At 73.4% G+C, this 57,671-nt stretch carries 38 protein-coding genes and 1 tRNA gene (2 of these 39 only partly in view); 24 read left to right on the forward strand and 15 right to left on the reverse strand.

What is annotated here, in order from left to right:
• From IE118_RS22525 to IE118_RS22570, 10 genes are all read left to right on the forward strand, one after another.
• Positions 1–487: the 3' end of a ThuA domain-containing protein gene (locus tag IE118_RS22525; protein ID WP_189559807.1), read on the forward strand. 3,230 nt of this gene lie to the left of the window's left edge; the window shows 487 of its 3,717 coding nt (coding positions 3,231–3,717); the start codon falls outside the window, past its left edge; its stop codon occupies positions 485–487.
• 131 nt (positions 488–618) lie between these two features.
• Positions 619–1,815 carry an inositol-3-phosphate synthase gene (locus IE118_RS22530; protein WP_189559808.1) on the forward strand — a complete coding sequence of 399 codons (1,197 nt, stop codon included), beginning with the start codon at positions 619–621 and terminating at the stop codon, positions 1,813–1,815.
• A gap of 53 nt (positions 1,816–1,868) precedes the next feature.
• Positions 1,869–3,179: an SCO3242 family prenyltransferase gene (locus IE118_RS22535; RefSeq protein WP_373298310.1), complete on the forward strand. Its 1,311-nt coding sequence runs from the start codon at positions 1,869–1,871 to the stop codon at positions 3,177–3,179.
• A complete protein-coding gene (locus IE118_RS22540) occupies positions 3,176–4,114 on the forward strand; it encodes a sugar phosphate isomerase/epimerase family protein (protein WP_189559809.1) in 939 nt (312 codons plus the stop codon). Before IE118_RS22535 ends, IE118_RS22540 begins: the two co-directional genes overlap by 4 nt.
• Positions 4,111–4,848, forward strand: a complete 738-nt coding sequence (locus IE118_RS22545; protein WP_189559810.1) for an EboA domain-containing protein — start codon at positions 4,111–4,113, stop codon at positions 4,846–4,848. The genes IE118_RS22540 and IE118_RS22545 overlap by 4 nt, the downstream gene beginning before the upstream one ends.
• Positions 4,848–5,738 carry a TatD family hydrolase gene (locus IE118_RS22550; RefSeq protein ID WP_189559811.1) on the forward strand — a complete coding sequence of 297 codons (891 nt, stop codon included), beginning with the start codon at positions 4,848–4,850 and terminating at the stop codon, positions 5,736–5,738. Before IE118_RS22545 ends, IE118_RS22550 begins: the two co-directional genes overlap by 1 nt.
• Before the next feature lie 3 nt (positions 5,739–5,741).
• On the forward strand, positions 5,742–6,911 hold the full coding sequence (gene eboE, locus IE118_RS22555; protein WP_189559812.1) for a metabolite traffic protein EboE: 1,170 nt from the start codon (positions 5,742–5,744) through the stop codon (positions 6,909–6,911).
• Positions 6,908–8,287, forward strand: coding sequence for an alkaline phosphatase family protein (locus IE118_RS22560; protein WP_189559813.1), 1,380 nt, complete (start codon positions 6,908–6,910; stop codon positions 8,285–8,287). The genes eboE and IE118_RS22560 overlap by 4 nt, the downstream gene beginning before the upstream one ends.
• Positions 8,288–8,402: 115 nt before the next feature.
• Positions 8,403–9,596 carry a sugar phosphate isomerase/epimerase family protein gene (locus tag IE118_RS22565; RefSeq protein WP_189559814.1) on the forward strand — a complete coding sequence of 398 codons (1,194 nt, stop codon included), beginning with the start codon at positions 8,403–8,405 and terminating at the stop codon, positions 9,594–9,596.
• A gap of 203 nt (positions 9,597–9,799) precedes the next feature.
• Positions 9,800–9,884 (forward strand) — tRNA-Leu (locus IE118_RS22570).
• 210 nt (positions 9,885–10,094) lie between these two features.
• Here the strand turns inward: IE118_RS22570 and IE118_RS22575 are convergent.
• Complete coding sequence (locus IE118_RS22575; protein WP_189559815.1) at positions 10,095–11,510, reverse strand: MFS transporter; 1,416 nt, start codon at positions 11,508–11,510, stop codon at positions 10,095–10,097.
• A 413-nt stretch (positions 11,511–11,923) separates the two neighbouring features.
• Here IE118_RS22575 and fusA point away from each other — a divergent pair, with 413 nt between their 5' ends.
• Complete coding sequence (fusA, locus tag IE118_RS22580) at positions 11,924–13,972, forward strand: elongation factor G (protein WP_189559816.1); 2,049 nt, start codon at positions 11,924–11,926, stop codon at positions 13,970–13,972.
• Positions 13,973–14,082: 110 nt separating this feature from the next.
• Here fusA and IE118_RS22585 read toward each other — a convergent pair whose 3' ends face one another.
• The 8 genes from IE118_RS22585 to IE118_RS22620 all read right to left on the reverse strand — a co-directional run bounded on the left by IE118_RS22585 (position 14,083) and on the right by IE118_RS22620 (position 25,925).
• Positions 14,083–15,885 carry a pectate lyase-like domain-containing protein gene (locus IE118_RS22585; RefSeq protein WP_189559817.1) on the reverse strand — a complete coding sequence of 601 codons (1,803 nt, stop codon included), beginning with the start codon at positions 15,883–15,885 and terminating at the stop codon, positions 14,083–14,085.
• 459 nt (positions 15,886–16,344) lie between these two features.
• Positions 16,345–16,623, reverse strand: a complete 279-nt coding sequence (locus tag IE118_RS22590) for a GlsB/YeaQ/YmgE family stress response membrane protein (protein WP_189559818.1) — start codon at positions 16,621–16,623, stop codon at positions 16,345–16,347.
• A gap of 241 nt (positions 16,624–16,864) precedes the next feature.
• Complete coding sequence (locus IE118_RS22595) at positions 16,865–19,783, reverse strand: DUF5682 family protein (RefSeq protein ID WP_189559819.1); 2,919 nt, start codon at positions 19,781–19,783, stop codon at positions 16,865–16,867.
• Positions 19,780–20,904 (reverse strand): ATP-binding protein, encoded by a 1,125-nt coding sequence (locus IE118_RS22600; RefSeq protein WP_189559820.1) that lies wholly within the window; start codon positions 20,902–20,904, stop codon positions 19,780–19,782. Before IE118_RS22600 ends, IE118_RS22595 begins: the two co-directional genes overlap by 4 nt.
• A gap of 59 nt (positions 20,905–20,963) precedes the next feature.
• Positions 20,964–22,394, reverse strand: a complete 1,431-nt coding sequence (locus IE118_RS22605) for a vWA domain-containing protein (RefSeq protein WP_189559821.1) — start codon at positions 22,392–22,394, stop codon at positions 20,964–20,966.
• The gene (locus IE118_RS22610; RefSeq protein ID WP_229846896.1) at positions 22,391–23,815 is read right to left on the reverse strand and encodes a hypothetical protein; all 1,425 of its coding nucleotides are present in this window, start codon (positions 23,813–23,815) and stop codon (positions 22,391–22,393) included. Before IE118_RS22610 ends, IE118_RS22605 begins: the two co-directional genes overlap by 4 nt.
• On the reverse strand, positions 23,785–24,288 hold the full coding sequence (locus IE118_RS22615) for a hypothetical protein (protein ID WP_229846897.1): 504 nt from the start codon (positions 24,286–24,288) through the stop codon (positions 23,785–23,787). The genes IE118_RS22610 and IE118_RS22615 overlap by 31 nt, the downstream gene beginning before the upstream one ends.
• Positions 24,289–24,467: 179 nt before the next feature.
• Complete coding sequence (locus tag IE118_RS22620; protein ID WP_189559823.1) at positions 24,468–25,925, reverse strand: DNA polymerase Y subunit UmuC family protein; 1,458 nt, start codon at positions 25,923–25,925, stop codon at positions 24,468–24,470.
• 526 nt (positions 25,926–26,451) lie between these two features.
• Between IE118_RS22620 and IE118_RS22625 the strand changes: the two genes are divergently transcribed.
• Both IE118_RS22625 and IE118_RS22630 read left to right on the forward strand, forming a co-directional pair.
• On the forward strand, positions 26,452–27,480 hold the full coding sequence (locus IE118_RS22625) for an alpha/beta hydrolase (protein WP_189559824.1): 1,029 nt from the start codon (positions 26,452–26,454) through the stop codon (positions 27,478–27,480).
• Positions 27,481–27,529: 49 nt separating this feature from the next.
• Positions 27,530–28,009 carry a hypothetical protein gene (locus tag IE118_RS22630; RefSeq protein ID WP_189559825.1) on the forward strand — a complete coding sequence of 160 codons (480 nt, stop codon included), beginning with the start codon at positions 27,530–27,532 and terminating at the stop codon, positions 28,007–28,009.
• A 90-nt stretch (positions 28,010–28,099) separates the two neighbouring features.
• Here IE118_RS22630 and IE118_RS34485 read toward each other — a convergent pair whose 3' ends face one another.
• Positions 28,100–28,834: a TioE family transcriptional regulator gene (locus IE118_RS34485; RefSeq protein ID WP_189559826.1), complete on the reverse strand. Its 735-nt coding sequence runs from the start codon at positions 28,832–28,834 to the stop codon at positions 28,100–28,102.
• Between the two features lie 59 nt (positions 28,835–28,893).
• On the opposite strand from IE118_RS34485, the gene IE118_RS22640 reads away from it, so the two are divergent.
• Entirely contained in the window at positions 28,894–30,132 is a 1,239-nt protein-coding gene (locus IE118_RS22640) for an erythromycin esterase family protein (protein WP_189559827.1), read from the forward strand.
• A 40-nt stretch (positions 30,133–30,172) separates the two neighbouring features.
• Here IE118_RS22640 and IE118_RS22645 read toward each other — a convergent pair whose 3' ends face one another.
• On the reverse strand, positions 30,173–32,950 hold the full coding sequence (locus tag IE118_RS22645) for a glycosyl hydrolase (RefSeq protein WP_189559828.1): 2,778 nt from the start codon (positions 32,948–32,950) through the stop codon (positions 30,173–30,175).
• A 383-nt stretch (positions 32,951–33,333) separates the two neighbouring features.
• Between IE118_RS22645 and IE118_RS22650 the strand changes: the two genes are divergently transcribed.
• From IE118_RS22650 to IE118_RS22670, 5 genes are all read left to right on the forward strand, one after another.
• Entirely contained in the window at positions 33,334–34,620 is a 1,287-nt protein-coding gene (locus tag IE118_RS22650) for a PQQ-binding-like beta-propeller repeat protein (RefSeq protein ID WP_189559829.1), read from the forward strand.
• A 420-nt stretch (positions 34,621–35,040) separates the two neighbouring features.
• Positions 35,041–35,961: a hypothetical protein gene (locus IE118_RS22655; protein WP_229846898.1), complete on the forward strand. Its 921-nt coding sequence runs from the start codon at positions 35,041–35,043 to the stop codon at positions 35,959–35,961.
• Positions 35,962–36,078: 117 nt separating this feature from the next.
• Positions 36,079–36,528 (forward strand): hypothetical protein, encoded by a 450-nt coding sequence (locus IE118_RS22660; RefSeq protein WP_189559830.1) that lies wholly within the window; start codon positions 36,079–36,081, stop codon positions 36,526–36,528.
• Between the two features lie 215 nt (positions 36,529–36,743).
• A complete protein-coding gene (locus IE118_RS22665) occupies positions 36,744–40,670 on the forward strand; it encodes an nSTAND1 domain-containing NTPase (RefSeq protein ID WP_189559831.1) in 3,927 nt (1,308 codons plus the stop codon).
• A gap of 207 nt (positions 40,671–40,877) precedes the next feature.
• The gene (locus IE118_RS22670) at positions 40,878–41,765 is read left to right on the forward strand and encodes a C40 family peptidase (RefSeq protein ID WP_189559832.1); all 888 of its coding nucleotides are present in this window, start codon (positions 40,878–40,880) and stop codon (positions 41,763–41,765) included.
• A gap of 144 nt (positions 41,766–41,909) precedes the next feature.
• Here IE118_RS22670 and IE118_RS22675 read toward each other — a convergent pair whose 3' ends face one another.
• The gene (locus IE118_RS22675) at positions 41,910–42,848 is read right to left on the reverse strand and encodes a hypothetical protein (protein ID WP_189559833.1); all 939 of its coding nucleotides are present in this window, start codon (positions 42,846–42,848) and stop codon (positions 41,910–41,912) included.
• The gene (locus IE118_RS22680) at positions 42,845–43,294 is read right to left on the reverse strand and encodes a hypothetical protein (RefSeq protein WP_189559834.1); all 450 of its coding nucleotides are present in this window, start codon (positions 43,292–43,294) and stop codon (positions 42,845–42,847) included. The genes IE118_RS22675 and IE118_RS22680 overlap by 4 nt, the downstream gene beginning before the upstream one ends.
• Positions 43,295–43,506: 212 nt before the next feature.
• On the opposite strand from IE118_RS22680, the gene IE118_RS22685 reads away from it, so the two are divergent.
• Positions 43,507–47,052, forward strand: coding sequence for a CHAT domain-containing protein (locus tag IE118_RS22685; protein ID WP_229846899.1), 3,546 nt, complete (start codon positions 43,507–43,509; stop codon positions 47,050–47,052).
• A gap of 31 nt (positions 47,053–47,083) precedes the next feature.
• The gene (locus IE118_RS22690; protein WP_189559835.1) at positions 47,084–48,391 is read left to right on the forward strand and encodes a tetratricopeptide repeat protein; all 1,308 of its coding nucleotides are present in this window, start codon (positions 47,084–47,086) and stop codon (positions 48,389–48,391) included.
• Positions 48,392–48,470: 79 nt separating this feature from the next.
• Here the strand turns inward: IE118_RS22690 and IE118_RS22695 are convergent, their stop codons facing one another.
• Positions 48,471–51,335, reverse strand: coding sequence for a type 1 periplasmic-binding domain-containing protein (locus IE118_RS22695; RefSeq protein ID WP_189559836.1), 2,865 nt, complete (start codon positions 51,333–51,335; stop codon positions 48,471–48,473).
• A 636-nt stretch (positions 51,336–51,971) separates the two neighbouring features.
• Between IE118_RS22695 and IE118_RS22700 the strand changes: the two genes are divergently transcribed.
• From IE118_RS22700 to betT, 3 genes are all read left to right on the forward strand, one after another.
• Positions 51,972–53,438, forward strand: coding sequence for an aldehyde dehydrogenase family protein (locus IE118_RS22700; protein WP_189559837.1), 1,467 nt, complete (start codon positions 51,972–51,974; stop codon positions 53,436–53,438).
• 121 nt (positions 53,439–53,559) lie between these two features.
• Positions 53,560–55,119 (forward strand): GMC family oxidoreductase, encoded by a 1,560-nt coding sequence (locus IE118_RS22705; protein WP_189559838.1) that lies wholly within the window; start codon positions 53,560–53,562, stop codon positions 55,117–55,119.
• A 118-nt stretch (positions 55,120–55,237) separates the two neighbouring features.
• Complete coding sequence (gene betT / locus IE118_RS22710) at positions 55,238–57,364, forward strand: choline BCCT transporter BetT (RefSeq protein WP_189559839.1); 2,127 nt, start codon at positions 55,238–55,240, stop codon at positions 57,362–57,364.
• A gap of 50 nt (positions 57,365–57,414) precedes the next feature.
• Here betT and IE118_RS22715 read toward each other — a convergent pair whose 3' ends face one another.
• Positions 57,415–57,671: the end of an HD domain-containing protein gene (locus IE118_RS22715; protein ID WP_189559840.1), read on the reverse strand. 337 nt of this gene lie beyond the right edge of the window; only the last 257 of its 594 coding nucleotides appear in the window; the start codon falls outside the window, past its right edge; the stop codon is at positions 57,415–57,417.

The raw sequence follows: 57,671 nt of genomic DNA on the forward strand, positions 1-57,671 counted from the left end.
GAAGTTCACCGTCAAGGACGGCACCCTGGAGTCCGAGGGCGGCATGGGCCTGCTCTGGTACCAGGCCAAGGAACTGACGTCGTACTCCCTGAAGCTCGACTGGAAGATGCGGGGCGACGACAACTCCGGGATCTTCGTGGGCTTCCCCGCCTCCGACGACCCCTGGTCCGCGGTGAACAAGGGCTACGAGATCCAGATCGACGCCACGGACGCGCCCGACCGCACCACGGGCTCCGTCTACTCCTTCAAGTCGGCGAACATCAAGGCCCGTGACCAGGTCCTGCGCCCGCCCGGCCAGTGGAACTCCTACGAGATCAAGGTCCAGGGCGAACGCCTCCAGGTGTTCCTCAACGGAGTCAAGATCAACGACTTCACCAACAAGGACCCCGAGCGGAGCCTGACCGACGGCTACATCGGCCTGCAGAACCACGGTTCCGCCGACCATGTCGCCTTCCGCAACATCCAGTTGAAGGAACTGCCCTCCTAGGGCGACCGGAACGGCGGCGGGCGGAGGACGCCGGACCTCCGCCCGCCGTCCCGCCGGGCCCGCGCGCCCGGCACCCCGCGCGTCCCCCTCCGGCGCTCGCACCCGGTTCGCGTAAGACAAGGAGGCTGCCCATGTCCGCCGAACCGTCATCCCTCCCCCTCCCCACCCCCACCTCCTCCTCTTCCCCGGCCCCGCGCTTCGGCGTCTGGTTCGTCGGGGCACGCGGATCCGTGGCCACCACCGCGATCGCGGGCTGCGCCGCCGTCGCCGCCGGGCTCCACCCGCCGACCGGCATGGTCACCGAGACCCCCGACTTCGCCGCGTGCGGCCTGCCCTCGTTGTCGTCCCTCGTCTTCGGCGGCCACGACACCGTCGACTGCCCGCTGCCCAAACGCGCCGAACACCTCGCCGCCGGCGGTGTCCTGCCGCACGGCCTGCCGTCCGCCGTACACACCGAACTCGCCGCCGCGGACGCCGAGATCAGGCCGGGCGGGCCCCTGCCCCGCGACCCGGACGGCGGCCCGGCCCGCACCGACGACGACTGGATCGACGTGTTCACGGCCGACATCCGCGACTTCGTCGGCCGGCAGAACCTCGCGGGCGCCGTCGTGGTGAACGTGGCCTCCACCGAACCCGCCCCCGCCGACGGCTCCCTCCCGCCCAGCTCCCTCTACGCGGCCGCCGCCCTGCGCGCCGGCTGCCCCTACGTCAACTTCACCCCCTCCACGGGCCTGCACCACCCCCGGCTGGCCCCACTCGCCGACTCCTCGGGCCTGCCGTACGCGGGCCGCGACGGCAAGACCGGACAGACCCTCCTGCGCTCCGTGCTCGGCCCGATGTTCCTCCAGCGCGCCCTCACCGTGCGCGCCTGGTCCGGCACCAACCTGCTGGGCGGCGGCGACGGCGCGGCCCTCGCCGACCCCGCGGCCGCCGCGGCCAAGAACGCCGGCAAGGAACGCGTCCTCGCCGACACCCTCGGGGCCGCGCCGGAGGGCGAGGTGCACATCGACGACGTACCGGCGCTCGGTGACTGGAAGACCGCCTGGGACCACATCGCCTTCGACGGCTTCCTCGGCTCCCGCATGATCCTCCAGACCATCTGGCAGGGCTGCGACTCCGCCCTCGCCGCCCCCCTCGTCCTCGACCTGGCCCGCCTCACCCTCCGCGCCCGGGAGAAGGGCCTGAGCGGCCCGCTGGCCGACCTGGGCTTCTACTTCAAGGACCCGGTCGGCGACGGCCCGTCCTCCCTCGCCGAGCAGTACACCCGGCTGCGCCACTTCGCCGCCCGCCTGCGCACGGCATCCGACGCCTCCGGGGCACACCGGTGACCCGCGGGGAGGCCGCGGCGTCGCGGGGGGCCGGGGGAGAGGGCGGTCCGGAGGTGCGCGTGCCCTCCGGTCCGGAGGTGCGCGTGCCGGCCGGCACGGCGCCGGACGGGGCCGTGCCGGAGGCCCCCGCGGCCGACCCGTCCGTCTCGGCCGGGGCCGCGGCGACGCACGGACGTGGCGCCGCACCGCCGGCAGGCGGGAGCGCACGCGGGCCCGGAGCCCGCACGCCGTCCCACCGCCCGGACGCGGGGGCGGAACGTTCCCGCACCGTCAACGGGGCCGCGGCCGGCGGGGCGGACCGGGCATCCCGCTCCGGGCGCGGCGCCGCCTGGGCCGAACTGCTGCGTCTGCCCGCCCTCTTCACCGTCCCCGGTGACGCCCTGGCCGGCGCGGCCGCGGCCGGGGTGCGCCCCGGGCCCCGGACCCTGCTGGCCATCGGCTCCTCCCTGAGCCTGTACGCAGCCGGCATGGCCCTCAACGACTGGGCGGACCGGGCCGAGGACGCCGCGGAGCGGCCGCACCGGCCGATCCCCTCCGGCCGGGTCCGCCCGGCCGCCGCACTCACCGCCGCCGGTGCCCTCACCGGCGCCGGACTGGCGCTCGCCGCCGGCGCGGGACGCCCCGCCCTCGCGGTGGCGACGCCGCTCGCGGCGACCGTCTGGGCCTACGACCTGAGACTCAAGCACTCGCCGGCCGGCCCGGTGGCCATGGCCACCGCCCGCGGCCTGGACCTGCTGCTCGGCGCGGCCGCCGGCGGCGGCACCCGGGGCGGCACCGGGGGAGGCACCGGGGGAGGCGCCTGGGCCGCCACCCGGGGCGGCATCAAGGGCGCTACCCGGATCGGAACCAAGCGCGGCGCCTGGGGCGGCATCCGGGCCGCGCTGCCCTCCGCCGCGCTGCTCGGCAGCCACACCCTCGCGGTCACGGCCGTCTCCCGCCGCGAGACCACCGGCGGTTCCGTCGCGGCCCCCCTGGCGGCGCTCGCCACCACGGGGGCCCTCGCCCGGCTGGCCGCCCACCGCCGCACCCGACTCCCGGCAGGCCGAGGGGCAGCAGCCGCCCCCGGCCTGCCGGGTCCCGGCCCGGACGGCAGCCCTCCCCGGGCCGGCGGCCTCCTCGCCGCCGCCCTCGCCGCCGCCTATGCCGCCACCGCCGCCCGCCCCTGCTTCCACGCCGCGCTCAACCCCTCACCCCAGCTCACCCAGCGCGCGGTCGGCGGCGGCATCCGCGCCACCATCCCGCTCCAGGCAGCCCTGGCCGCCCGCTCCGGCGCGACCACCACCTCCCTCCTGGTCGCGGCCCTCGCCCCGGCCGGCCGGATGTTCGCGAGGCGGGCCGGCCTGAGGAAGGTGAGCATCACATGAGCCCGGACCCCAGCCAGAACCCGCAGGCTTCCTCCTCGCTCCGCTTCGGCTACGGCACCAACGGCCTCGCCGACCTCCGCCTCGACGACGCCCTCGCCCTCCTCGCCGACCTCGGCTACGACGGCGTCGGACTGACCCTCGACCACATGCACCTCGACCCCCTCGCCCCCGACCTCGCCGCCCGCACCCGCCGGGTCGCGCGCCGACTGGACGAACTGGGTCTCGGCGTCACCGTGGAGACGGGCGCCCGCTACGTGCTCGACCCCCGGCGCAAACACGGTCCCTCCCTCCTCGACCCCGGCCCGGACGACCGCGCCCGCCGCGTCGACCTCCTGCTGCGCGCCGTCCGCGTCGCCGCCGACCTCGGCGCGCACGCCGTGCACTGCTTCAGCGGCACCGTCCCCGACGGCACCGACGAGGACACCGCCTGGAAACGCCTGGCCGAGACCCTCGCCCCCGTCCTCGACGCCGCCGCCGGCGCCGGCGTCCCCCTCGCCGTCGAACCCGAACCCGGCCACCTCCTCGCCACCCTCGCCGACTTCCACCACCTGCGCCGCACGCTCGGCGACCCCGAGCCCCTCGGCCTCACCCTGGACCTCGGCCACTGCCAGTGCCTCGAACCCCTCCCGCCCGCCGACTGCGTACGCGAGGCCGCCCCCTGGCTGCGCCACGTCCAGATCGAGGACATGCGCCGGGGCGTCCACGAACACCTCCCCTTCGGCGACGGCGAGATCGACTTCCCGCCCCTCCTCGCGGCCCTCGCCGCCACCGGCTACCAGGGCCTGACCGTCGTCGAACTGCCCCGCCACTCCCACGCGGGCCCCCACTTCGCCGCCCGCTCCCTGCCCTTCCTCCGCCGTGCCGCCCAGCGGACGGCGGCCCTCCCACCGCACGGCGATCCCTCCGCCACCCCCGAAGGGAGCACCACCCCGTGAACCGCCCCCACGCCACCCCGGCCACCCCGGAGGCAGACACCCCCGCGAGCGGGGCGGCACCCGGTGACGGCACCACCCCCGCCCTCACCCCGCCTGCCGCACTCCACCGCCACCTCACCGAACGGCTCGACGGCGCCGCCCGCGCCTGGCTCGACCAGGCCCTGGACGAGGCCACCGCACACCCCGGCGCCCACGGCCCCATCTCCGTGTGGGAGCTGCGCCTGGCCGAGGCCGGCCGCCGCTGCGGCCCCGCCCACGCCGACGCCGCCCGCGTCCTCATCCTGCACGCGGCCCACGCCGACGCCGACGCGCTGACCCGGGTCTACTTCCAGGGCACCGCCGACGAACGCCGCGCCGTCCTGCACGCACTGCCCCACCTCCTGACCGGCGCCGACGCCCTCCCGCTCGTCGAGGACGCCCTGCGCACCAACGACACCCGGCTCGTCGCCGCCGCCCTCGGCCCCTACGCAGCCCGCCACCTGGACGCCCACGCCTGGCGGCACGCCGTGCTGAAGTGCCTGTTCACCGGAGTCGCCCTCGAGCACGTCGCGGACCTGGACCGCCGTGCCCGCGGCGACGGCGAACTCGCCCGCATGCTCGGCGACTACGCCGAGGAGCGCACCGCGGCCGGCCGCCCCGTCCCCGCGGACCTGCACCGCGTCCTGGCCCTGACCGAGTCCGCCACCGCCCCCGGGACGCACGGCACGGACGACCCCCACGGCAAGGAGTCCTGATGCGCATCTTCGACCCCCACATCCACATGACGTCGCGCACCACCGACGACTACGAGGCCATGTACGCCGCGGGCGTCCGCGCCGTCGTCGAACCCGCCTTCTGGCTCGGGCAGCCCCGCACCTCCCCGGCCTCCTTCCTCGACTACTTCGACGCGCTCCTCGGCTGGGAACCCTTCCGCGCCGCCCAGTACGGCATCGCCCACCACTGCACCCTCGCCCTCAACCCGAAGGAGGCCAACGACCCGCGCTGCACCCCGGTCCTCGACGCGCTGCCCCGCTACCTCGTCAAGGACAACGTGGTCGCCGTCGGCGAGATCGGCTACGACTCCATGACCCCCGCCGAGGACACCGCCCTCGCCGCCCAGCTCCAGCTCGCCGCCGACCACGGCCTGCCCGCGCTGGTGCACACCCCGCACCGCGACAAGCTCGCCGGGCTGCGCCGCACCCTCGACGTCGTCCGCGAGTCCGCGCTGCCCGTGGACCGCGTCCTGGTCGACCACCTCAACGAGACCACCGTCAAGGAGGCCAAGGACAGCGGCTGCTGGCTCGGCTTCTCCGTCTATCCGGACACCAAGATGGACGAGGAGCGCATGGTCGCTATCCTGCGCGCCCACGGCCCCGAACGCGTCCTGGTCAACTCCGCCGCCGACTGGGGGAAGAGCGACCCGCTCAAGACCCGCAAGGTCGCCGACCTGATGCTCGCCGAGGGCTTCACCGAGGACGACGTCGACCGGGTGCTGTGGCGCAACCCCGTCGCCTTCTACGGACTCAGCGGCCGCCTCCGCCTCGACGTCGAGGCCCCGGAGCCCACCCACGAGGGCAACTCCATCCTCCGCGGCACACCGAGAGACGCGCCACGGCCCGCCGGCGCCTCCGCCACGGAGGCGTGAGCCATGCGCTTCCGCCACCCCGACGGCTCCACCGTCCACCTCGCCTACTGCACCAACGTGCACCCGGCCGAGACCCTCGACGGAGTCCTCACCCAGCTCCGCGACCACTGCGAACCCGTCCGCCGGCGCCTCGGCCGGGACAGGCTCGGCATCGGCCTGTGGCTCGCCAAGGACGCCGCGCACACCCTCGCCACCGACCCCGCCGCCCTGCGCGCACTGCGCTGCGCCCTCGAACGGCGCGGCCTCGAGGTCGTCACCCTCAACGGCTTCCCCTACCAGGGTTTCGGCGCGCAGGAGGTCAAGTACCGCGTCTACAAGCCGGACTGGGCCGACCCCGAACGCCTGGAACACACCGCGGCCCTCGCCCGGGTCCTCGCCGGACTCCTCCCCGACGACGTCACCGACGGCAGCATCTCCACCCTGCCCCTCGCCTGGCGCACCGCCCACGACGAACAACGCGCCCGGACGGCACGCACCGCCCTGCGCACCCTCGCCCGACGGCTCGACGCGCTCCACGAACTGACCGGACGCTCCCTCCGTGTCGCCCTGGAACCGGAACCCGGCTGCGTCGTCGAGACCACCCGGGACGCCATCGCCCCGCTCACCGCGATCGGCCACGACCGCATCGGCATCTGCGTCGACACCTGCCACCTCGCCACCTCCTTCGAAGACCCGCACACCGCCCTGGACGACCTCGCCCGGGCCGGCGTCCCTGTGGTCAAGTCCCAGCTCTCCGCCGCCCTGCACGCCGAACACCCCCACCTCCCCGAGGTCCGGGAAGCCCTCGCCGCCTTCGCCGAACCCCGCTTCCTGCACCAGACCCGCACCTCCACCTCCGCCGGCCTGCGCGGCACCGACGACCTCGACCAGGCCCTCGCCGGCGACACCCTGCCCGACGGGGGCCCCTGGCGCTCCCACTTCCACGTCCCCCTGCACGCGGCCCCCGCCCCGCCCCTCACCTCCACCCTGCCGGTCCTGAAGACCGTCCTGACCCGGCTCGTCGGCGGCCCGCAGCCGCTCACCCACCACCTCGAGGTGGAGACCTACACCTGGCAGGCCCTCCCGGCCGACCTGCGCCCCCGCGGCCGCGCCCAGCTCGCCGACGGCATCGCCGCGGAACTCACCCTGGCCCGCGACCTCCTGACGGACCTCGGCCTGAAGGAACTCCCATGAGCGACCCCACCCCCCTCCTCGTCCTCGACGTCGTGGGCCTCACCCCCCGCCTCCTCGACCACATGCCCCACCTGAAGTCGCTCGGCCGGTCCGGCTCCCGCGCCCCGCTCGGCACCGTCCTGCCCGCCGTCACCTGCGCCGCCCAGTCCACCTTCCTCACCGGCACCACCCCCTCCGAGCACGGCATCGTCGGCAACGGCTGGTACTTCCGCGAACTCGGCGACGTCCTCCTGTGGCGGCAGCACAACGGCCTCGTCGCCGGCGACAAGCTCTGGGACGCCGCCCGCCGCGCCCACCCCGGCTACACCGTCGCCAACATCTGCTGGTGGTACGCCATGGGTGCCGACACCGACATCACCGTCACCCCCCGCCCCGTCTACTACGCCGACGGCCGCAAGGAACCCGACTGCTACACCCGGCCGCCCGCGCTGCACGACGAACTCACCGAGAAGTTCGGCACGTTCCCCCTGTTCCACTTCTGGGGCCCCGGCGCCGACATCGTCTCCAGCCAGTGGATCATCGACGCCACCCGCCACATCATGAACACCCGCCACCCGGACCTCACCCTCTGCTACCTCCCGCACCTCGACTACGACCTGCAGCGCTTCGGCCCCGACGACCCGCGCTCGCTGCGGGCCGCCGCCGACCTCGACGCCGCCCTGGCCCCGCTGCTGGACGATGCCCGCGCCGAGGGCCGCACCGTCGTCGCCCTGTCCGAGTACGGCATCACCCGCGTCGACCGGCCCGTGGACATCAACCGCGCCCTGCGCCGGGCCGGCCTCCTGGAGGTGCACACCCAGGACGGCATGGAATACCTCGATCCGATGGCCTCCCGCGCCTTCGCGGTCGCCGACCACCAGCTCGCCCACGTCTACGTGCGCCGCCCCGAGGACCTCGACGCCGCCCGCGCCGCCCTCGACGGACTGCCCGGCATCGAGCGGCTCCTCGACGACGAGGGCAAGAAGGCCCACCACCTCGACCACCCGAGGGCCGGCGAACTCGTCGCCGTCGCCGAACCGGACGCCTGGTTCACGTACTACTACTGGCTCGACGACGCCCGCGCGCCCGACTTCGCGCAGCTCGTCGAGATCCACCGCAAACCCGGCTACGACCCGGTCGAACTGTTCATGGACCCCCTCGACCCCTACGTCAAGGTCAAGGCCGCCACCGCCCTGGCACGCAAGAAGCTCGGCCTGCGCTATCGCATGGCGGTCGTCCCCCTGGACCCCTCACCTATTCGCGGCAGCCACGGCCGCCTCCCCGCGAGCGACGACGACGGTCCGCTCCTCATCTGCTCCACCCCCCGCGCCCTCGGCGACCGCGTCGCGGCCACCGATGTGAAACAACTCCTGCTCCGGCTCGCCGGACTCGGCTGACACCGCACCACGCACGACCGCCGACATCCGACTACCGAGAGTGAAACACACAGCACTGACAACGGCCGGTCCCGGCCGCCCCGTGACCGCCCCGACCGCAGAAGGCAGGCCACTCGTGACCCAGCACTCCGACCCGTCCCGCACCGCCGACGCCCCGACCCCGGACGAGGGACTGCGCCGCAGCCTCGGCGTCGGCCGCCGCCGCTTCCTCACCACCTGCACCGCCGTGGCGGCCGGAGCCGTCGCCGCACCCGTCTTCGGCGCGGCCCCCGCCCTCGCCCACAACGGGGACCGAGGTCACGGACACGGGCACGACCACGGCCGGGGGCAGGTGCTCGTCCCGCCGCACAAGCGCGGCATCATCCTCTACACCGTGCGTGACGCCACCGCCCGCGACCCCCTCGCGAGCGACCTGCCCTCCGGCTTCCGCGAGGTGTTCAAGCAGCTCGCCCGCCACGGCTACCGCCAGGTGGAGTTCGCCGGCTACCGCCAGCACGCCAACGCCCCCGGCGGGGACAACCTGGAAACCGTCCAGGGCGCCAGGCTGCTGCGCCGCTGGCTCGACGACTACGGCCTGCGCGCCCAGGGCAACCACGGCTTCATCCCCTCCTCCTGGCCGCTGACCACGGCGGACAAGGACACCTTCAAGAAGCACCTGGAGATCGCCAACATCCTCGGCATGGACCACATGGGCACCGGCGGCGACCCCACCGGCAGCTCCTACCGCGCCGACTGGGACGTGGCCGCCGACAAGTGGAACGCCCTCGGCGCGATCGCCCGCCGCGAGGGCATCAAGCTCTACACCCACAACCACGACAGCGCCTACGGCTTCCTGCTCGACAGCGGCCCGCTGGACGACCAGGGCCGTCCCACCCGCAGCTCCGGCGTCCGGAGGCTGGAGTACTTCCTGAAGGTCACCGACCCGCGGCTCGTCTGGCTGGAGATGGACGTCTTCTGGGCCCACGTCGCCCAGTACAAGTTCCACACCTACACCGCCCCCGACGGCTCCACCCGCAGGAGCGTCTTCGACCCGGCCGGCCTGGTCGCCCGCCACAACAAGCGCTACCCGCTGTTCCACGCCAAGGACGGCGTCGTCGACACGACCAACGGCATGGGCTACGACATGGTGCCCTTCGGCACCGGCGACATCGACTACACGACGTTCTTCTCCCGGGTCGGGCAGAGCCACTACCGCAACCCGATGGTCGAGGACGACAACGCACCGAGCGCCACCGACCCCGCCCAGTCGCTGCGCGAAGCCAAGATCAGCTACGACAACATGGCGGCCCTGCGCAGGCGCCGCCGCTAGCGGCCCCCGCACGGAATCACCACGCCGGCCCGCCCCGGGGCACCCGCGGGAGGGCCGGCGCACCGGCATGCCGCCCGCATGATCACCCCGCGCTCCCGGCCGCCGCCCGGGGCACGGAAACGCAGGTGAAGGGCGCTGTGAAACCTTGGTATGGTTGTCCATGTCGCCGCGGGGACCACCCCCGCACGAGCGGCAGACACCTTGTCCGGGTGGCGGAATGGCAGACGCGCTAGCTTGAGGTGCTAGTGCCCTTTATCGGGCGTGGGGGTTCAAGTCCCCCCTCGGACACTCGCTGTGACGAAGGCGGGGCTGCGACTCTCGGGTCGCGGCCCCTTCTTTCGTTCGCCACCTCCTTCTGTCCGCCCGCCTTCCTTCGTCCGCGCGGCCCCCGCCGCCGCGCACCCCCGGAACATCTGTGCGGCCCCCGCCGCTGCACCCCCGGAACAGCCGTGCGGCCCCCGCCCGGATGGGGCAGGGGCCGCACGGTCGTCCGCCGGGTCAGGAAGCCGAAGCGGCCGCCGGCGCCTCCTCCCGGTCGGCTTCGCCGAGGGCCTCGCCCTCGTCCAGGCCGACGTCCTTGGTCTCCTTGCCGAGCAGCAGCGACACCAGCGTCAGCAGCGCCATCGCGGAGAGGTAGACGCCGACCAGCCACGGCGAGCCGTCACCGGCCTCCCACAGGGCCACCGCTATGAACGGGGCCACGGCGGCGCCGAGGATCGAGCTGACGTTGTAGGAGATCCCGGAGCCCGTGTAGCGCACGCTCGTCGGGAAGAGCTCCGGCAGCAGCGCGCCCATCGGGCCGAACGTCATGCCCATCAGCGTGAACCCGAGTACCAGCCACAGCACCACACCCAGCGTGCCCAGGCCGATCAGGGGCACCCAGACCAGGCCGAAGACCAGAATCCCGGCGGTCACCCAGATCAGGGTGGTGCGGCGGCCGTACCTGTCGGCGAGCGGGCCGGAGACCAGGGTGAACACCGCGAAGAACAGCACCCCGAAGATCATCATCAGGACGAAGGTGGTGTAGCTGTAGCCCAGGCCCGGCACGGCGGCGTCCTCGGCCGTACGGCCGTAGCTCAGCGAGAACGTGGTCATCAGGTAGAAGAGCACGTACGTCGCCAGCATGAAGAACGTGCCGAGGACCAGCTGCTTCCAGTGGCTGCGGAAGACGGTGGCCAGCGGCAGCTTCCGCACCAGCCCGGCCTCCTGGGTCCGTGCGAAGACCGGGGCCTCCACCAGACGCATCCGCACCCACAGCCCGATCACGACCATCACGGCCGAGAACAGGAACGGGATGCGCCAGCCCCAGCTCAGGAAAGCGTCCGAGGGCTGGGACGGGTCGGCGCCCGCCGTGGACGGCAGCAGCGCCCCGATGATCAGGAACAGCCCGTTGCCGATGATGAAGCCGAGCGGGGCGCCCAGCTGCGGGAACGTGCCGTACAGGGCGCGCTTGCCCTTCGGGGCGTTCTCCGTGGCCACCAGGGCCGCGCCGCTCCACTCGCCGCCGAGCGCGAAGCCCTGCGCGAGGCGCATCAGCACCAACAGCGCGGTGGCGATCCAGCCGGCCTGCGCGTAGGTGGGGAGCACGCCGATGAGGAACGTCGCGATGCCCATGGTGAGGAGCGAGGCGACCAGCGTCCCCTTGCGGCCGAGCCGGTCGCCGAGGTGTCCGAAGACCACCGCGCCGATCGGGCGGGCGACCATCGCGGCGCCGAACACGGCGAAGGAGGACAGCAGCGCCGTGGTCGGGTCGCTGCTCGGGAAGAAGAGCGCGGGGAAGACCAGTACGGCGGCGGTCGCGTAGATGTAGAAGTCGTAGAACTCGATCGTCGTGCCGATGAGACTCGCGATGAGGACACGGGACCGGGAGTTGACGGGGGCCGCCGGGGCCGGACTGGTGTGTGGTGCTGGCATGTCACGGTCTTTCCAGGTGAACGGTTGCCCAAGGCTCTCAGACATCTCACGCAGCAGGAGAGCCGTACCGGAATGTGAGACTCCGGGCTCCGGAAATTGCGTGGCCCCGCCCTCCCCGCCGTCCCTACACTCACCGGGCAGGCGCCGCCCCGCTCCCGGGGCCGCGCATCCGAGACCAGTGAGGGGAGCCCGGCCGTGCGTGACCACGCCACCGTCGCCGCTCCCCGTTCCCGGTCCCGCCGGTCTGTGGTGATCCTGGTGTCTCCGGCCGTCCGGTGCCCGCTGCGCGCCCGGCACCGGATGACCTCGCCGCACAGCTGACCTTCGCCGCCCCGCACACCAGGGGCGTCCGACGCCGTGCGCCGGGGACCATCGCGCCGCCCTTCTCCGGATCATCCGAAAGGCCACCGGCCATGCGTACCCACCCACTCGACGCCGTCCGCAACCTCGGCATCCTCGCCCATGTCGACGCCGGCAAGACCACCGTCACCGAGCGCATCCTGTTCGCCACCGGCACCACGCACAAGCGCGGCGAGGTGCACGACGGCACCACCGTCACCGACTTCGACCCGCAGGAACGCGACCGGGGCATCACCATCTTCGCCGCGGCCGTCACCTGCGCCTGGGACGGCCACCGGATCAACCTCATCGACACCCCGGGCCACGTCGACTTCGCCGACGAGGTGGAACGCGCGCTGCGCGTCCTCGACGGCGCGGTCGCCGTGTTCGACGCGGTCGCCGGTGTGGAGCCGCAGAGCGAGTCGGTGTGGCGGCAGGCGGACCGGCACGGCGTGCCGCGCATCGCGTTCGTCAACAAGATGGACCGGGCCGGCGCCGACCTCGACGCGGCCGTCGCCTCCGTCCGGGAACGGCTGCACCCCGTACCCCTGGCGGTCCAGCTGCCCATCGGCGCGCAGGACACCTTCACCGGTGTCGTCGACCTGCTGCGCATGCGGGCCCTGACCTGGACCGACGACGGGGAGGGGTGCGAGCCCGCTCCGGTGCCGGACGAGCTGCGCGAGGAGGCGCACCGACGGCGCCGGATGCTGGAGGAGGCCGTCGCCGAGCTGCATCCGGGCGCCCTGGAGGAGTACTGCGGCACCGGCTCGCTCGGCGCCGGCACGCTCGCGGCCGCCCTCCGGGACCTGACCCGTGACGGCGCCGCCGTCGTGGTCCTGTGTGGTTCCGCGTACCGCAACCGCGGCATCGAACCGCTGCTCGACGCCGTACTCGCCTACCTGCCGTCGCCGCTGGACGTGCCGCCGGTCAGCGGCACCGGCGACGACGGCACCGAACAGCGGCGGGCCGCCGACCCGGCGGCGCCGCTGGCCGCCCTCGCCTTCAAGGTGAACGCGACCGCCACCGGGCGGCTGACCTACCTGCGTCTCTACGCGGGCACGATCGAGAAGGGAGACACGGTGTGGGACGCCACCGCGCGCCGCTCCGAGCGCGTCGGACGCATCCTGCGCGTCCGGGCCGACCGGCACGAGCAGGCGGACCGGGCCGTCGCCGGGGACATCGTCGCCGTGGTCGGACTGAAGTCCGCGCGCGCCGGCTCCACCCTGTGCGCGCCGGACGCCCCACTGGTGCTGGAACCTCCGGGCGTCGCCGAACCCGTCGTCTCCGTCGCGGTCGAGGCCCTGCGGGGCACGGACACCGGGCGGCTGGCGTCGGCGCTGGCGAGACTGGCCGAGGAGGACCCCTCGCTGGTGGCGCGCACCGATCCGGAGACCGGTCAGACGGTGCTGTCCGGCATGGGCGAGCTGCACCTGGAGGTCGCGGTGGAGAAGATCAGGCGTGAGCACGGGCTGGGCGTCGCCGTGGGCCGGCCCCGGGTCGGTCACCGGGAGACGGTGGGCCGGGGCGTGTCCGCCTTCGTGTTCCGGCACGTCAAACAGGACGGCGGGGCGGGCCAGTTCGCCCATGTGGTGCTCGACGTCGAACCACTGGACACCCCGGAGTCCGGCTTCGAGTTCCGCTCGGCGGTCGTCGGCGGGCGGGTGCCGCAGGAGTACGTCCGTGCCGTCGAGGCGGGCTGCCGGGACGCGCTCGCCGAAGGACCCCTGGGCGGACACCCGGTGACCGGGCTGCGGGTCACCCTGACCGACGGCTCGACCCATGTGAAGGACTCCTCGGACACCGCCTTCCGCACCGCGGGACGGCTCGGACTGCGGGACGCCCTGCGGGCCTGCGCGATGGTCCTGCTGGAACCGGTCGTCGAGGTCACGGTCACCGTGCCCGAGGACGCGGTCGGCGGGGTGCTCGGTGATCTGGCCGCGCGCCGCGGCCGGGTGACGGGCTCCGTCACCCGGGCGGGTGGCACGGTCGTCACCGCCACCGTGCCGCTGGCCGAACTCTTCGGCTACGCGACCCGGTTGCGCAGCCGCACCCAGGGCCGCGGCACCTTCACCACCCGGCCCGCCGGATTCGCGCCGGCGCCCGCGCCCGCGGCCGCGCGGTAACGCGTGAACGGCGGCCCCTCCCGCGACGCGCCGGGAGGGGCCGCCACCGCCGCCGTACGAGCACACCCCGACCGTCGGCGTCGGTCGGGGGCGTGCTCCCGGCGCCGGGGTCAGGGGTAGGACACCACCTTGGACGGCACGGTGTCGGTGCCCGAGGTGGGAGCCCCGGTGTCGTTGATGACGCACTCGTACTGCCCGTGCCCGCTCAGCGACACGACGAGCAGGTGGTGGAAGCGCACGCCCGGGCGCCGCGGGGCGGCGAACCCGTGGTGCTGGACGATGGCCGGGTTCACGTTGTAGTAGCAGTAGCTGCCCATGCCCCAGCCCTCGTGCTCGGTGACCCGGTCGCCGACCTTGTAGGCCGCGTAGCCCTTGATCGCGCCGTTCTGGATCGACGCCTGGTCGGGTGCGTCGTAGGCCTTCTCGTTCTGGAAGAAGATCGTGCGGCCCCGCTCGCCGTTCCACTGCACGTCGTACTTGTTGAAGTGCTCGACGAACAGGCCGGTGGCCAGGACGTCGTGGCCGTTGACGACGACGCCGTAGTCGCAGCGGTTGGTCTCCCAGCCGACGCCGTCGCCGTGGTCGGCGCGCCAGACCCAGGTGTGGTCGATGACGGTGTGCCGGGCGTTGACCACCATGCTGGTGGTCGCCTTGCCGGGCCCGGCCCCGCCGATCCGGATGAAGACGTCCTGCACGGTGATGGGGTCGGCCGAGTGGTTCCGTGACGAGCCGCTCGGGCCGATCTCCAGCAGCGTACGGGAGTTGACCGGTCCGGCGTCGATCAGGAAGCCGGCCAGCCGTACGCCGTCGACGTCGGCGACCCGCATCGCCGTGGCGCCGTTGCCGGGGATGAGGGTGGCGTAGCCGAGACCCAGGACGACCGTGCCGGGGCGGTCGACGCGGACCGGCTGGTCGACGCGGTAGATGCCCGGTGTGAGCAGCAGGTGGAGGCCCTGGGCGAGCGCCTGGTTGAGGGTGGCCGCCGAGTCGCCCGGCCGGGCGACGTAGAAGCGGTCCAGCGGCAGGGAGGTGCCGCGCGGGGTGCCGTTGCCCCAGGTGACACCGCGCGCGTTGCGGCGCAGGGCGGGGAGGAAGACGCGGTACCGGTCGCCGTCGAGGTACAGGAAGGGCTTCTCGCGGGAGATCGGGGTCGTGTCGAGGGTGGTGTAGGGCGGCTCGGGGAAGCTCTGGGCGGGCGCCCCCTCGACGCCGGAGAACACCATGTTCCACACGGCGTTGGTCCAGCCGCCGACCGCGCTGTCCCGGGTGTACCACTGCTGCTGCGAGTACGGTCCGACCGTGCCGTCGACGCGGCTGTCGGCGATGTAGCCGCCGCTCGCCCAGCCGTACCCGGACGGGGCGAGGTTGAGGCCGCCGCGGATGTGCATCCTGCGGAACGGCGCGGCCTGCGCGACCGCCCACCGGTTGGTGCCGCTGACCGGGACCACGGCCAGGTTCTCCGCCGAACGCCAGAAGTTCTGTGTGGCGTTGCCGTCGAACCAGCCGGCGTCGACCGTCACGTCGCCGTTGATGGTGGTGTCGTCGGGGGAGAGGCCGAGCCCGGAGATCGAGGTGTAGAAGCCGATCTGCGCGTTGAGCCCGTGGTACGTGCCGGGCTTGAACAGCAGTTGGTAGCGGCCGGTGCCGAACTGTGCCGACTCCTGGCGGGCGAACACCTCGTCCAGCCGGGCCTGGATCCCCGGCGTGGACGGGTCGAAGACGATGACGTTGGGGCCGAGATCACCGCCGCCCTTCAGCCGGCGCGGTTTTCCGCGTCCCGCCGGGGGTGCGGCGGAGGCGGCCGAGGGCAGTCCGGCGAGTACGGGAGCGGCGGCCACGGCGCCCAGGACGGTGCGGCGGCCGAGCACGGGACGGCCGGAGGGCGGGGGCGCGGAGGGGGAGTCGGACGTCATGGGGCGGCTCTCCTGGTTCAGGAAGTGAACGGCGTGGGGTGGTGGGAGCGCTCTCTCGCCGCTGAATGGTTCATGCCCGGAACGAGTGCGTCAAGAGGTGCCGCACGAGTTGGGCGAGTCCGTCCAAACCCTTGACGCGCCGCTCCGGGACGGTTTAACTCACGTCCTAAATTAAGCCATGAGGCGCCCTCCTCGTGCCAGTCCGTGATCCGCGTCCCCGTGCACCCGCCCGTAGGTACGTCCTCCCGGAGGGGGCAACAGGAGTCATCCGCGGTGCCCGAGCCGCGGCCACCGGCGCCGTGTTGCCGCCTCCGGCACTCGCCGCCTCGGCCTGCGGAGGCGGTTGGAGCACGGATGGCGTCGGTGACGCGCCTGCCGCAGTTCGGGCCGGAAAAACACAGAAGGAACGGCTCCTCGTCTTGTGGGACGAGGAGCCGCTCCGGGCCGTGTGAGTACCGGTCAGGCGTGACGGTGGGAGTGGCGGTTGCCGGTGATCACGCGGTAGAGGGCGAGCAGGATGACGGAGCCGACGATGGCGGCGATCCAGGTCGACAGGTCGAAGAAGCCGTCGATGGAGTCGACGCCGAAGATCACCTTGCCGAGCCAGCCGCCGAGGAGGCCGCCCGCGATGCCGATGAGCATCGTGATGATGACGCCGCCCGGGTCCTTGCCCGGCATCAGCGCCTTGGCGATGAGGCCCGCGAGCAGGCCGATGAAGATCCAAGCGATGATGCCCATGTTAGGTCTCCTACCTCGTCGTATAAAGTTTCTGTTAGCCCTCCGTATGTACCGCCGCGCCACTTCCAAACACATCGCGCCGTCATCTCTCGGACGGTTTTCCGTTTTGTCCCGTCTTGCTCCTCGCCGTCCGGCTGAGGAGCGGCCGGACAGCGGGTCCGCATCACTTCTGTACCCTGCGGACGCGGAGGGGACCGGTTTCAGGGTGGCCGGGTCCCGGACGGGGACCCGGCCACGGCTGTCACGTGCTGGCGAGCAGCGACTCCAGAGCCCCGGCGGCCGCCGGGTGCCGGGTCGTCAGCACGGCGCCCGCCGGGCACGGACCGGACGCCGCCGCCCACCCGCCGTCGCAGCCCAGCAGCGCCGCCACCGCGTCGCACGCCCCCGGATGTGCGGTAAGCAACGCCGCGCCCGGCCGAGCCGGGGCCTCGGGACGTGCCCACCCGTCGTCGCAGCCGAGCAGCTCCGCCATCGCGTCGCAGGCCGCCGGGTGCGCCGTGAGCAGTGCCGCCCCACGGCGGACATCGGCCACGGGCTTCGCGGCGGACGGACTCGTCTGCGGCATCCGCCACGGCGGCACCCACGCGTCCAGTGCCTCCAGCCGGCCCGGGAAGATCCGCCCGGCCTCGCGGATCAGCAGTGGGGCGAGGTCCGCGGCGCCCGACCGCAGGGTGGTGATCAGGAGCGGCAGCCACGGCAGCAGTACCGCGTCCGGCAGCCGCCCGAAGGCGTTCGACACCGCCTCCACGACCACGTCCGCCAGCCCCGGCACGGGCCCCAGCGCGTGCACGAAACCGCTGAGATAGCGCGGATAGGCTGGCACCACCAACGGGTTGTCCAGCAAGGCCGCACAGCGGGCCCGCAGTTCGCCCCGGGACAGGGTGCCGAGCTGCACCTGCGCCGCCCACAGCAGTGCCGTCTTCTCCGGGTCCTCCGGGTGGCACTGCGCGACCGCGAGCTCCAGCTGCGCCCGGTCGCAGCCGAGGGACAGCGCCAGGCTCTCCATGCTGAACAGGAAGCCCAGCATCGCCGCCACCTGCCCCACCGTCGCGTCCTCGTCGCGGAACGCCGTCGGCAGCAGGGTGCAGTAGTGCGCGTAGCCCGTCTTGACGAAGGACTCGATCCAGCCCGGCAGCGCCGGCTCGTGGGTGCGGTAGTACGCCAGCAGCGCACGCGCCCGGCGCAGCACCTCCGGCGCCCCGTCGACACTGCGCTCGGCGGCCAGCACCTTCAGCGCGTGCGTGCCGAGCTCGTCGGCCAGGCGCCGGCCGCGCAGGTACAGGAGCGTGTCCTCGACCGCCGCCAGCACGTCCGCCGTGGTCGCCTGCGGCCCGTAGGCGTCGCGCCGCAACCGCTGCTCCAGCACCTGTTCCAGGCTGACGCCCTCGTAGCCGAGCTCGATGAGGGCCCGCTGGTGGGTGCCGACCGCCAGGTCCCAGGACTCCTGGATCGACCGCTCCCCGAGCCGCCGCTCGCCCATGATCGGCCGTGCCGCGCCGTGCGGCATCAGCCGCCGCAGCATCCACAGCACGTCGGAGCACGCCTCCAGTTCCGGCCGGGACGTCATGTCGAGCAACGCCCGCTGCACGCCCCGCTGCTGCAGCTTCAGCCCCAGCGGTTCGAGCCGGTCGTACACGTCGCGGGCGAGCGGCGGCAGCGCCTCGTAGCCGACCTGTCCGATCCGGTCGCCGCCCATCATGATGTCGACGAGCCGGCGCACGTCCCGCCGCCCGGGAACGCTGTCCTTCTCGATGCAGGTGACCGCCGCGTCCTGGAAGTCGTACGGCGTCGGCTTGGCGCGGTCCCGCATCCCGGCGAGCAGGATCGACGTCTCGAACACGGCGATGGCGTCGGCGGTGGAGGCGAGGTAGCCGTTGCGCCGGGCCGCCCGCACGATGTCCACCGACCAGCCCAGCAGTTCCGCCTCGTCCAGCGCGTCGAGCACGGGCGGCCGGCGCAGGAACCCGGACAGTCTGTCCCCGGCGGCCGCAGGCGGCGCGGGGACGGCCGGGGCGGCGGCCACCGCCTTCTTCGCGGACTTCTTCGTCCCCGCCTGGCCGTCCAGCCGGTAGGGCTTCACCCGGGTCCGCTTCAGGCTCTTCGCCCACTCCGTCGCCGCGATCGACACCGAGCCCGCCGCCAGGCCGAACTGCGCCTCGATCGCCGCGTGGCTGGACGGGATCAGCCCGTACTGCCAGGTGGTGGCGGTGCGCGGCGAGATCGTGAACGTCCCGGAGGCGCCGTGCACCCCGAACTCCTCGACCCGGCTGGCCGCGTGGAACGCCCCGCACACGTACAGGCAGTCCTCCGGGTCCGTGCCGGTCGCCGCCAGGTGTTCGCGCATCCGCGTCCACATGTACCGCTCGCGGTCCTCGTCGACCCGCACCCGCGTGCCGTCCCCGGGGGCGAGCCGCCGGAACAGGCTGCCGATGAGGAACATCACCTGACGGTAGGTGTCGTGGTCGGCGGCGCTGCCGCCGAGCGGCACCTCGACGTACTGGTGCCACCACTCCGACCAGTGCCGCACCTTGCCGTGGCGCAGCAGATGCTCCTCCAGCTCGGCGAAGCGCGGACGCAGGTCGCCGATCTCGACGCCGACGGCCTCACCGTGCAGCGCGGCCTCCGTCCCCTCCGGCTGCTCGGCCCCCGCACGGTCCTCGGGGGCGTGCTCGCCCCTGCTGTCCCACTGGAACACGTGGTCGGAGGACCGGTCGACGAGGACCAGTTCCACCCCGGGCGTGTCCAGCGCGTACGCGATCGCCTGGCACTCGGCCGACGCCTCGGTGATCGGCGCGACGACCGACAGCGGCGCCCACTCCTGGGGGAAGCCGTCGATGTCACCGGCGAAGGCCTGCACCGCCACCGGCAGCCGGCAGTTGCGCAGCTCGGTCAGCAGCGGCGCCATGTCCTCGCACAGCTCCAGGTACACGACCTTCGGCTGCTTCTCGCGCAGCCGGCGGGCCATGGCGAGCGCGGAGGCGGGGGAGTGGTGACAGACGGGGAAGATCTCCAGCGGCTCGCGCACCGCCCGGTCCACGTCGTCGACCATGCCGAGCAGGATGCCCTCCAGGGCGTCCGGCCCGCCCGCGAAGGTGGCGGCGGCCTCCTGGAGCTGTCCGCGCAGCGCGGCGAACGACGTGCTCTCCTGCGGCCCGCTCATGACAGCGTCGCGATCGCGTCGCGGCCGCCCTCCAGGAACTCGGGCCAGGAGCCGCCCTGCTCCTTGCTGCGCGGCTCGACGACCCCGTGCAGGTACTTGTTGAGGATGGCCAGGTCCTCCGGCTCGCGCCGGGTCAGCGAACCGACCAGTGACGAGGCGAGGGTGCGGGCGGTGAGGGCCCGCTCGCCGAAGAAGTTGCTGTGCAGGACGGCGTCCTCCAGCACACCGATCTGTTCGGCCGTGGACAGCGCCGACTCCAGCTTCTCGTCGTCGCTGCCGGCCGCCGCGGCCGAGGCGCGCAGGTCGGCGAAGCTCTGCAGCAGCACGTCGAGCAGGGTCGGCGGCACGTCCAGGTCGATCGCGTGCCGGCGCAGCAGTTCCTCGGTGCGGAAGCGGACGATCTCCGCCTCGCTCTTCTTGTTCGTCACGACCGGGATGCGGACGAAGTTGAAGCGCCGCTTGAGCGCGGACGACAGGTCGTTGACGCCCCGGTCACGGCTGTTGGCCGTGGCGATGATCGAGAAGCCCGGCTTGGCGAACACGATGTTGTCGTCGCCGCCCCCGCTCTCCAGCTCGGGAACCGAGATGTACTTCTCGGAGAGGATGGAGATCAGCGCGTCCTGCACGTCGCTCGTGGACCGGGTCAGCTCCTCGAAGCGGCCGATGGCCCCGGCCTCCATCGCGGTCATGATCGGCGAGGGGATCATCGACTCCCGCGACTGCCCCTTGGCGATCACCATCGACACGTTCCACGAGTACTTGATGTGGTCCTCGGTGGTGCCGGCCGTGCCCTGCACGACCAGCGTGGAGTTGCGGCAGATCGCGGCGGACAGCAGCTCCGCGAGCCAGCTCTTGCCCGTGCCCGGGTCACCGATGAGCAGCAGGCCCCGGTCGGAGGCGAGGGTGACGATGGACCGCTCGACGAAGCTCCGGTCACCGAACCACTTCTGCGACACCTCCCGGTCCAGTCCGTCGGCCCGCTCGGAACCGAGGATGAACAGACGGACCATCTTCGGCGACAGGCGCCACGAGAACGGCTTGGGGCCGTCGTCGATCGACTCCAGCCAGTCGAGCTCCTCGGCGTACTTGATCTCGGCGGGCGCGCGCAGCAGGTCGGACATGAGGGAAGGCCTTTCGTACGGGGATCGAAGAGAGTCAGGGGTGACGCCGCACGGTCGACTCACGTGAGGAACGTCTTGAGCTCGTGCACGAGCTTCTTGATGTGGCCGGAGATCACCGGCGTACCGAGGTCCTTGAACTTCTCCCGGAACCACGGGTTGACGCTGCCGCGGCCGCCGCTGGTCACCGAACCCACCGGGATGAACTTCGCCCCCGAGCGGTGCACGGCGGCCATGCTCTCGAACAGCTCGTGCGTGCGCCATTCGTAGAAGTCGGAGATCCACACCACGACCGTGTTGCGCGGCTCGGCGATCTTGGGCCGGGCGAGCGCCATGGCGACGGTGCCGTCGGTGCCCCCGCCGAGCTTGGTGCGCAGCAGCGTCTCGAACGGGTCGTGCGACCACGGGGTGAGGTCCAGCGCCTGCGTGTCGTACGCGATGAGGTGCACGTCGACCTTCGGCAGCCCGGCGAAGATGGACGCCAGGATGGTGCAGTTGACCATCGAGTCGACCATGGAACCCGACTGGTCCACCACCACGATCAGCCGCTGCGGTGTCGTCTTGCGGCTGGTGTGCCGGTAGTAGAGCCGGTCGACGTAGAGCCGCTCCTCCTCCGGGCTCCAGTTGGTGAGGTTCTTCCATATGGTGCGGTCGAGGTCGAGGTTGCGGAAGACCCGCTTGGGCGGCACGGACCGGTCGATCTCCCCGACGGTCGCCTTCTCCACCTGGCTGCGCAGCACCTGGGCGACCTCGTCGACGTAGCGCCGGATCAGCGCCTTGGCGTTGGCCAGGGCCACCCCGGAGAGGTTGTCCTTGTCCCGCAGCAACTGCTCGATCAGGGACATGCTCGGCGTCAGCTGCGACGCCAGCGCCGGGTCGGCCAGCACCTCACGCAACCGCATCCGCTTGACCAGACCTGCCTCGATGGCCCCCAGCTCCGGCCCGATCCCCGGTATCAGCCGGCTGAGGTCGGGCGTGGGCCCGCCGACACCGGTACCGGTCGGAGAGACGCCCCCGCCGGCCCCCGCCCGGTTCGTGCCGCCGCGGCCTCCGCGCAGGTCGCCGGGCCGGCAGCCCAGCGCCCGCTCCAGCCAGCCCGCGTCGGACTGCCAGCGGGCCAACTGCTCGGCGGTGACGGCACCGGAACCGGAGGCGAAGACGTTGAGCAGCACCTTGGAGGCGAGCGCGGCGCGCCGTACCTCCGCCGCCCGGTCACGCGTGCCCTCCTCGTCCGGCGCCGGCGTCATCAGCCCGTCGAACTCGGCCGCCAGCTCCGGATGCCGCTGCACCACGGAGTCGACCGACGCCCCAGGGTCGAGCAGCGCCGCCGGGAGTCCGACGTCCTCGACCACGGCGAGGCTCGCCGACTCCAGGGATGCCTGCTCCTCCGGGTCGAACAGCCGGGCCAGCAGCCGCCAGTACAGCACCTGCCGCCGGTTCTCATCGGGTTCGGGCGCGGGCGCCGGAACCCCTGCGATGCTCACCTCGCTCATTTCCGCAGCAGCCTTCCCGCCCGCTCCCGCAGCACGGCGACGGCATCGGTGGCCGCCTTCTCGGCCCGCACACCGGCCTTGTCGGTCGTCCCCCCGGCCCAGGCCCCGGCGTGCACGGCGACGCCCTTCTTCCGCACGGTCCGCTCGACGGCGAGCGGCTGGAGCAGGAACCGCCCGGCGTCCCAGCGCAGCAGCCCGACGCACGCGCCGGACGAGGCGACGGCCTCCGGCGTGAGCGGACCGGCGGCCGGGACCCGGTCGACGTCCACGGCCAGACGTACCCCGGCGACCTCCAGGACCGTCCCTTCCTCGCCTTCCTCCACGCCGTACCCCTCCAGCAGCACGGGCACGGCGATCCGCACCGGGTGCCGGTCCAGGGGCGCGACGGGAGCGGCGACCGCGGAGGGCAGGGCCACCCGCGCGGTGGCGAACACGTCCGCGGGTTCGCCCGTCCGTGCCCGCTCGTCGTCCCACACCAGATCGCCCTCGCCGGTGACGGGCATCGCGTCCAGCTCCACGGCCCGCCCCTCGCTCACGGCCGCGAGCAGGGACATGCGCGGCCGGAGCAACTGCCACAGCCCCGCCCCGACGACACTGTCGGGCTTCGGTGCGGAGACACTGGCCCGCACCAGCCGCGGCGCGCCACCGTCCGCCGGCTCGAACACCCCGTGCACCTGCGCCTGTACGGCGGTCGCGTGCTCCTGGACGTCCACACCGAGCGGCAGCAGACGGCCGGTCGCCCCGGTCACGGCGGGGGCGGACGCAGCCCCGGGCAGCGTCAGCAGCACGGCCCGCGCCCACAGGTCGGCCCACCGCCGCACCGGGACACGCTCCAGCGTCGCCCCGGGACAGGAGGCGGCGAGCTCGGCGGCGAAACCGTCGAGCAGCGCGGCCGTCCGGCGCAGCCCGGGCTCGGGCAGCATCGCGGACACGACCGGCGCGGCCCCGGCGACCAGCTCGTGGTCGATCCCCCGCCATCCGGCCCGTGCCAGGTCGCACAGCCAACCGCGGGCGGCGATCAGCAGGTTGACCGCACGGTCGTCGTCGCCGGCCGGCGCGGGGCCGCTCTCCTCCGCGCCCGGCCGCCCGACGGCCTCGTCGATCCGGGCGAGGAGCGCGTCGTGCACGGAGCCGAGGAGCGCGGTGCGCGCCGCGGCGAGCGCCACGAAGTGGTCCTCTCCGGCCGCGCCGGCCGCCGTCTTCCCGGCGGCCTCGGCGACCCGCCCGGCCAGCGGCGATCCGGCCACCGCGTCGGCGAGCCCGGCGAGCCCGGCGGCCTGCGCGGGCTGCGGGCGCAGCAGCCCGTCGACCAGCGCCTCGTCGAATCCGTCCACGGCGGCCAAGGCTTCGTCGAGCCCCTCGACGGCGTCGGTCAGCAGGTCGGCGCGCATCAGGCCACCGCCCTCGTCGTCGGGAACCACTGCATCTCCGGCAACGGAAGGGTCGTCGGCGTGAGTTCGAGGTAGGACAGGTGCCGCAGGAACCGGCTGAACACCTGGGCCGCCGCCGAACTGTCGCCCTGGGCGGGCCGCGTCGAGGTCATGGCGCCGGTGATCCGGTGTGCGTCGGCGTCCTGCTCGGGGAGCTCGACCTTCAGGTAGCGGGCGACGCGCTCGACGCCGTACTGCAGCACGGCCTCACCGATCAGCGCGCGTATGTGGTTGCAGAACGACCCGCGTGCCCCGCCGCAGGGCCGGTTGTTGTTGGTGCTGCACGAGAACGCGTACGTCCCCGCCGCGACCGACGACACGTACACCCGCCCGATGTCCGACCCACTCGACACCACACCCTGCAGCCGCCCGTCCGCCAACTCGACGAACGGCACCTTGGCCAGCTTCCGCGGCCGTGCCGACGGCACCACCCGCGCCGTACTCGACCTCTCCCAGACGGACAACACACCACTCCCAAGCATGCGGAAAGGGGGACGTCCTCGCCGGACCGGCGGGACGGAAAGGAATCTACCGACCACCACTGACAACGCCCTCCGGGCCGCCGGCCGGGCCCGGAGGGCAGCGGGGCTGCCGTCGCGGGAGGCCGTGCCGGCGGCGGACGGTGAGCAGGCGGTGGAGCGGACTAGGGGGTGTCCTCGCCGGTGCGGTCACCGGCCGTGACGCGGCTGACCGTTCCCGCGAGGAAGAGCACCGCGGCGAGTACGGACACGACGCAGGCGATCGCGAAGACGTCGGTCTTCGCGTCCTCGAACATGCCGACCGCGGTCAGGGCGAGGAACACTCCCGAGGTCTGCAGGCCGCACCCGCCGGGCATCGGTCCGGCGGTTCTCGTGCGCACGCGGGGTATCCACAGCCGCAGGAGCTCGGCGGTGGCGGTGAGAGCGACGAGCCGGGAGGCGATCATCGTGGCGGGGTGAGCCGTGTTGTCCGCCAGTTCGCCCACACCGACGACGGTGGTGAAGCAGAAGTAGAGGATCGGGACCAGCCAGCCCGGGTGCGCCCGGACTCCCGGAACCGGCCGCGCTCCGGCCCCGTCCGTGACCCTGCCGAGGCCGATCCCGGCTGGCGGCGTCCCCGGCGTCCCCGGCGTGCGGGGGGAGGGGATGCCGGGCAGGGGCGGCGCCTGAGGTGCCGGGCGGAGCGCCCGCTGCTGCGCACGGCGGACGCGGCGGCCCACGTCTCCGTGGGCATCCATGTGGGCGGACAACTGCCCCTGGAGGTCCCTGAGCTGTTCGGCCATCGTGTCGAACTCCGCCCGGCGCACGGCGGCGAGCCGCGCGGCCTCCCGTTCGGCGGTGCCGAGCAGGTCGAGGGCCTCGCCGTGATGTCGTACGGCTTCCGCGCGCGCCGTCTCGGCGGATCGCGGGACCTCTGCCAGTTCCTCGCGCAGCCGGCCCCGCTCGGCTTCGATGATCTCGGTGATCCGGTGTCGTTCGTCCGGGGGCAGCTTGCGCGGGGCGCGTGCCTCCGCACGGGCGAGGGCGGCCCGGCGCCACTCCAGCAGCGGGCGGCCGCGGTGCTCGCCGATGCCGTTGATGTGGACCTTGCCGCCCTTGGTGCGGTGGAGGTAGAGGACCTCACCGCCCTTGCCGTTCGGCGCCTTGCCCCAGCCGACGTCGTGGAAGTCGGCGGCGGTCCTGATCCCCTGCGCCGCCAGGCTGCGGACGAGGCCGGTCCCGATGCCGCTCACCTCGTTGGCGGTGAGGTAGGTGGTGCCGAGTGTCCGCTCGACGGACTGGCGGCGCAGGACCGACAGCGCCTGGCCCTCCCGGCGTTCGCGTTCGCCGTCCAGCGCGTCGAGCCGGTGCGTCAGCGAGGCTTCCCGACGGGCCCGTTCTTCGGCGAGGCGGGCGAGTTTCTTGCCGTGGGCGGCCTCGACGCGCTCACGCTTCCGCACCTCGTGGCCCAGGCGTCGCCGGTCGGCGACCTCGAAGGCGGGGCGTTCGGAGAGGAGGCGGCGCAGGGCACCGATCGCTCCGATGAGCCGGCGGCGTTCCGCGCGCACCTCCGAGGGGGAAGGGGCGGCCGGTGGCGGGACGGGAGCCGATCCGTCCCTGCCGGGGGTGGTGCTGTCGATCAACGTGGGTTTCCTCAGGCAGCGGGGGTGTGTAAGGGCCTTGGCCCGGGGCGGGCGCGGTGGGGGAGTGAGGTAACCCCGTCCGGTGCCCACTCCGACGCCGGCATCCGCCGGCCGGGTCGGGGCCGGCTTCCCGGCGAGGCGTCGTCGCGCCGCAGCCGCAGCCGCAGCCGCAGCCGTCGCCGAAGGCGGGCGGGTGCTCGCGCTCGGGGAGCGTGAGCGGGGAGAACCGCGTCACAGGCCGGCCCGGCTCGGCCGACCCGTGCGGGAATCGCACGTACACACCGGAGGTGACCTGCAACGTCACGGAAAGGTTGTACGCAGCAGCGAGGAATGTAGGCGCGTCGCGGTTCGTACCACGCCGGCCCTCCGGTGCAGCCCCCCTGAGCCCCGCCCTGCGGCCCCGGAAGCCGGGTCCCGGCACTGTCGCGGACCGCCCTCCGTGGTGGATGCTGCCTCGGGGCGCGTCCGCCCCCGAGCCCGGTCGAACCGTTCATGCAGCGACGCACCGCACCCGCAGGGAGCCGCCGTGACCGCCGTCCTGACCCTCTTACGAACCCGCCTCCGCCTCGTCCTCGCCCTCCTTCTCCTCACCCTCGCGCCCACCACCCCGGCACTCGCCGGAGCCGGCGCGCCGGCCGAGGCCACCGACACCTCCCGCACCTCCGTGCCGCGCGGCGCCGAGGTCGTCGCGGTCACCCGGGTCGCGGACCGCCAGGTCGACCTGTCCGTCCGCTCCCCGGCGCTCGGCGGCCGGACGGTCGAGGTCCGCCTCCTCACCCCCGACGGCTGGAACCCGGACGACCGGCGCCGGCACTGGCCCACGCTCTGGCTCCTGCACGGCTGCTGCGGCGACTACACGTCCTGGACCGCGATGACCGACGTGGCGGACACCGACAGCCTGCGCGACGTGCTCGTCGTCATGCCCGAGGCCGGCTGGAACGGCTGGTACAGCGACTGGTGGAACCATGGCGAGGGCGGCGACCCGGCCTGGGAGACCTTCCACACCGTCGAGCTGCGGCACCTCCTCGAACGCGACTGGGGCGCCGGCCGCGACCGCGTCGTGGCGGGCCTCTCGATGGGCGGTCAGGGCGCCCTGCAGTACGCCGCGCGCCACCCCGGGATGTTCAGGGCGGCCGCCGCCTACTCCGGCTCCGCCCACCCACTCCTGAACGACGAGTCGGTCGGCCGTGTCATGGGCTTCTTCGCAGGCCAGGGCAACGATCCGCTCCGCGTCTGGGGCGATCCGGTCGCCCAGCGCCGTATCTGGCGGGCCCACGACCCGTTCCACCTGGCGGCGCGCCTCACGTCGCTCCCCGTCTACCTGTCCTGCGGCGACGGCGGCACCGGCCCCCTGGACGCCCCAGGTGCCACCAGCGCCCTCGAGGCCGACTTCAACCGCCAGAACCACGCCCTGGCAGCCGAGTTGAAGCGCCTCGGCGCCAGGCACGTCACCACCCACTTCTACGGCCCCGGCACGCACACCTGGGCCTATTGGGAGCGCGAACTGCACGCCTCGCTCCCGATGTTGCTGAAGGCTCTCCGCGTCCACCACTGACCGGGCCCGACCGGGGGCGTCGGGCACGCGGAACGTAGGCTTCGGCCCCATGGCCGACGTCCACGAACTCCAGCTCGCCCTGCACCTCCCGGACTCCCTCCCCGCCCCGGAACTCGACCTGCTGCGCTGGCATCTGGGCGAGGCCGGGGGCGACGCGGAGGCCGAGGGCGGGGTCGCGGGCGGGTCGGACCGGCACGACGAGGCGTACGAGTATCCCCTCCTCGCGTCACGAGGACCGGCCTGGAAGATCGACGGTGTCCTCGTCGGGGAACTGCACCTCGGCAGCAGGGGATGGGCGCTGTCCGCACGCCAGGAGGTGCATCCCGACGAGTTCGACGACCTGGGCCGCCTCGTGCGGTGGCTCGGCGCGCGCACCACCACCGTGGGCGTCCTGGGACACCTCCGGTTCTACGAGACCGACGTACCCGATCTGCTGATCGCGCGGGACGGATCGGTGCACCGTGCCGGCCTGCGCCTGGACGGGCTCGCCGAGTCGCCCACCGACGTGTTCGCCCACGGCTGGATCTGAAGCGGCACCCGCCCGGCCGCAGCGGCACCCGCCCGGCCGCAGCGGCACCCGCCCGGCCGCAGCCGCACCCGCCCGGCCGCGGAGGCCCCTTCAGCCGCGTGCGCGCAGGTACGTCTCCAGCTCGGCGGCGCCGTTCAGCATCGCTCGTGAGCGAGCCGACAACCGTCCGTGCCAGTCGCGCAGCGCCCCCTCCAGAGGCTCCAGTCCACCGGCTTCCCGCACCCGCGCCAACAGCGGAGCGATCTGCTCCAACAGGTGACCACCGCGTCGGAGCTGGTGCACCAACCGGGCATCACGCACATCGGCCTCGCCGTAGACCCGGTACCCGGTCACCGGGTCGCGGCCCGGCCGCACCAGCCCGGCGTCCTCCCACTTGCGCAGCGTCGCCGGGCGGATGCCGAGTTCCTCGGCCAACGGGCCGATGAACACGCGGCGGGACCGGGCCGGCGAGGCGTCGCGCTCGGGGCCCGTCCCGGGGGAGAGGTCACGCAGGGCCCTCTCGACGGCCCGGAGCGTGCCCCGGTCGTCCAGCAGTTGGGCGTGACCCAGGTCGATCAGATGCAGCGCCTCGTCGACGGCGCCCCGGTTCACCGCCTGCATGATCGCCGTCGCCGTCGGGTGACCGTGAGCGGGCACCAGGGCGAGGAAGGCCCGCAGGGCATGGGCGTGCAGCGGGGTGTAGAGGCGGTATCCGTGCGCTGAACGCGCGGCGGCGGGAAGGATGCCGGCCTCCTCGTAGTTCCGGACCGCCTGCGCGGACAGACCGTGCCGCCGTGCCAGGTCGACCGGCCTGAGCTTCTCACCGCTTTGAAGGTTGCGCCCCACGGCAGCGCACATTACCGCGCCCAAATCTCCACCGGAAGTTCAACGATACCGTTGAAGGCATGGCATCCGACATCAAGGACATCGCCCATTCCGTCGACGCCGCGGCCGTGACCGAGCTGCTCCCCGTCCGCCCGCGCCTGCTCGCCCTGGGCGAGCCCACCCACGGTGAGGACACCCTCCTCGACCTGCGCAACGATCTCTTCCGGCAACTCGTCGAGCAACAGGGCTACCGGACGATCGCGCTGGAGACCGACTGCCTGAGGGGCCTGCGCGTGGACGCGTACGTCACCACCGGCACCGGAACCCTCGACGAGGTGATGGAGCACGGCCTCAGCCACGGCTGGGGCGCGTCAGCGGCCAACCGCCGGCTCGTGCACTGGATGCGGGAGTTCAACGAGGACCGCCCGGCACCCGACCGGGTCCGCTTCGCCGGTATCGACGGTCCCCTGGAGATCACCGGGGCCGAGAGCCCGCGGCGGGTCCTCACCGCCCTGCACGCCTACCTCGCGGCGCACCTCGACCCGGATCTGCTCCCCTGCACCCCGGACACGCTCGACCGTCTCCTCGGCCCGGACGAACCGTGGTCCGATCCGGAGGTGATGACGGACCCGTCCCGGTCCGTCGGCCGCACCCCCGAAGCCCGGGAGCTGCGCCTGCTCGCCGACGATCTCACCGCACTGCTGGACACACAGGCGCCCCAGCTGGTCACGGCGACCTCGCCCGACGACCGGCACACGGCCCGCCTGTACGCGCGCACCGCCACCGGTCTGCTGCGCTACCACTCCTGGATGGCCGACTCCTCACCGTCCCGCATGACCCACCTGCTGGCCACGCGGGACGCCATGATGGCGGACAACCTCCTCGCCCTCACCGCACGGGGCCCGGCCCTCGTGCACGCCCACAACAGCCACCTCCAGCGGGACAAGAGCTCCCTGCGCATGTGGAACCACCCACTGCTCCGGTGGTGGAGCGCCGGCGCCCTCGTGAGCACCCACCTCGGCGAGGAGTACGCCTTCCTGGCCACCGCCCTCGGCACACTCCGCCACCACGGAGTCGACACCCCGGCCCCGGACACCCTGGAAGGGCTCCTCCACGGCCTCCCCGGGGACCGGTACCTCCTCGACGCCGCCCGCCTGTCCACCGCCCTCGGCGACACACCCCCCGGCGTCCGGGTCTCCCCGTACTACGGCTACGCCCCACTCGATCCGGCCCAACTGCCGTCCGTGGACGGTGTGGTGTACGTCAGGGACGTCACGCGCGATCAGGGCCGGCTCCCGGACATGCCGGTGCGGCGGTGACCGGCCGGACGCCGGTCACCGCCGCACCGCTGTCGCCGGTTCAGCTGTAGGGGATCACCAGGACGGACTTGTCCGTGCCGGTCTGGAGCTTGGAGGTGCCGTTGCCGATGGCGCTCCACACCTCGAGGCGCACGGTGCCGCCGCTGAGGTTGCCGAGGCTGCCCGTGGACGCCTTGAGCCCGCGGGCCTGCGTGTACTCCTCCCAGCCGGTGACCGGGTCGGTCGCGAAGTAGTGGTACGTCTCGGTCCGGTCGAAGCTGCCGTCGCCGGTGAAGTCGTAGCTCACCCGCGCCTGCTGGCCGAGACCCACCGTGGTGCCCGCGTCCACCTGGAGCCGGAAGGCGGTCTGTGCGCCCGGGGTGAGCGTGCCGTTGACGCCGCGGACCTGGTAGACGAGGGGCTGGTACGGGGTGCCGTCGCGGTTGGTGCCACCGGCGGAGGCGATGGTGTCGCTGCCCGCCGTGCCGCCGGTCGCCGTGGTCAGCACGCCGCCGCCGCGCAGCTGGAAGGTGTTGCCGGTGGGCGGCTCCGGGTCCGGGTCGGGGTCCGTGGACCCGGTCCCACTGCCGGTCGCGGTGGAACGTGCCGGCACGGAGAGGGTCTTGCCGTCGGAGAAGGTCACGGTGCGGGCCGTGGACCCGTGGTTGTGGGCCGCATAGGTCCGGGTCGTGCCCTTGGTGAAGACGGCCGAGGTGGGGATGTCACCGGACACGCTGGTGTCCGGGGCGCCGAGCGCGGCGAAGGTGTTGATCCAGTGGTAGGTGTGCGCCTTCGACTCGCCCTCCTCCGGCGTGTAGCCGGCGTGGCCGGCGTCCCACTTGGCCTTGGCCGTGGCCGGGTCGGCGAAGGACTCGAACTCCCAGAGCAGGTCCCGCCATTCGACCGCCGGGCCGCCGTTCTCCCGCTCCATCTCCGCGATGTTGCGCCGGATGGCTGCCTTCTCACCGCCGAGGTGCAGCGAACCGCCGGTCACGGGCAGGACGTTGATGCCGTGGATCTCCTCGGGGTTGGCGGTCCACCAGGTGGCGTACGCCGCGCCGCTGCCCCACACCATGCCGGCCGTGTCGTGACCGAAGGAGGACGGGAAGACCTGCTCGTCGGCGTCGAACCAGTACTGGGCGATCGACTCCGACTCGGTGGTCAGCAGGAAGGTGCCGAGGTCACGCAGCGAGGTGTCGCCGGTGGCGGAGCCCCACAGGATCAGCGCGGTGCTGAGGTTGGTGGACTCGGAGGAGGACTCCTGGTTGTTGCCGGCGGCGAAGCCCTGGTGCCCGGAGGCCCAGCCGTGGCCCGCGTACACGTCGAAGCCGCGCAGGAACGGGTAGGCGGTGTCGGTGCGGCTGGGGTTGGCGGTGTCCCGCACGAGGGTCTTGACCATGCCGCCCCAGGCGGAGTCGGCGGCCCACGCCGGGTCGTACTGGGCGATGATCGCCGCCGCGTAGACGTAGTAGCCGTAGTGGAAGTGGTGGTCGTTCAGTTCGGTGTCGCTGCCGTAGGAGGCGGGGTAACCGGTGAGCGTCTTCCAGTCCTTGTCGTAGCTGAACTCGTTCGCGCCTCCCGCCGTGAACCAGTCCTGCAGCTTGCCCTTCATCAGGCCGAGCATCCGGTCGCGGACGGCGGTCTCACCGATCTGGTCGGCCACCGGAACGAGTTGGGCGAGGCGGCCGAGGGCCTTGCCGGTCCAGTAGGTGTCCGTGGCTCCGGAGAACGGGTCGGAGGCGTTCACGACGTCGTTCAGGTATCCGCGCAGCCGGGCGGCGTCCACGCCGTTCGACTTGGGCAGCGCGGGCAGCACCGGCGACGCCTTCTGGCTGGTGGTGAAGGAGGCCGACTCGCGGACCTTCATCGTGCCGCGCGGTGAGACGTAGGTGTAGGACGTGAGGGCGTCCTTGGTGTTCAGCCACTGGTGGCGGTAGAGGGCCTGGAGCGTACCGCGCTCGGTGCCCTCCTTCGCCTCGGTGGTGAGCGTGTAGGTCGCCCCCACGGTGCCTCCGCCGTAGTTCCAGGTGACCTTGGAACCCGTGACGAAGCTGTAGGCGTACTTCTTGAAGGTCGCCAGCGCGCCGGTGGAGGGCAGCACGGCGACCGAGAAGTAGTCCTTGGAACCGAGCCCCGCGGTGACGGTCGATCCGGCGACGTTCCAGTCGCTGCCCGTCGGCGCGAAGAGGGCGTAGTGGTGCCCGGCGACGGTGATGCCGAGCACGTTGCCCTGGTCGGCGAAGACGGTGGGCGCGCCGGCCGTGGTGATCTGCGCGTTGCCGCCGGATCCCTTGGCGTATACGAACGGGGAGCCGTGACCGATGGTCGTGCGCAGGGTGCGGGCGCCGTCGGACCAGTACGGGGTGACGGTCCAGTCGGACCAGTCGTCGGCCTTCGTGTCGGGGGAGTTGAGGCCGGTCAGCCCGATGGTCAGGTCGCGCTTGTGGGCGTACTCGTACTGGCGGCCTTCGCCGACGATCGTGGGGCTCGTCGGATAGCCGACGTCGAGTCCGCCGGCGGTCGCCTGGTAGGTGAGGGGGTGCCCGTACATGGGGGTCGAGTACGGGTTGTCGCCGTAGCGCTGGAAGGCGAGGGAGGACCACCAGTCGTTGGTGGGCACCGGCCGGTTCTTCGCGGCGGCGGTCACCTTGGGCGTGACCGGGGTCCCCGTGTTGGTGGTGGGGCCCGACGTGCCGGGGGGCCGGGTGTCGGAGTAACTGCCGGAGCCTACGGGAACGGTGGCGGCGGCCGCCGGTGCGGCGGCCGGGCCGAGGCCCACGGCGGCGAGGGCCGAGGCCAGCAGCAGAACGGTTGCCGGTCTGGTGCGTGGGGATGGCATGCGTCACCTCAAGTCGTGACAGGGGGAGGCTCTGAGAGCGCTCTCAGATGGCCGGAACGTAAAGCCCATGTAATGCACGTGTCAATAGGTTGAACGCAGCGGGTACATGCCGGGCCTGCCATCCGTCATGTCTTCGAGCGGCGCGCGGAGTTGACGGGCCGGACGCACGGGGCACGCGGGGCGCGCCGGTACGGCCGGAACCCGATGCCGGTGTCGTTGTCTCGATCGTTTCACGGTGCCGTCCCGGTTGTGCCGCGCGGCAGCACGTACGGCGAAGTCTCGTCTAGCGTTCCCTGGCACAGGGGTGTACGTCCGTACGTTCAGCGACGGCGTGGACCCTTCATGTTGGTGAACCCGCTCGACGCATCACGGGGGTAGGACGAATGGCCAGGAGAAACGGTATGGCGTACGACAGATCGTTCGGGTCGTCGTCCCGGATGTCCCGGACCGCGTCCCGCCGGCGGATGTTGCGCCTGGCCGGCGGCGCTCTCGCGCTGGTGGCCCTGACCGCCGGTACGGTCGGCTGCGACGACGGAGCCGTGGACGCCGAGGACCCCGGAAACGCCGGCGGTGAGCAGCCCGGGGGCGACGCCAGGAAGCCGGGTGACGGTGGTACCACGGGCGGAGACGGCAAGGCTCCCGAGCCGCTGTGGACGAGGACGACCTCGGCCGAGACCTACGGAGACAACGACGAACTCGTGATCGCGGGCGGCGCGGTGATCGCCGGCGGCACCCCGCTGGCCGCCCTCGACACCGCGACCGGCAAGCAGAAGTGGTCCGTGCCGGGCGGCACGGTCCCCGGAGCACCCCTGCTGCTCGGCAAGGACACGCTGTACCTGGCAAGCAGCCGGTACGACGGCACCGTCACCGGATACGACCCGGCCTCGGGCGAGGAGACCTGGCGCAGCCGCCTGGGCAAGGGCTACCGGCAGCCGCAGCCCATCGCGGTGGACGAGAAGCAGGTGTACGTCATCGCCGAGATCCTCGAGGACGACGGGTCGTCGAAGACCAACGTCATCGCGGCCCTCGACAGCACCACCGGCAGGATCGCCTGGAAGGAACAGCGCGACCTCGGCACCGTGCAGAACGGCATCCACGCCGCCGTCCGCGGCCGCCACCTCGTCTACACCGACTTCAAGCAGAACCTCACCGTGCGCGACACGGCCACCGGCGGCCAGGTGTGGACACGGAAGACGACCAGGACGAACTACGGCTTCTTCGCCGTCCACGAGGACCTGGTGATCGTCCCGCAGGAGAAGAGGATCCAGGCGTTCGGCCTCGCCGACGGCCAGGAGAAGTGGTCGCTGGAAGCGACGGAGCTCGCTCTCTTCAAGGAGCCGGCCGTCGTGGAGGAGGTGCTCTACATCGCCGACAGCGCCAGGACGCTGCGGGCCGTCGACCCGCGGACCGGCAAGCCGCTCTGGCAGTCGAAGGCCCTCGCGGACGCGGGACTCCAGGTGCCGCGGCAGTACGTCAAGGCGGGCGGCACCCTCTACGGGGCCACGGACCTGGACAAGGACGGCGGCATCATCGCGATGGACGCGAAGACCGGCGATGTGCGATGGACGTTCAACGACGGGACCGGCGACCACCACGCCTGGCTGGTGGCCACCGACGGCGAGCGCGTCTTCGCCCTGCACGGCGACAAACTGCACGCGCTGCCTGTCTGACGCACCGCCCGGACGGCCCCGCAGGTGGTCGGCGCCCCGTGAGCCGACCACCTGCCACGGCGGGGCATCCGGGACCGTGCGGACACAGGAGACCGCGACGGCCCGGGGTTACCCACCCCGCGGACACCGACCGTGAGCACCGGCGCGCCCGCGCCGCCGCGGCCGGCGCCGGGAACACGGTGACCGATCCCTTCTCGTCGCGGGCGATCTCGATCACCACGTCCGTCGAGCGGTGGCCCCGGTGCGTCGCCCCGCCGTCGCCAACGGGTTGCCTCCCCCTCCGGGCTCCCCCTCGTTCCCCCTGCTCACGCCTTGTTTCCCGGTCGGCCGTCCCGGCGGGCAACAGGAAACCCGTCGACCTCCGCCGGCAGCGGGGCAACTCTGGATCCGTCAGCGAGCGGCGGTGAAGGGGGCGGGGTCATGAGGCGGGTACTCGTGTCCTGGTGCGTGGTCGTGGCGGCCGTCACGACCGGATGTGCCGGGGGAGTTGACGGCGGCGACGACCGGGCGCGGCAGGACCCGCGTCCGAAGCCCCCGGCACTGACCTGGCGACAGGAACTGCGCATCGCCGACGCCCAGCAACGCCTGACCAGGCAGTGCATGAACCGCCAGGGCTTCACCTACCGGGAGGACCGGGGCCTGACGCTCCGGGAGAGCCGCCCGGTGCGCTACGTGCAGGACGACGTGGCCTGGGCCCGTGCCCACGGGTACGGCGGCCGGATCGAGGCGAAGAGCCTGCGTGTCCACGAGAGCAACCCCAACGGGACCTACCGCCGGGGCCTCTCCCCGTCCCGGCGTGCCGCCTTCGACGCCGCGCTCGACGGCGGCGGTGACGCCCGCATGCTCACGGCGGCGCTGCCGGGCGGCGGGGAGACGCGCAAACGGGTGGGCGGCTGCACGGAGGAGGCCGAGCGCGCACTGTTCGGTGACCCGGCCGAGTGGTACCGCACCGGCAAGATCGCCACCGGCCTCAACGCGCTCTACGGCAAGGACCTGATGGGGGACCGCCGGCTGACCGCCGCGGTACGGGCCTGGTCCCGCTGCATGAAGGAGGCGGGCCGGCCCCACGACGATCCCCAGGCGGCCCGCGAGGCCGTCCGGGCCAACACCGCCCGGCTGGGCGCGGCCCGCGCCGACGAGGCGTTCGCCGTCGAACGGAAGACCGCCGTCGCCGATGCCGCCTGTGCCCGCGAGACCTCCCTGCGTGCCGTGGCCACGGCACGGGAGGCGTACTACCTGGACCGCCTGCGGGACCGGTTCGGTGAGGACATCGACACCTACCGGCATCTCGGCCGGCGGGCCTACGACCGGGCGGTGCGCATCGTTCCGGAGCGGAGCTGACCACGTCCGCGCGCTCCGGGGCGGACACCGCCCCCGGTGGGGGCACGCCGGGCCGCCAGAGTCCGGTGCGCCCGCACCGACGCATCACACCATCACACAGAACGAGGGGAAATCAGCATGCGCAAGTTCACCGTCACGGCCGCCCTCCTCGGGCTCACCGCCCTGGGCGTCGTCGTGCCCGCCACCGCCTCGCAGGCGGCCGGGAACACCGTCGCCGGGCCGGGCTGCGACAGCAAGTGGGGGCCGCGCAACGGCTACATGTACGCCTGGGAAAACCTGGACTGCTCGGGCGCCCAGCTCATCGGCACCGCGGGCAACAGCGACTGGTGGGTCGGCTCGCAGGACAGGGCGACGTCCGTCATGAACCGCGGTTTCACCGGCGGCCTCGACCACGTCGCGTTCTACGAGAACTCCGGCTTCGGCGGCGGCCACGCCTGTCTCGCGCCGGGCGAGCTCTACGCCGACAACCTGACCGACAACCGGTTCACCAACGGCGTCAACGCGAACGACACCATCTCCTCGCACCGTTGGGTGTCCCGCAGCGCCTGCGGGGCCTTCCTGACCTGACCCGACCCGCTCAGGCCCGACCCGCCCCGATCCGACCCGCCCGTGCGTGCGTGTGCGGCAGCGAGCGACTGGACGGGACGCGGACGCCCGGAACCACCCCATGGTTCCGGGCGTCCGCGTTTTCGTCATACCGGGTGAAAGGTTTGGGTGCCCTTACCGCCCCGGCAGTAGCCTGGACCTCCACCGTCTCACGGCCGGACCGCATGGGGGACTCCGTGGGAGATCCGCAGCACGGACAGGAAGCCGACCACGGCTACGAGCGGGATCGGGACGCGCTGACCACGCCTTCCTTCCCCGCGGAACTAAGACGACTCAGACAGGCACGCGGCCTGTCCCTGGCCGATCTGGCGCGCAGGACGCACTACAGCAAGGGCTACCTCAGCAAGATCGAGACCGGCGCGAAACGGGCGACCGCCGACATCGCCCGTATCTGCGACCGAGTGCTCGACGCCGACGGGGAGTTGCTCGGACTCGTAGACCTCTCCGAACGCGTGGAGGGGAGACGGCCACCCGCCGACGGCGGGACCGGTGCGGAAGCCGCCGCTCACGGCGGGCAGTCCGGCGGGGCCTGCCCGTACCGCGGTCTGTCGGCGTTCACGCCGCAGGAGGCGGACTGGTTCTTCGGCCGGGAACGCGCGACGGCCGCACTGGTGGAACGGGTCTTCGAGCGGGTGGGGAGCGGCCCGCTGATGCTCGTCGCGCCCTCGGGCGCGGGCAAGTCGTCGCTGCTCAACGCCGGACTGGTGCCCGCCCTGCGGCGCGGCGACCTCCCCATGCCGGGCGCCGACCGGTGGCCGGTGGTGACGTTCACCCCCACCGCGCGGCCCCTGGACGAACTGCTGGAGCGCACCGCGAAGGCGGTGGGCGGGGACCTCGCCGTCACCGTCGAGGACGTGCGCGGCGATCCCGGCGCGCTGCTGGCCGCCGTACGCGCGATGGTGGGCGATCCGCCGGTGGCGTCCGGGGAGCGCCCGCCCCCGCCCTGCCGCCCGGTGCTGATCGTCGACCAGTTCGAGGAGCTCTTCACTCTCTGCGCGGACGCGGACGAGCGGCGCTCCTTCGTCCGGGTGCTCGGTGCGCTGGCCGCCCCCCGGCCGGAGGAGAGCGCCCACGGGCCCGCCGTCGTGGTGCTCGGCGTCCGGGCCGACTTCACCGGACACTGCCTCGACCTTCCCGAGCTCGCCCCGGTCCTCAGCCACGGACTGTTCGTCCTGCCGCCCATGTCCGTGGGGGAGTTGCGCGAGTCCGTCACCCGGCCCGCGGACCTGGCCGGACTGACCCTCCAGCCGGGTCTGATGCCCCTGCTGCTGCGCGACGCGGGGCTGCGCGACGGAAACGGAGGCCCGCCGCCCGGCGGCGGGACGGACACCGGTGGCGGAGCCGACGCGATCCCCTCCGGCGTCCTCCCGCTGGTCTCCCACGCCCTGCTGGCCACCTGGCAGCGCCGCGAGGGGTCCGTGCTGACCGTCGCCGGGTACGAGCGGGCCGGCGGGATCCGGGGCGCGGTCGCGCGGACCGCCGAGAGCGTCTTCGCCGGGCTCTACCCGGCCGAGCAGCAGACGCTCCGCCGCGTCCTGTCCCGTCTGGTGTACGTCACCGACGGCGGCGGGGCGACCCGACGGCGGGCGAGCGGGGCGGCCCTGAGGGAGCAGTTCGCCGACGCGGACGGCGCCTTGGCCGCGCTCGACGCCTTCGTACGGGCCCGGCTGATCACGCTGGACAGTGACACGGTCGAGATCACCCATGAGGCCCTGCTGCACGCCTGGCCGCGGCTGCGGGACTGGATCCGGGCCGACCGTGCCGGACTGCTCCTGCACCAGCAACTCGCGCACGCCGCCGCCGAATGGGAGCGCGAGGGCCGTGACCCGTCCGCGCTGTACCGCGGCACCCGGCTGAGCACCGTGCGCTCCTGGGCCGACGAACTGGACGGCTGGAGCCGCCTCGGCTCCGGCGAGGAGGCGTTCCTCCGGGCGAGCCTGGCCGCGCGGGAGGCCCACGAGCGGCAGGCCAGGCGCCAGATCCGGCTCCGCCAGTCCATGCTCGCCACGCTCGCCGTCCTGCTGGGACTCGCTTTGACCGCCGGCGGCCTCGCCTACCAGCAGCGCGAGAGCGCCCTCGGCCAGGAACGCGTCGCACGTTCCCAGGCGCTCGCCGTGCGGTCGGCCTCGCTCGCCGGGGGCCGGCCGGAGGCGTCGATGCTGCTGGCCGGGGAGGCCTACCGCGCCCACGCCACCGCCGAGGCGCGCGGGGCGCTGCTGAGCACGCAGTCCCAGCCCTTCTCCGCCCGGCTGGCCGGTCACCGCGGTCCGGTCAACACGGTGGTCTTCGCACCGGACGACCGGACCCTGGCGACGGGCAGTTCCGACGGGACGGTGACGCTGCGCAGGGTGTCGGACCACCGTACGACCGCCACGTTCACCGTGTCCGGGCCCGTCCGCGCGATCGCCTTCAGCCCCGACGGACGCACTCTCGCGGCGACGTCGGCGCGCGGGCCGGTGAGCCTCTGGGACGTCGCCGAGCGCCGCCGGAAGGCCGTGCTCGCCGACACCACGCAGGGCGCCCGGGCGCTGTCCTTCGACCCCCGCGGCCACCGGCTCGCCGTCGCGACCGCACGCGGGCCGGTGCAGTTGTGGGACACCACGCGCACACCCCGCCTCACCGCCTCCCTGCGCGGGCACACGGGAGCGGTCAACGCCCTGGACCACGTCCACGACGGCCGGACCCTCGTCTCCGCCGGAGCCGACCGCACGGTGCGGCTGTGGGACACCGGCCGGGCCCGGCCCCTCGCCGTGCTCGAGGGGCACACCGACGAAGTACTGGGCGCGGTGTTCTCCCCGGACGGCCGTGAGGTGGCCTCCGGAGGAGTCGACCGGACGGTACGGCTGTGGGACGTGCGGGGCGGGCGGCTCGACGCGACGCTCTCCGGGAGCAGCGACGACATCAACGCCGTCGCGTACACGCACGGAGGCGCCACGGTCGTCGGCGCGGTCGGCGACGGGACCACCAGGCTGTGGGACGCCCGCGGCGGCCGGCAGACCGCCGTGCTCGCCGGCCACACCGACTACGTGATGGGAGCGGCCGTGACCTCCACCGGCACCCTGCTCGCCACGGCCGGATTCGACCGGTCCGTGGTGCTCTGGGATCTGTCCGGGCCGGCGTTGACGACCCGTCCGTTCACCCAGGTCTGGCAGGTCCGGTACAGCCCCGACGGGCGACTGCTGGCCACCGCCGACGCCGACCACACGGTACGCCTGTGGGAGGTGCGCGGCCGCCGGCTCCTGGCGACGCTGCGGGGGCACACCGAGGCGGTCCTCGCCGTGTCCTTCACGCCCGACGGGCGGACGCTGGCGTCGGCGGGTTCCGACGGCACGATCCGGCTGTGGGACGTGAGAGCGCGAAAACCGCTGGCGGCCCTCAGCGGCCACACCGGGCAGGTCTTCTCCCTCGACTTCGCCCCCGGCGGCCGGATGCTCGCCTCGGCCGGCGCCGACCGCACCGTGCGGCTGTGGGACGTGACGCGGCGCGCGCCGCTGGCGACACTGACCGGCCACCGGGACTTCGTCAACGGCGTCGCCTTCGACCGCGGCGGCCGGACCCTGGCGAGCGCCTCCGACGACCTGACCGTACGGCTCTGGGACGTCTCCTCGCACCGCCCGCTCGGCACGCTGAACGGTCACACCGGCGCGGTCCGCGGTGTGACCTTCACCCCGGACGGACGGACCCTGGCCAGCAGCGGCAACGACGGCACCGTACGGCTCTGGGACGTCCGCGAACGCCGCCCCGAGGCCGTGCTGAACGGTCACATCGGCTCCACCCGGGGCATCGCCTTCGCCCCCGACGGCCGCACCCTCGCCAGCAGCGGCAACGACCGTACGGTGCGGCTGTGGGACGTCGCCGGACGGCGCCCGTGGGCGACGCTGACGGGCCACACCGACCCGGTGTGGAGCGTCACCTTCGCCCCCGGCGGGCGCACCGTGGCCAGCGCCGGCACGGACGGCACCGTACGGCTGTGGGACCTCGACCCCGAGGCCCGGCTGGAGCGGATCTGCCGGCTCGGCACGAGCATCGACGCGGACGCGCGCGCGAAGCTCCTGCCCGACGTACGCCTCTCCGACACGGGCCCCTGCGCCGCACCGGACTGACGGGACCGGCGACCTGACCGGGACCGGCGACCTGACCGGGACCGGCGGTGTGAGGACCGACCGGCCTGCTCGGCGCGGGTTTCCCAGGTGTTTCCCGTTGCCCGTCGACGGGAGGCGACGCCGGGACGCTCGACACGAACGGGGCGCGGCCAGCAGGCTCCTGAGCGACCACTTCTCTCGACAGCCACAGGAAACGGGGGTCCTGGCATGCTCCGCCGGACCGGTCTCATCCGCACACTGATCGTCCTCCTGGCCCTCCTCTTCTGGACGCCGGTGTCCGCCGCCGCGGCCGACACCGCGGCCCCCGCGCCGCGAACGGCCGCCGACACGTGCGGCGCCCTCGCGCCCGGGGCCTCCGCCGCGGCCGAACGCGCGATCGCCGCCGCCTGCGCCGAGGTCGCGGCCGGCACCTGGTACACGTGGGGGGGCGGGCACGGCGCCCGGCCGGGCCCGACGTACGGCCAGGTCGACCCGACCGACCCGGACAGCGCACACGACCCCGAGCGCCTCGGCTTCGACTGCTCGGGCCTGGTCCGCCACGCCTACGCCGAGGCGGCGGGCTCCGACATCCTCGACGGCATCGCGAGCCGGCAGTACTACACGCACCGCGCCGCCGCCCGCTTCACCGCCGCCCAGGGCTTGTCCCCGCTGCTCCCGGGCGACCTGCTCGCCTGGGGCACCCCGCAGGACCTGCACCACATCGCCATCTACCTCGGCGCGGGCAAGATGGTCGAGGCCAAGGAGTCGGGCACCCGGCTGATGGTCAGCGACGTCCGCCTGAGCGGCTACTTCGGCGCCGTCCGCGTCAACACCGGCCAGGTCACCGGGCACATCCACCAGACCTGGGGCACCGGCGTGTGGACCAAGGCCGAGCCCTCCCTCGCCGCCGCCCGCGTCTACGCCTTCCCGTACTCCACCACCGTCCGCGTCCACTGCCAGAAGCACGCCGAGTGGGTCACCTCCGAGGGCTACACCAACGACGTGTGGTCGTACCTGCCGGACTACAAGGCGTGGGTGACCAACATCTACATCAAGGGACCGGCGTGGCTCGACGGCGTCCCCGACTGCCGGACGACGACACCACCGACACCGTGAAGCGCCGGCGGCACGGTCCGGTCCGCCCCAGTGGTTCAGCGGTGCCGGAGTCCGTGCCGTGACGGCCTGCACCACACCCCTGAGGTCGCCGGCCCGGGCCAGAGGTGAGGGTCGGGCAGCAGGGCCGGTCCGCGCCGCACCCGCTCACGTGACGGAGCCGCCCGGTGCCGGCCCCGTCTCCTTCCGCAGCACCCGGGTGAGGCGCTCGCCCAGCTCCCGGTCGACGCTCCCCCCGCACTCCACCCCCATCGCCGTCGCCAGGTCACGCAGATGGAGGTCGGCCAGGGCCTCCGTCAGTTCGGCGAAGGCCTCCGCCGCCGCGTGCCCTCGCCGTACGCCCGACACGAGGGCGACGACTCCGGCCAGTGCCGCCGGCCACCACCAGAGGGCCAGTGCCAGGTATCCCGCCCCCCAGGCGCAGAGCCGTGCGGCAGCGGTGAACCGGAGCCGGGCCGCCTGGAGTTCGGCCCGGGTGCCGTCGGCGGCCAGGAGCCACAGGTGGGGCCAGGCGGCCGCCAGGTCCAGGCCGTGGGCGCGCCACAGCCGTCGGCCGGGCGCGGCGAGCCGGTCGCCCATCGCGAAGGGGTGGCGGGGCGGCGCCGAGGCGATGCGGGCGCGGTCGGCGTGACGGCGCTCGGCGACGTCGGTGAGCCGGTCGGCGTCGGCGGCTCCCTCGATACGGGCCCGGCCCGCCGCCACCAGCGCGCCGCGGAAGGCCTCGTCGGCCGCGCGCCAGCGGCGCGCCCGGCGGTCGGCGAGGTACCGCAGCACAGGGCCGCGCGGCTCCGCGCACCAGAGCAACTCCACGCCGGCGCCCAGCGACTGGGCGGCCGCCCCGGTCACCGCCGCGCCGGCCAGCACGCCCGCCGCCACCAGGACGACGGTGCCGGCGCTGCCGGACGCGGGGGAGGCGGCCAGCGCGTCGACCCGGTCCCGCAACAGCTCCAGGTCGGACCAGTGTGCGTGGCCCAGGACCAGGGCCGTGGTGAGGGTGGCGAGGAAGAGCAGCCCCGGCAGGGCGAGCAGGGCCAGCCACCGTTCGGCGATCCGGCCGCTCAGCGCGCTGAGGAAGGCGCTGGTCACCGCAGGGGGACCGTGCGCAGCGGCTGGTCGAAGACCCGGCAGCCGGGGTGCGGGGCGGCATCGTCACCGGGTGGTGCTTCCACCCGCCCGCAGTGACCGCGCGGGCAGGCCAGGACGCGCAGCGGCGGGTGGCCGGGGCCGGCGACCGGGAGGCGCTGGTAACCGGGTGGGGGCGGCGTGGGTGTGGTGCGGTAGGAGCCCAGGCCGGCGCTGTGCCCGGCAGCGAGCAGCTCTTCCTCCAACTCGTCGAACACGTCGTCGAGTTCCTGGGGAGGGGTGCCGGTGCGCAGTGCGGAGGTGATGGTGTCGACGAGCCGCAGCCCCCGCCCACCGAGCGCCAGCGACTGCGACGGGTCCGTCAGACGTCGGCACAGTTCCGCCAACCGGGCGTGGCCGCCCGGTGGTTCGCGCCGCGGTTCGCTTCGCCCACCGGTTTCGGTCTCCACCGTTCCCCCTCGGACGCCGTGGACGCCCCGTGGACGCCGTGGACTTCATGGACGCCTTGGACGCCGGATGTCGGTCGGCCGTGATTCTACGTCGCTGCCCCGACGCCCCGTTCGCTATCGTGAGGACGGGACAGGCCGCGCGGCGCGAGGGCCGCGGTCACGACGACGTGACATCGGGGGTGTGCGTGTCGAACGGGGGTCCCGCGCGAGCCGTGGACGGGCCGGACGCCGGAGCGCTCGCCGACCGGCTGCTGTCGCACCACCTCCGGACCGGTGACCGGCAGGCCCTCGATGAGGCGATCGCCCTCTACGGACGCTTCCTCGCCGCGACGGCGGCGCGGGACACCGCGGGGACCGCCGTCCGGGCCTCCAACCTCATGGTCGCCCTGCAGACCCGGTACCAGCTGCTGCACCGCCCCGACGACCTCGAGGCGCTGATCGGCCTGGGCCGCGACCGGGCCGTGCGTGAGCCGGTCCGCCCGCAGGACATCAGGCTGCTCGGCCTCGCCTACCAGCAGCGCTTCGCGCTGCACGGGTGGCCCGACGACCTGGACCGGGCGGTGGAGACGTTCGACCGGGCAGCCCGTCTGCCCCAGGAGGCCGACACCGCGGCGCAGTCATGGGGAGCCCTCGCGGAAATGCTGCACCTTCGGCACCGGATCGCCGTCGGCGCCGAAGGTGTCCCCGCCACTGCGGCGGGACGTCGGGACGGGGAGTCCGAAACCTCCGCCGCGACGGACCTCCGGCGCGCGACGGAGGCGCAACGGCGCGCGCTCCGCCTGTGCCCCGGCCCGTCGGACGACCGGGTCGGCTACTTGAGCAACCTCGCCGGGCTCCGGTACCGCGCCTACCTGTTCGACGGGGGCACGGACGCCCTGCGCGAGGCACTCGACATGTGGCGCACCGCGCTGGAGGCCGCGCCGCAGGGCGGACCCGCCCGGGTGACGGTCCTGCGCAACCTCACCCAGGGTCTGCGCGCGTGGTTCGAGCGTCATCCCGAGGAAGCCAGCCGGTCCGAGATGCTGCGGATCCACCGCACGGCCCTGGCCGACTGCCCGCACGGCCATCCGGACCGTGCCGAACTGCTCGCCGGGTCGGGCATCGCCCTGCGCCTGGCCGCGGAATCCACCGGTGAGCCGGCGCTGCTCGTGGAGTCCGCGGCCTCCCTGCGCGAGGCCCTCACGCTGCTTCGCCCCGGAACGCCGCCGCACGCACGCAGGCTGAACAGTCTCGGCAACACCCTGCACAGGCTGGCGCAGTGGACCGGCGACGCGGCCCTCCTCGACGAGGCCGTCGCCACTCTGCGGACCGCCCTCGCCGAACAGCGCCCGGGCACGGACGATCACGCCGACACCCTGGGCAACCTGGCGGTCACCTTGCGCGAGCGTGCCCTCCAGGCCGACGACCTGGCCTCCCTCGGGGAGGCAGCCCGGCTGGCGAGGGAAGCCCTCGACGCGTCCCCGGCACCGCCGGCGCTGCGGGTCGGACAGCTCGGCAACCTGGGGGTGGTCCTGCAGAGCTGGCACGGCGCGACCGGGGACACCGCGGCCGCCGACGAGGCGATCGACGTGGCCCGCCGGGCGCTCGCCCTGGCCCCCGCGACCGGCCCGTCGCGCGCCGACCGGCTGAACCACCTGGCCAACGCCCTGCGGGCCCGGTTCGCGTCCACCGCCGATGTGGCGGATCTCGACGAGGCGGTCGCTCTCCTGGAGGAGGCCGCCCGGCAGGTCCCCTACGGCGATCCGGCGCTCGCGGTGGTCCTCTCCAACCTCGGCTCCGCCCGGCTCACCCAGCACCACGCCACCGGCGCGGCCGGGGAGCTGGAGCAGGCCGTCAGTGAACTGGGCCGTGCCGTATGGGCCGTCACCGAGCGCACCTCGGCCCACGGCACCTACCTGAAGGCGTACGGCGACGCCCTGCGCGCCCTCCACCACCGGGACGGTGACCCGGGAGTGCTCCGTGCCGCCGAGGACGCCTACCGGCAGGCCGCCGGGACCGCGTCCCTGCCCGCCTACGAGCGGGTGCTCGCCGCCTGGGAATGGGGCGCCGCCGCGGCGGACGGCGACCGCTGGGACGACGCCCTGCCGGGGTACGAACTAGCTCTGGAACTGCTGCCGTTCGCCGCGTCGGGGCGCCTGGCCCGCAGTGACCAGGAACGCGGTCTGTCGCGGGTGCGGGGACTGGCCGCCGAAGCCGCGGCGTGCGCCGTCCACGCCGGGCAGCCGGAGCGTGCGGTGCTGCTGCTGGAACAGGGCCGTGGCGTCCTGCTGGGCCGGGCCATGGCCACCCGCGACGGGCTCGGGCGGCTGCGCGACGCCCACCCCGCGCTCGCCGCACGCTTCGCCCGTCTGCGGGAACGGCTCGACGCGCTGGAGGCCGCCGACGCCGCGGACACCGCCCTGGGCCGGCTGCCCGCCGACGTCACCGACACCACGGACCAGCGGCACCGCCTCGCGGCCGAACTGGAACAGCTGGTCGCGGAGATCCGGACACGGCCCGGCTTCTCCGACTTCCTCGGCGCCCCGGCCGTCGAAACACTGCTGGCCTGCGCCGACCGGGGCCCGGTCGTACTGGCCTACTGCAGCACGTACCGCAGTGACGCCCTGGTGCTGCGGGACGGCGAGGTGCTCCTCGTCCCCCTGCCGCGGGCCACCCCGCGGGCCGTCGCCGAGCAGGCGGACCGCCTCGGACGGGCGCTCGCCGACGCGGCCGACCCGGCCCGCGACCGTGCGGCCCAACAGGCCGTCGGCGAGGTACTGGCCTGGACCTGGGACCACGTCACCGGTCCGGTACTCGACCGGCTCGGGTCGCGCGGGCCCACGTCCGACGGGGAGTGGCAGCGGGTGTGGTGGTCACCCGGAGGTGCGCTGGCCTCCCTGCCGCTGCACGCGGCCGGTCACCACGACGATGCCGAGGACGTGGCAGCCGGACATGCCCGGGCCGCGGCAGCCGACGGGGTCCCGGAAACGGCAGCCGGCGAGACCCCGGTCGCGGCACCCGACGCCGGATCCGTGCCCGAGCCCGTGCCCGTCCCCGCTGCGGGCGATCCGGCACCGCGGACGGTACTGGACCGGGTGGTCCCCTCCTACACGCCGACCGTCGGAGCCCTCCGCTACGCCCGGGCCCGGGCCGCCGCCCCGCGCCCGCACGGCCCGCTGCTCGCCGTCGCGCTCCCCGTCACCCCCGGGGCCACGCCGCTCGGCGGCGCCCGGCGCGAGGTGGAGGTACTGCGCGGCCTCCTGCCGACCGAGGTGCTCCACGGAGAACAGGCCACCTTCGCGCGGGTGATGGACGCCCTGCCCCGTCATCCGTGCGTGCACTTCGCCTGCCACGGGGTCAGCGAGCCCGCCGACCCCTCGAACGGACGCCTCCTGGTGCACGACCACGACACGCGTCCGCTGACGGTCCGGGAGATCTCCCGCCTGCACCTGCCGGCGGCGCGGCTCGCGGTGATGTCCGCGTGCGAGACGGCGCGCGGTGGCGGGGAGCTGGCCGACGAGGCGATCCACATCACCTCCGCCTTCCAGCTCGCGGGATACCCCCACGCCGTCGGAACGCTCTGGCCGGTGCACGACGCGGTGGCCGTCCGCGTCACCCGTCTCCTCTACCGGGAGCTGTGCACCGAAGCAGGCGACGGCACGACGGAGTTGGACGACACGAGAACGGCCGACGCCCTGCACCGGGCGGTGCTGCAGTGCCGCGCCGTCTTCGCGGCCAGTCCCAGCCTGTGGGCCGCGCACGTGCACGCGGGCGCCTGACCACACCGGCAGCGACGAGGAGGCGGTCACGATGACCCGATGGTGGCGACGACGAACCGCGGGAGACGGCCGGGACACCGGGGCACAGGTGCCGCGCACCCCGGACGAGGCACACGGGCAGGCGCACGGGGACGGCTCGGGCGGGCCCTCCGGCACCGGTTCGGGCGAGCCCTCCGGCACCGACCGGACCGCCCCGGACCCCCTCGCGGGTCCCGTCCCGGAGCCCGCGCCGGAATCCGGCAGCTCGCGGCGCCTGGTCGGAGGGCGCATCACCGTCACGGAGGTGACGGAGGGGCGGCCGGAGCGGGAGATCGCCGGCGTCGAGCTCTCCGCCGTGGACATCAACACCCTGCGAGCCCGGTCCGCCATCGACAGCCTGGGCCCGGAGCACCCGGACGCCCTCACCGCCATGCGCGACCTCGCGCACGCCCTGGTCTCGGTTCCGGGGCGGGGAGAGGAGGCGGTCGAGCTCTACCAGCACGTGGCCCGCACCCAGTGGACCGTACTCGGCGACCGTCACGAGGAGACCCTGCGCACCTCCGTCGAGCTGGCCGGCGCCCTGCACACCACCGGCCAGTTACGCCTCGCCGAACAGGCCTGGCGCGACACCTTCCGCACCCTGGCGGACGTGCTCGGCCGCGACCATCCCGAGACCCTGCGCTGCGCCACCGGACTCGCCGCCGTCCTGGAGGACCTTGGTCGCTCACACGAAGCGGAGCCGCTCCTGAGGGACGTCCTCGAACGCCGCGTCAGGCTCCTCGGCCGGGACCACCCCGAGACCCTGTCCTCCACCAACACCCACGCGGCCGCGCTGCTCCGATCCGGCCGTCACGCGGAAGCCGAGCGGGCCCTCCGGGCCCTCGTGCCGCTGCTGGAGAACCGGTACGGCCCCCACCACGAGTCCACGGTCGCGGCCCGCAGCAACCTCGGCGCCGTCCTGGTCCGGCTGGACCGCCACACCGAGGCGGAACAGCAGATCCGCGCCGTGGTGCGGTCGATGGAGGCGACGCTGGGGCCGCACCACGACTCCACGCTGACCGCGCGCAACAACCTCGCCGCCGTCCTGCACGCCATGGAGCGCTACGAGGACGCCGTGCCCATCCTGCGCGCCGTCCTGGCCGAGCACGTCGCCCGCCACGGCGAAGGACACCCGGTGACCGTCGGCGCCCGGGACAACCTCGCCAACGTACTGATCGACGTCGGCCGGCACGCCGAGGCAGCCGGCCTGCTCGACCGCTGTGTGCGTGACTACCGGCGCATCCACGGTCCCGGGCACCCCGGTCTGCGGGCCGCCGAGGAGCGGCTGGCCTGGCTGAGGGAGGGCCCGCCGGCGCACTGACCACCCGGCGGGGGACGATCACCGGCAGCGAGGGCCGAGGGCCGGGCGTCCCTCTCCGCGCAGAGGGAACCGTCCCCTCTCACTTGATCGAGCACTCCTTCACGTCGAGCGGTGCGGTGTCGCCCGCCGGTCTGCTGCACAGGACCTCCGCCTTCGAGACGCCCTCCGGCGTCCTGCGGACCCGTGCGAGGACGATGCTGTGGCCGTGCCGTTCGCCGTACAGGGGCGCGTCGGTGAAGTCGATCGTTCCGGTGGCCATCCCGTCCAGCTTGACGCCCCTCAGGTTGATCCAGGTCGCGGCACGGCTCTGACGTACGTCACCGAGGCTGGCCGCCCAGTACAGCGCGCGTGTCGCGTCGTGGGCGAGGGCCGTCTGGCCGCTGGCGAAGTCGGGCGCGTCGTACGTGGCCTCCCCCTCCGCCAGCCAGGGGAGGTGCTCGGCCGCGTCCTGGTAGAAGGCGGTGCCGGACGCCGCCTCGCGCAGCTCGGCCAGGGCGGCGTGGTACAGCGTGATCCGGGGTGCGACGCCGTCCCGGCCGCCCGTGCCGGAGAACTTGGCCTTGCTCAGGTCGTCACCGGTGAGGATCGAGATCTGCCTGTTCGCGCAGCCGGGTTCGACGCCCAGCTGGGTCATCAGCGGCCCGATGTCCTCGACGCGTCCGGCGAAGTAGATCACCGACGGCACGGTCTCGCCGCGGCAGATGCTCTCCGCGTGCAGCCGGAGCTCGGGCTTGCCGTTCGCCACGCGGTAGGTCCGCGCGGGCAGCAGCCGGAAGCCCTCACGGCTCAGCATCTCCCCGCCGTACAGGGCCTGCTCGCTGGTGTAACGGTCCTGCGAGTCCTCCGTGTCGCGGGCCAGTACCAGGGCCTGGGGAGCGCCGGCCCGGCCGCGCAACTGCCGGGCGACGAGACCGAGCGCTTCCGCCTGGTGCTCGTCGGGAGCCGCGAGACTGAACCAGTTGGAGAACTCCTTCGGCAGGTAGGTCGCCGAATTGGTGCCGGAGACGACGGGGAGTCCCGCCGCGTGCAGCCGGCGCGACACGTCGGGGCTGCTCTGCAGGTCACGGCCGAAGCCGACGACGCCGACGACGGTCGGGTCGCGGTCGGCGTACTCGGCGATCGCGTCGGCCGTGACGCGCTGGTGCCCCATGTCCGCCCCGCCGTTGGCGAGCAGCACCCGCAGTTTCACCCGGTAGTTCTCGTTGACGACGCGCTGGGCGAGGTAGACGCCGGCCAACTCCTCGACGCCCTTGACCAGGGACGGGTCCACCGGGGACGAGCTCAGCGGACCCGCGTACACCACCGTGACGTAGGCCTCCGGATGGTCGCGCAGCACCTCGACGTTCTCCGTGTGCACCAGCTCCTCCAGCCGGCGCAGCCTCCCGTCCTCCTCGTCGGCTCCGCCGGAGAGGTGAGCGCCGAACCGCACGTCTCCGGCGGCTATGCCGACGCACTCCGTGCCGCCTCCGGGCGCGGGCCGCAGCTCGGTGTCGCGGTCGGCGGTCAGCAGACCCGCCGAGCAGTACGTCCGGTGCAGGTCGCGGGCGTGGACGACGCCGACGGTGGCGGCGAGGGCGAGCACCACGACCAGGCTGTACACGGACCACACGACCCGGGCCACGGACGGCCGGTGCGCGGCCCTGACGCACCGCCAGTCCGTCTGGCGCAGTTGCACCAGCTCGTCGCGGGGCAGCGGGATCCTGAGGACCCACGGCAGGGCGTTGGTCCGGCTCGGCGACTGATCGGCCCGGAGGTTCCCGGCCCATTCGTCGTACCAGTGCCGCAGTCGCTGCTGCAGGCGCGAGGGCCCGGAGCGGAGCGGGGGCTGCGGCTGCGGTCGGTTGACCGGCGGGTCTCCGTCCGCACCCCGGTCGAGCAGTGCCGCGTCGCCCGCCGCCACGCCCGCCACGACCAGCAGCGGGTCGAGTTCGCTGCGCCGGCTGCGGACGTCACTGACCGCCCTGATCAGCTCGATGCCCCCGTTCTCCCGGCCCGCCCGGCGCAGCAACAGCACCGGCGGCCGGGTCCGCTTCAGCCCCCGAAGGTCCCAGCTGCCGCGCCGGTGGCTGTCCCGCAGGTCCTCGAAGAGCGCCAGCACGTACAACTGGAGGGGGAACGGGCCGCCCTCGCGCATCGCCTCGGACACGTCGTAGGCGCGGGCCGCTATGGCCCGCCAGGAACGCACCGGCCGCAGGAGCCGCACGCTGGTCGGCCGGCGGCGGGCGGCGGACTGGAGGAACGTCGTGGTCAGGAACCACCGGCTCTCCCTGCGCAGCCACAGGAAGAGGGGGGCGCGCCCGGGGACGTGGTTCAGTCCGGCGAGCAGGACCATCAGGCCGATGCCCGCCAGGACGGCGACGTACCACTCGGGACGGGTGAGCAGCGCGGTGAACGCCCCCAGGACACCCATGGGGAGGAACTGCTGCACGTCGTTGAGGAGCACCTGCCGGTTGCGGCGCGAGGGTCTGCGGGGGCGCCAGCGCTGCCGGGCGAGGATGCGCAGCAGGTGCGCCTGGGCCTGCTCCCGCTGGGCGTTCCCGTCCGGCGTGCCGGCCGGGGCGGTGGGCCAGTGTTCGCGCATCTCGTCGTCGTCGGTGGCCTCCTGGAGTGCGCGGACGAGACCCAGGCGGGGGAAGGAGTAGGGCCGGTAGACGGCGGAACGGTCGCCCCACTTCCGGGAGTCGCCGAGGTCGCGCAGGAGCCGCACGGCCTGGGCGGTGGGGTCGAGATCTCCCGGCTGCGGTTCGGTCGAGGCGACGGCCAGGCGCGTACCGTGGCGCTGCTGCCCTTCGCGCAGTTCGTCGACGAGTTCGGTGACGCGGTCGTCGTCGGCGGAGTCCTCCGCGTGCAGCACGATCACCGGCATGGGAGGATCGCCGGCCCGGAAGTCCTGGATCAGCGACTCCAGTTGTCGCTGGACGTCGATCCCCGCCCCCGTCGACATGCCCGGGTGACCGCCCGGGCAGTCCTGAGGGAAAAAATGGTCGTGGCCGTGCATGGACACCCCCCGTGGTCGTCCGACACATGTGTCACAAGCGCCTTGCGAGGATAGCGCCCGCCCCTGACAACCGCGCCTGGTGAAAAGGCGATTCGTCGCGGTGGTGGTGCTGTTCGCCGCGGTGGTGCCGCTGTCGGCGGACATCGCGGTGAGGTGCCGGCTGCCCCGTGAGTCCGGCCGCGCCGGGCGACCCCGCCGACGTGACACACGGCCGTTTCCCGGCAGCGGCGCGGCATCCTCGCGCACACGGCGTCGCGGCGCGGTCACGGCGTCGCGGCCACCGGTGGCCGGACGGGCCCGCGCGGCCCCGCGCGGCCCACCGGAGGTGGACGCGGCGGTGAAGGTGAGGTACCGGCGCGACCACGCAGGCGACTCCTCCAGTGCACCGCGCCGACCTCACGCATCGGGGGACCGCGAGTCCGGCCCTCCCCGGCTCGCCGCCGTCGTTCATTGGTCCGCCCGGGGCACTCCACCACCCGGTCGCGACGGTGGCCGTGCGACCCGCCGCGAACGGCCACAGGATGGGCCGTGATGCCGACCGGCGGACCGATCGGTACCGGTCGGACGCGAAGGAGGCCCGGGATGGGCGAGCTGTACATCGACGGCGAGTGGACGAGCGCGGCGGCCGGCGGACGACGGGACGTGATCAACCCGTTCGACGCCTCCGTGGTCACCACCGTCGACGAGGCCGACGTCAGCGACGTGGACCGCGCGGTGCGCGCCGCCCGGCGTGCCTTCGTCGAGGAGGACTGGGCCGACGCCCCCACCCGCCGCCGCGCCGACGTCCTGCTGCGCGTCCACGACCTGCTGCTGCGCGACATCGACGAGATCGCCCGCACCGAGACCCTCGACACCGGGAAGACGCTGGCGGAGTCCCGCTTCGACGTGGAGGACGTGGCGAACGCCTTCCGCTACTTCGGGGAGCTCGCGGGCAAGGACGGCGGCCGGGTCGTGGACGTCGGACCGGACGTCCTCAGTCGCGTCGTCCACCAGCCCGTCGGCGTGTGCGCCCTCATCGCCCCCTGGAACTATCCGCTGCTCCAGGCCTCCTGGAAGGTCGCGCCGGCGCTCGCCGCGGGCAACACCTTCGTCCTCAAACCGAGCGAGACCACCCCGCTCACCACGATCATCATGATCCGCCTGATCGAGGAGGCCGGCGCCCCGCGCGGCGTCGCCAACCTGGTGCTCGGCTCCGGAGCCACCGTCGGCGCGGCCATGACCGCCCACCCGGAGGTCGACCTGGTGTCCTTCACCGGGGGCCTGGCCACCGGACGGGCCATCATGGCCGCCGCCGCCGAGGGGCCGAAGAACATCGCCCTGGAACTGGGCGGCAAGAACCCCAACATCGTCTTCGAGGACGCCGACTTCGACGCCGCCGTCGACTACGGGCTCGACGCCGCCTTCCTGCACGCCGGACAGGTCTGTTCCGCCGGCTCGCGCCTGCTCGTCCAGGACTCCCTGCACGACCGGTTCGTCGACGCCCTCGCCGCACGGGCCCGGGCGATCCGCCTCGGCAACGGCATGGACGAGGGCACCGAGAGCGGCCCGCTCAGCTCCGCCGAGCACCGCGACAAGGTCGAACGCCACATCGCCGCCGCGCGGGAGGAGGGGGCACGGCTCGTCACCGGCGGCACCCGCCCCGACGATCCCGCGCTCGGCCGTGGCTTCTTCCTGCTGCCGACGATCTTCGCCGACTGCGACAAGTCCATGAGCATCGTGCAGGAGGAGGTCTTCGGCCCGGTGGTCACCGTCGAGCGGTTCCGCACCGAGGACGAGGCCGTGGAACTGGCCAACGACACCCGCTACGGCCTGGCCGGCGGCGTGTGGACCTCCGATGCGAGCCGCGCCCAGCGGGTCGCCCAGCGGCTGCGGCACGGCACCGTGTGGATCAACGACTTCCACCCCTACGTGCCCCAGGCCGAGTGGGGTGGCTTCGGCCGCTCCGGTGTCGGCCGGGAGCTCGGCCCCACCGGCCTGCGCGAGTACCAGGAAGCGAAGCACATCTACCAGAACCTCTCCCCGGCGCCCTCCGGCTGGTTCAAGGGCTGACCGGGCGCGGCGGCACCGACCGGGCGCGGTGCGAGACCGTGCGCCACACCCCTCACCCGCCACCGTCCGGCGGCCCCCGCCACCATCCGACGGCCTCGACGGCACCGAAGAAAGGCACCCCATGGTCTCCACGACCCCGCACGGCGCCGAGTCCTCCTACGACTACGTCATCGTCGGTGGCGGCACCGCCGGCTGCGTCCTCGCCGCCCGGCTCAGCGAGGACCCCGACTGCCGCGTCTGCGTCGTCGAGGGCGGCCCCAGCGACGTCGGTGACGACCGCATCCTGCGCCTGCGCAACTGGATCAACCTGCTCGGTACCGAGTTCGACTACGGCTACACCACCGTCGAACAGCCGCGCGGCAACTCCCACATCCTGCACTCACGGGCCCGCGTGCTCGGCGGATGCTCCTCCCACAACACGCTGATCAGCTTCCTGCCGCTGCCGCAGGACCTCGACGACTGGGTGGCCCACGGCTGCGAGGGCTGGGACCCGGCGACGATCCTGCCGTACCGCGACCGGCTGCAGACCAAGATCGTCCCGGTGGCGGAGGCCGACCGCAACCCCATCGCCAAGGACTTCGTCACCGCCGCAGCCCGCGCCACCGGCGTGCCCGTCGTCGACGACTTCAACGCCGAACCCTTCGCCGACGGCACCGGCTTTTTCTCCCTGGCCTACGAACCGGAGGGCAACCTGCGCTCCTCCGCCTCCGTCGCCTACCTCCACCCCGTCCTGGGCCGCCCCAACCTCACCCTCCTGCTGGAGACCTGGGCCCACCGGCTGCTCACCGACGAGTCGGGCCGGCTGACCCGCGTCGCCGTCCGCGGTGCCGACGGCGAACCGGCCACCGTGCGCGCCGAACGCGAACTGCTGCTGTGCGCCGGGGCGATCGACACCCCGCGCCTGCTGCTGCTGTCCGGCATCGGCCCGGCCGACGACCTGCGCCGCCTCGGCATCGACGTGCACCTCGACCTGCCCGGCGTGGGGGAGAACCTGCTGGACCACCCCGAGTCCGTCATCGTCTGGGAGACCGAGGGCCCGCTGCCGCCCAACTCCGCGATGGACTCCGACGCCGGCCTGTTCCTGCGCATGGAGAAGGGACAGCCGCGCCCGGACCTGATGTTCCACTTCTACCAGGTGCCGTTCACCGTCAACACCGAACGCCTGGGCTACCCCGTCCCGGAGCACGGGGTGTGCATGACGCCGAACGTACCGCGCGCCCGCTCCACCGGCCGGATGTGGCTGCGGAGTTCCAACCCGGTCGAGCATCCCGCCCTGGACTTCCGGTACTTCACCGACCCCGAGGGCCACGACGAGCGCACCGTCGTCGAAGGCCTGAAGGTGGCCCGGGAGATCGCCGCGACCGATCCGCTCCGCGGCTGGCTGCGCCGCGAGGTCGCGCCCGGCCCGGACGTCACCTCCGACGCCGGCCTGTCGGAGTACGGGCGCCGCGTGGCCCACACCGTCTACCACCCGGCGGGCACCTGCCGCATGGGCGCCGCGGACGATCCGCTGGCCGTCTGCGACCCCGGGCTGAGACTGCGCGGCGCCGAGGGCGTGCGCGTCGTCGACGCCTCGGTGTTCCCGACGATGCCCACCATCAACCCCATGGTGACCGTCCTGCTCGCCGCCGAGCGCGCCGCCGACCTGCTCACCGGCCGGCCCGGGCCCGCCGGCCGGTAGCCGCACGGCGGCCGGTCCGCCGGATCCCCGCACGGCGGACCGGCGCCGGCCGGACGCCTCGAAAGCACCGCGCATCCGGCACTCGGCAGTCCGGACCCGGCGAAGGAGGAGGACGACTGTGTCGACCGCAGGAGACAAGGGATCCGGCACGGCGCCGGAGGAGACGACCCCGCAGGACGAGGAAGCCGGCCAGGTGCGGCTCAAACCCGTCGTCTTCTTCGGGGCCGCCCTCCTCGTCCTCGCGATCTCGGTCTGGGCGATCATCACCCCGGACGGGGCGGAGGACGTCATCGGAGTGGCGGTCGGCAGGATCTCCCGCTGGTTCGGCTGGTACTACTTCGTCGCCGCGACCCTGTACCTGCTGTTCGTCGTGTTCATCGCCCTGTCCAAGTACGGCACGGTCAAGCTGGGCCCCAAGCACTCCAAGCCCGACTACGGGGTCTTCACCTGGGGGGCGATGCTGTTCGCGGCGGGCATCGGCATCGACCTGATGTTCTTCTCGGTCTCGGGGCCCGTCAGTCACTACCTCGCCCCGCCCCAGGGCGACCCGGAGACCCTCGAAGCCGCACGGCAGGCCGTCGTGTGGACCCTGTTCCACTACGGCATCACCGGCTGGGGCATGTACGCGCTGATGGGCATGGCCCTCGGCTACTTCTCCTTCCGGTACCGGCTGCCCCTGGCGATCCGCTCCGCGCTGTACCCGATCATCGGCCGCCGCATCCACGGACGGATCGGCGACACCGTCGACCTGGCGGCCATCATCGGCACGGTGTTCGGCATCGGTGTCACGCTCGGCATCGGCGTGGTGCAGCTGAACTACGGACTGAAGGTCCTCTTCGACGTGCCGGAGGGACTCGCCGCGCAGATCGGCCTGATCGTCGTCGCGGTGGCGATGGCCACCTTCTCCGCCGCGTCCGGCGTCGACAAGGGCATCCGCAGACTGTCCCAGCTCAACATCCTCCTCGCCGCCCTGCTGATGTTCTACATCCTGGTCGTCGGCGAACCGTTCCGCGTGCTCAACGCCGTGGTCCAGAACGTCGGCGACTACGTCAGCCGCTTCCCCTCGATGACGCTGAACACCTTCGCCTACGACCAGCCCACCGAATGGCTGGACGCCTGGACGCTCTTCTTCTGGGCCTGGTGGATCGCCTGGGCGCCGTTCGTCGGGCTCTTCCTCGCCCGTATCTCCCGCGGCCGCACCCTGCGCGAGTTCATCGCGGCGACGCTGGTGATCCCGTTCCTCTTCACCGGTCTCTTCCTGGCGATCTTCGGCAACAGCGCCCTGTTCCTGGTGCGGGACGGGAACAAGGAATTCGGCGAGACCGCCCTGAACGTCCCCGAACAGGGCTTCTACAGCCTGCTGGAGCAGTACCCGGGCTTCCTCTTCAGCGCCGGGCTCGCCACCTTCGTCGGCCTGCTGCTGTACGTCACCTCCGCCGACTCCGGAGCGCTGGTCATGGGCAACCTGAGCGCCGAACTGCCCACCCCGGTGACCGACGCGCCCACCTGGCTGCGCATCTTCTGGGCCGTGGCGACAGGGCTGCTCACCCTCGCCATGCTCATCGTGGGCGGCGTGCAGGCCCTCACCAACGCCACCATCATCATGGGGCTCCCGTTCTCCTTCGTGATGTTCCTGATCATGGCCGGGCTCTTCCTGGCCTTGCGCACCGAACGGATGAAGGCGGAGGCGCGGATCACCACCCTGCCCGGATCGCTCTCCGGGCGCATCGCCCACCACGGTCTGCCGGGAGCACCGACCTGGCAGCACCGTCTGGCCCGGTCGATGGCCTTCCCCGGCCGGCGGGCGGCCGCGCGCTTCGTCGACCAGGTGTGCCGCCCCGCCTTCCAGGAGGTCGCGGGGGAACTGCGGGAGGCGGGCTCGGACGCGGAGGTGCTGGAAGGGACCGTGGAGGAGAACGGCCTCACCCACGTCGGCCTGCGCGTGCCGATCGGCACCAGCGACGAGTTCCTCTACGAGGTCTGGCCCGTGGAGATGCCGACCCCCGGGTTCGCCACCCGGTCGATCAGCCGGCACGACTCCTACGTGCGCTTCGAGGTCCGCCTCGCCGAGGGCAACCAGGACTACGACGTCATGGGGTACACCAGGGACCAGCTCATCGCCGACAGCCTCGACCAGTACGAACGGCACCTGGAGTACCTCCGGGTGCGCGACGAGGCGACCTCCCGCTCCAGCCTCCCCCACCACCGGCCGGACGAGCCCGGCGCGCATCTGCCGGAGGCGTAGGGAGGCACCCGTCCGGCGCCGTCGGCCGGCTCCCCGTCAGCGGGCGTCCGTCACGCCTCGACGCGGGGCACCGGCCGGGTGAGGTCCGGGTCGCCGAACTCGGCGCGCAGGTCGTGGAAGGCGGTCACCTTGTCCTCACCGAAGCGGCGGACGTGGGAGGCGTACTCGTCGGGGGTGAGGTACCTCGACGGCCGCGACTTGGTGTGGAACTTGTCCGCGTACATCACCAGGCGCTCCTCCGGCGTCACCGCGAGGTAGTCGGCGGGCGGGAGGGGCAGCCCCTGGCTGATGACGTCGTGGCGGGTGA

Origin of the sequence: Streptomyces pilosus, from assembly GCF_014649835.1 — a bacterium.
In the GTDB taxonomy this organism is placed as follows: domain Bacteria; phylum Actinomycetota; class Actinomycetes; order Streptomycetales; family Streptomycetaceae; genus Streptomyces; species Streptomyces pilosus.

Coding starts and splice junctions, on each gene's coding strand:
- IE118_RS22530 (WP_189559808.1), top strand. CDS start 619: ATGTCCGCCGAACCGTCATCCCTCCCCCTCCCCACCCCCACCTCCTCC.
- IE118_RS22540 (WP_189559809.1), top strand. CDS start 3,176: ATGAGCCCGGACCCCAGCCAGAACCCGCAGGCTTCCTCCTCGCTCCGC.
- IE118_RS22550 (WP_189559811.1), top strand. CDS start 4,848: ATGCGCATCTTCGACCCCCACATCCACATGACGTCGCGCACCACCGAC.
- eboE (WP_189559812.1), top strand. CDS start 5,742: ATGCGCTTCCGCCACCCCGACGGCTCCACCGTCCACCTCGCCTACTGC.
- IE118_RS22560 (WP_189559813.1), top strand. CDS start 6,908: ATGAGCGACCCCACCCCCCTCCTCGTCCTCGACGTCGTGGGCCTCACC.
- IE118_RS22575 (WP_189559815.1), bottom strand. CDS start 11,510: ATGCCAGCACCACACACCAGTCCGGCCCCGGCGGCCCCCGTCAACTCC.
- fusA (WP_189559816.1), top strand. CDS start 11,924: ATGCGTACCCACCCACTCGACGCCGTCCGCAACCTCGGCATCCTCGCC.
- IE118_RS22585 (WP_189559817.1), bottom strand. CDS start 15,885: ATGACGTCCGACTCCCCCTCCGCGCCCCCGCCCTCCGGCCGTCCCGTG.
- IE118_RS22590 (WP_189559818.1), bottom strand. CDS start 16,623: ATGGGCATCATCGCTTGGATCTTCATCGGCCTGCTCGCGGGCCTCATC.
- IE118_RS22595 (WP_189559819.1), bottom strand. CDS start 19,783: ATGAGCGGGCCGCAGGAGAGCACGTCGTTCGCCGCGCTGCGCGGACAG.
- IE118_RS22600 (WP_189559820.1), bottom strand. CDS start 20,904: ATGTCCGACCTGCTGCGCGCGCCCGCCGAGATCAAGTACGCCGAGGAG.
- IE118_RS22605 (WP_189559821.1), bottom strand. CDS start 22,394: ATGAGCGAGGTGAGCATCGCAGGGGTTCCGGCGCCCGCGCCCGAACCC.
- IE118_RS22630 (WP_189559825.1), top strand. CDS start 27,530: ATGGCCGACGTCCACGAACTCCAGCTCGCCCTGCACCTCCCGGACTCC.
- IE118_RS22640 (WP_189559827.1), top strand. CDS start 28,894: ATGGCATCCGACATCAAGGACATCGCCCATTCCGTCGACGCCGCGGCC.
- IE118_RS22645 (WP_189559828.1), bottom strand. CDS start 32,950: ATGCCATCCCCACGCACCAGACCGGCAACCGTTCTGCTGCTGGCCTCG.
- IE118_RS22650 (WP_189559829.1), top strand. CDS start 33,334: ATGGCCAGGAGAAACGGTATGGCGTACGACAGATCGTTCGGGTCGTCG.
- IE118_RS22655 (WP_229846898.1), top strand. CDS start 35,041: ATGAGGCGGGTACTCGTGTCCTGGTGCGTGGTCGTGGCGGCCGTCACG.
- IE118_RS22660 (WP_189559830.1), top strand. CDS start 36,079: ATGCGCAAGTTCACCGTCACGGCCGCCCTCCTCGGGCTCACCGCCCTG.
- IE118_RS22670 (WP_189559832.1), top strand. CDS start 40,878: ATGCTCCGCCGGACCGGTCTCATCCGCACACTGATCGTCCTCCTGGCC.
- IE118_RS22690 (WP_189559835.1), top strand. CDS start 47,084: ATGACCCGATGGTGGCGACGACGAACCGCGGGAGACGGCCGGGACACC.
- IE118_RS22695 (WP_189559836.1), bottom strand. CDS start 51,335: ATGTCGACGGGGGCGGGGATCGACGTCCAGCGACAACTGGAGTCGCTG.
- IE118_RS22700 (WP_189559837.1), top strand. CDS start 51,972: ATGGGCGAGCTGTACATCGACGGCGAGTGGACGAGCGCGGCGGCCGGC.
- IE118_RS22705 (WP_189559838.1), top strand. CDS start 53,560: ATGGTCTCCACGACCCCGCACGGCGCCGAGTCCTCCTACGACTACGTC.